We start from the raw sequence: 50856 nt of genomic DNA on the forward strand, positions 1-50856 counted from the left end.
CCTTTGTTTTTGCCCACTGCACCGGAGTCGGCGGGCCGTGCAAGCTTGCCCCAAAGCTTGAACCCCTGGCACACCGTCACACCAGGACCCCCTGGGCAAGCACCTGCGACATCACCTCCACCTGCCCCGGCCCCGGCCTTGCCAACACCTGCCTCACCTGTGCGCTGAATCAAACTCTGACCAGCCACCACCCCGTCCATCTTCACACTGCCCCACGCCTGCGCCATGAACACCCCCATCAACGCTACTTTGCCCGGCCAACCCCACATCGCTTTTCTGGGCGAGCAGCTGCATGTCGAAGGCGTGCGCCTGTCTGAGCTGGCCCGCGAACACGGCACGCCCTTGTTTGTGTACTCCAAAGCCGCCATGCTCTCGGCCTTGGCCGCCTACCAGCGCGGTTTTGCCGGACGTCAGGCGCAAATTTGCTACGCCATGAAGGCCAACTCCAGCCTGGCCATCTTGCAGGTGTTTACCGATGCCGGTTGCGGCTTTGACATCGTCTCGGGCGGCGAGCTGGCGCGCGTGCTGGCTGCGGGCGGCGACCCGGCCAAGGTGATCTTTTCTGGCGTGGGCAAGACCCGCGCCGAAATGAAGCAGGCCCTTCAAGTGGGCATTGGCTGCTTCAACGTCGAAAGCGAAGCCGAACTCGATGTGCTGAGTGACGTGGCCATGGGCCTGGGCAAACAAGCCCCGGTCAGCCTGCGCGTCAACCCCAATGTGGACCCCAAAACCCACCCCTACATCTCGACCGGCCTCAAAGGCAACAAATTCGGCATTGCCCACGAAGACGCGCTACGCGCTTACCAACACGCGGCCAGCCTGCCCGGCCTGAAGGTGGTGGGCATCGACTGCCACATCGGCTCGCAAATCACCGACAGCACGCCCTATCTGGACGCCATGGACCGCGTGCTGGACCTGGTGGCCGAGGTCGAATCAGCGGGCATCCCCATCCACCACATCGACTTTGGCGGCGGCCTGGGCATCAACTACAACGGCGACACCCCGCCCGAGGCCGATGCGCTGTGGGCACAGCTGCTGGCCAAGCTGGATGCACGCGGATACGGCCAGCGTCAACTCATGATCGAACCCGGCCGTTCACTGGTGGGCAATGCGGGCGTTTGCCTGACCGAAGTGCTGTATCTGAAGCCCGGCGAGCAAAAGAACTTTTGCATCGTCGACGCCGCCATGAACGATCTGCCCCGCCCGGCCATGTACCAGGCCTTCCACCAGATCGTGCCGGTGACGCCACGCTCAGGCGATGGTGTGGTGTATGACGTGGTCGGCCCCGTGTGCGAAAGCGGCGACTGGATTGGCCGCGACCGCCAGCTGCAGGTAGCAGCCGGTGATGTGCTCGCTGTGCTGTCAGCGGGTGCTTACTGCATGAGCATGGCCAGCAACTACAACACCCGGGGCCGCGCCGCCGAAATCTTGGTCGATGGCACAAAAGCCCACCTGATTCGCCAGCGCGAATCGGCGTTTGACACCTTTGCGCTGGAGCAGCTGGTCTGAAATGCCCTGTGCAGCCTGAACAGGCTGTACAGCGTCCGATGGCGCGCTCAGGCTCGCCGTCCAAAACTCAGCACGCGCCAGCCCAACAAAACCGCCAAAATGCAAGCGTAAACCAGCACCTCGTCAAAGTCCTGTTTGCCCGCGCGCATCCACCAAAAGTGCAGCACGGCCAACACGGCCACCGCATAAACACCCCGATGCAGCAGCTGCCAACGCCTGCCGCCCAGCCATCGCACGGCCCGGTTGAAAGAGGTGGCGGCCAGCGCAAGCAAGATCACAAAGGCACTGAAACCCAACCAGATGAAGGGGCGCTTGAAGAGGTCTTGCAAGGTGTCGGCCAGGTCAAATCCCATGTCAAACCAGGCGTAGCACAGCAGGTGCAGACTGGCATAAGCAAACACCAGCAAACCCAGCATGCGCCGAAATCGCAGCAGTTCGGGCCAGCCCAGCCAGGTGCGCAAAGGGCTCACGGCCAGCACCACACACAGGCTGCGCAGGGTCCAATCGCCCGTGGCGCGGATCAAGGCTTCGGCGGGGTTGGGGCCTAACTGGTCTTGCAGCGTCTGCAACACCAGCCAGGCCAGGGGCATCAGCCCTACCCACAGCAGCGCCCACCAGGCCGCAGGGTGGCGCAATGCAGCCCTCATGGTCATCAGAAAAATTTCTTCAAATCCATGCCGGCGTAGAGCTGACCAACCTGCGGCTCATAGCCATTGAACATGAGCGTTTTGCGTTTTTTGGCCAACAAGCCGTCTTCGCCAATCCGGCGTTCGGTGGCCTGGCTCCAGCGGGGGTGGTCCACCAGCGGATTCACATTGGAATAAAAGCCATACTCTTGACGCGCTGCCTTTTCCCACGAAGACACGGGTTGTTTGTCGGTGAATCGGATCTTGACCAGGCTCTTGCCGCTCTTGAAACCGTATTTCCAAGGCACGACCAGGCGCAGCGGTGCGCCGTTTTGCTTGGGCAAGACTTCGCCATACATGCCAAAGGCCAGCAAGGTCAGCGGGTGCATGGCCTCGTCCAAGCGCAGGCCTTCCACATAGGGCCAATCCAGCACGCTAGAGCGTAAACCCAGCATGGTCTTGGGGTCGGCCTGTGTGACAAATTCCACAAATTTGGCCCCTGGCAAGGGCTCCACACGCCGAATGAGGTCGGCCAGTGAATAGCCCACCCATGGAATCACCATCGACCAGCCTTCCACGCAGCGCAATCGGTAAATGCGCTCTTCCATGGCGCCCCACTTCATAAGCTCTTCCAGCGAAACACGGCCCGGCTTCTTGACCAAACCCTCTATCTCCACACTCCACGGGTCGGTGATGAGGGTATGGGCACGCTTGGCCGGGTCGGCTTTGTCGGTGCCAAATTCGTAAAAGTTGTTGTAGGTGCTGGCATCCTCATACGGAGTGGGTTTTTCCATGGTGTTGGCCCCCAGCACTGCGGACTTGCCGGCGGCCAAAACTGGCAACTTGCCAGGCCGCGCCGTTTGCGCATGGGCCTCGCGCTGCCCCCAACCGGCCAGAGCCAGCCCCGCTGTGCCCAGTGCCATGTTTCGCACCACCTCGCGGCGCGAGCGATAAACATCAACTGGTGTGATCTCGCTGGCTACAGGGTGTTGAAAACCGTTATCTGAATTTATGATGAGCATGATCTTGCCGAAGAAATGAAGCGATTGCTTGATTTTGAACGGTATCGTCACCTTGTGCAGCCTACTGCCTCAAAAGCCTTCTGCCCTGACTTTTCCAGTCCATCACTTTCGCCAAACATGAATAATCAAAAACCAACAAGTCAAAAAAATTGAATCTTTATTTCGCTAAAATTGATTTTTAGTTATCCTCTATCCCTATGTCACCTCCTGCCCTCATTGAAGTCGTCGACGATGACGAGGACGTGCGCCGAATGATGGTGATGGTGTTGGAGTCGCATGGCTTCAAGGTCAGAGCCCATGACGGAGGCGCGTCGTATTTGAAATCCCCCAAAGCGAGTGCCCCTCGGGTCATGCTGCTCGATGTGCGCATGCCGCAAATGTCAGGCATTGAACTGCAAATTCGCTTGAGGGAAGCGGGCGATGACATTCCCGTGATTTTCATGAGCGGAGAAAGCCTGCCCCATGAAACGCAGGCCGCTCAACGCTCTGACGCCATCGCCTTCCTGTCCAAGCCTTTTCACACCATGGAGTTGTTGAAGGCCATCGAAGCGGGCCTGGAAAAACAAACTCAGGTCAGCAACAAGCCAACCTGAGTCAAGCCGACTTTGGCATCACAGGGTGCCGTAGCTGTGCAAACCGCTCAGAAACATGTTGACGCCCAAAAAGGCAAATGTGGTGATGCCCAAACCGACCAAGGCCCACCAAGCGGCAACCGTGCCGCGCAAACCCTTCATGAGCCGCATGTGCAGCCAAGCTGCATAGTTCAACCAAACGATCAAGGCCCAGGTTTCTTTAGGGTCCCAGCTCCAGTACCCACCCCAAGCCTCAGCAGCCCACAAAGCCCCCAGCACAGTGGCAATGGTGAAAAAGGCAAAACCCACGGCGATGGACTTGTACATCACATCGTCCAAGATCTCGAAAGACGGCAAACGCTCAGCAATGCGACGACGCCCAGCCAAAATCCCCGCCACGATCAAGGCCGAAATGCCGAAATACACCATCCAATAGCCGCTGCCCTCCTCGGTCGGTGCCTTGCGAAACACCACCGGCTCAAAGCACAACACAATGCCCAGCACCCACAAAGGTGCCAGCTTGTACCAGCTTGTTTCGGTCGCCTGTTGTTTGATCAGGTAGGCAAAAGCGACCATCGCCGCCAACGCGAAGGTGCCATAACCAATGAAGTTCGCGGGCACATGCAGCTTCATCCACCAGCTTTTGAGGGCAGGCACCAAAGGTTGAATGGCGTGCGCCTCACGCACCAAGGTGTACCACAGCAAAAATCCCACGGCGGCGCTGACCACCAGCATGACAAAAGCCCCCAATGCGCGTGTTTTGTATTGGGCTTCGTAATACAGGTAAAAAGCAGCTGTCATCCAGCAAAACATCACGAACACTTCGTACAAATTGCTGACAGGAATGTGGCCAATGTCTGGGCCCAACTGATGGCTTTCGTACCAACGCACCAAGGTGCCAATCAAGGCCAATGCCACGGCCACCCAAGCCATGCGCGACCCCAAGGACTCCAAGGAGTCACTTTGACCGCGGACAAAGACCCCAGCCCAGTAAAAAACGGTGCTGATGAAAAACACCATGCTCATCCACAAGATGGCCGACTGGCTGGACAAAAAGTATTTCAAAAAGAACACCTGCTCAGCCCGAGCCAAATCACCTTGGTACAGGTAAATGGCAAACAAGGACAGGCCGGTCACCACCAGCATCAGCGTGCGCAAGGGCCGCCAGAACCAGGCCAGCCACACCACGGCAGGCCAGCTGAACAACAAAATGGCTTGCTCGTAAACATCCATCGACGGCTGGTAGCGCAAAAATGCAAAGACCGTGCCCAGCAAGGCCAGCAAAGCAAAACCCCAGTCCAGGGCAGAGCGCGTGGAAAAATAACCGGGATTCAAGGTGACAGTGGTCATGATTTTTTCTCGGAACGACCCAACAAGCGGGTGGTCAATTGGTCAAATTCGCGGTCAACATCCATCGTCTTGCGGTTGGATGACAAAGCCATCGTCGCATGGGTGCCATCGCCATGGGGTGACAGCCACACCCACAAGCGTCGGTCACGAACATACAACATTGCAAAAATACCCAAAATCAAAAGGGCACAGCCCAAGTAAACGATCGACTGGCCTGGGGCTCTGGCCACCTGAAAAACGCTGGCTTGGACCTGCTTGAAATCTTTGAGCAAGAAGGTCATGGGTGCAGGATAAAGAGGCGCATCGGACAAAGCCAGCACGGCCTGCGACATGAATCCTTGCACCTTGTCTTCAGGCATCGGCTTGACTCCCGATTGTTCGCGTGCCACGGCATCGAGCTCAAACAAGGCCCCGTTCAGGATGCGCACAAACATCTCACCCGCCCGGGCACGCTCGTCTTGCGGCACATTGCTTTCCAGGAAATCGGCCAAGGCCTGCAAACCCGAAGACGACTTGCCGTTGACTTTCTCCAAACCGGCAAACAGGCCCAAGGCACGCGCCGCCGAATCGGCCAGTTGCTGGGTCAACTCAGGGCGTTTGGGGTCCACGGCTTTGCTGGCATATCGCTGCACTGCGCGGCTGCGCAACTCGGGCGTGTCCAAAGCCGCCCGCAAGCGAATGAAGCCCAGCAATTCGCCATTCTCATCGGCGGGTGGACGCAAATAGCGGTAGGGCTCGCTGGGCACTTCGCGCATGCCCAGCAAAAACACGGGCACACCATCGCCCGCATCCACCGGCAACATGTAGTTGTTGTACTCGCGAGCTTGGCCAGCGGCGTCACGCAGCTTGTAACTCACGCTGGGACCCACGTTCTGCAAAGACTTGGTTTGGGTGGTTTTGTGACCAGCCCCCAGTCGCTGCTCAATCGCACTGCCCAAGTCGACTTTGCGCACATCCACCGCTTGGCCATTGGGTCCTTGACCGCCCGACAGGTTTTCCACGTTGATGACACGCAAGCCGGTGAACTCCAGGCTCAATTTTTCAGTCCCGTTGCTCAGATCGGTGCTGCTGCCAATGGTCCCTTCCACCTCAAAGGGGCGGGTCGCCGCTGACATGGGCACGGCTTGCAATTTGACCGTGGAGCCCCCATCGTCAAAACTGGACTGGTAAATGTTGATGCCCTTGAAGCTGGCCGGGTGATTGACCTCGACACGCGCTTCTTGTTTCTCGCCCGTGGCTTTGTCGTGGATGATGATGTCGCTGGCAAACAACTTGGGCATGCCGGTCGAGTAGTACTCCACAATGAACTTTTTGAGCTCAATCACAAAGGGCAGATCCTGCAACAAAATGCCATTGGACTGGTTCAGGATGGCTGTACCCGAGGCCGTGTCTTCAGCCACCAGCAAATTGCCCCGAAAAGCCGGATTGCGTTCAGACAGTCGGTGCTGAGCGGGCACATCGGCAATCAGGCCGCCGCCGTTGTAAATTTCCTTGCCACCAAACCACATCTGGGCACGGACCATCAGGTCGCCGTCCAGCAAGCCCCCGACACACACCAACACAATGGCCGAATGCGCCGCGATGTAGCCGATTTTGTTGGCTGCACCGGCCTTGGCCGCCAACATCCACCCCTTGCCTGCCGGGGTGTCTCGCTCTTGCAGTTTGACTTTCCAGCCCCCCGTGGCCAGCAAGGCCCCTAAACGATGGGCGGCAGCTTGGGGCAACTCGTTGAGCGAGCCTTCGGCCTTGTTGTGAAACGCCTTGAGGCTTTGTTCACGGATGTTTTCCTTGTAGTTTTTAAGGTCCACCAGGATTTTGGGCGTGTTGCGGGCAATGCACAGGCTGGTGCTGATGACCAAAAAGGCCAGAATCAGCAAAAACCACCAAGCGCTGTAAACCGTGTTGAGCTTGAGCGTGGTGAACACTTCGGCCCAAAAGGGGCCGAACTGGTTGACGTAGTTGTTGCTGGGCTCGTTTTGTTTGAGCACCGTGCCAATCACCGAAGCAATGCAGATGATCGTCAACAAAGAAATGGCAAACCGCATGGACGACAGCAACTCGATCACGGCCTGCCCTCGGGGCGAGCCGCGCTCGGATTCAAGGCGGGGTGCAACAGTCGTCATGGGGTGTATCAAAATGAAGCAGACAAGGAAATGGCGGGACAGAGCCCGCCAAAAACGTTCAAGGCCGGAAAACCGGCCTTGGTGCATGTCATATCAGCCGGTTCTTAATTGTGCCCCAATGATGTGATTCAGGCCCTAAAACCCCCTGAAGTCCACAGGGCAAAAGCGACACACACCCGGGTCATCTCCCGGCAAGAACCTCAGCGCAAACCGGCAATGTAGTCGGACACCGCCTTGATTTCGCGGTCGTTCATCTTGGCGGCCACTTGGGTCATTTGCACATTGTTCTTGCGAACGCCTTCACGGAACTGCACCAACTGCGAAGCGGTGTATTCGGCATGCTGACCCGACAAACGGGGGTATTGCGATGGCATGCCGGCCCCGTTGGGCGAATGGCAGCTGGCGCAAGCGGCGATCTGACGGTCAGGAATGCCGCCACGGTAGATGCGCTCACCCCATGCCACCGTGTCTTTTTCTTTGGCAAAGCCAGGTTTGGCTTGTTTGGAGGCCAGCCAATAACTGATGTTGCGCATGTCGTCGCTGCTCAAACCCGCCACCATGCCGCTCATGACAGCGTTGGCGCGTTTGCCGGATTTGAATTCGGCCAATTGCTTCATCAGGTATTCGGGGTGCTGCTGGGCCAACTTGGGGTTGACCGGTGTGCCAGAGTTGCCGTCGGCTGCGTGACAGGCCACACAAGCAGCTGTGTAAATGGCTTCACCTTTGGCCAAATCGGGCTTGGCAGCTTTGGGTGCCGGGTCGGCGGCCAAAACAGAACCGGCCATCAAAGAGGCCGACAAAACAGTGATCAGGAAAGAGGAAATCGACTTCATGGCGTGATCCAAGAGTTGGCGCAAAACTCAAGGATTCTACAATGAGGTCCGCGTCAGTTTCCTGACGACCTGAGGTATCCCTGATTTATGAGCTCCCGCCCCCACGTTCGCGCCCCCGCCAGAACCCCAGCCAAGCGGTTGGCCGCCCGGACCACCCGTCCCACAGCCCCCTCGGTCAGCGAGGCTGCAGCGAGCACCGACGCCACCTCGCCTGCCGCACCCCACCAGGTCACCCCCATGGGCTGGATGCACACTGCCCGGTTTTTGACCACCGCCGCACAGCTGCACCACCTGCCCGCCATGGACACCCCTGAAATTGCTTTTGTGGGCCGCTCCAACGCCGGCAAGAGCACCTGCATCAACACCTTGACGCAAAAAAAACAGCTGGCTTTTGCCTCCAAAAAGCCAGGGCGTACCCAGCACATCAACCTGTTTGCACTGGGCAAACAAGGCGTCACCGATGCGGTGCTGGCGGATTTACCGGGTTACGGCTATGCGGCCGTCGCCAAAATGGACAAGCTGCGCTGGCAACAAGTCATGGCCAATTACCTGGTCAGCCGCGAGAACCTCAAAGGCATCGTCATGATGTGCGACCCGCGCCACGGGCTGACCGAACTCGATGACATCTTGCTCGAAGTGATCCGGCCCCGTGTCGAAGAGGGCTTGAAGTTTTTGATCATCCTGACCAAAGCCGACAAACTGACCCGCGCCGAGCAAGCCAAGGCCCTGTCGATTGCGCGACTGCAAGCCGGTGGCGGGGAAGTGAAACTCTTTTCTGCTTTGAAAAAACAAGGCGTGGACGATGTTGCCAAGCTGCTGTGGGACTGGACGCATCCCGCCCAAGGCGAAGTGCTCACCCCCAAGCCGCCTGCACCCATCGAAGAAGAACCTGAAGCCCTGGACGAGTGAGGCGGCGCTGGTGACAGCCCTGCATCACCGTCCCTCAAGGAGTGACCTGCAGTGCCCCCCGATTTACAAACTTGGCAGCAAGAGCTGCCCCATGGCATCACGCTCAGTTGTCGCGCTTTTGGCGAGTCGGGTCGTCCGGTGTTGCTGTTTTTGCACGGCTTTCCCGAAGGTGCCTGGGTTTGGGACCCCTTGATGGCGTTCTTTGCTCTGCCTGAAAACGGGAGCTATCGCTGCGTGGCCCCCAATTTGCGGGGCTATGAACGCTCCAGCGCACCACAAGACGTCAAGGCTTACCGCGCCAAACACCTGGTGCAAGACATCTTGGCCTTGATCGCGCACGAATGCGGCTCCGCCCCACTGGCCGCCCTGATCGCCCACGACTGGGGCGGAGCCGTGGCCTGGAACCTGGCCAACCAACAAGCCGAGCGCCTGCGCCAGTTGGTCATCATCAACTCGCCCCACCCCGGCCCATTGCTCAAGGCCTTGCAAGACAACCCAGAGCAGCAAGCCGCCAGTGCTTACATGAACTTTTTGGTGCAGGACGATGCCGCCGAACAATTGGCGGCCCATGATTTTGAGCGCCTGTTTGGCTTCTTGGACGGACAAGACCACAGCCTCCAATCCCTCACCGCCCGGCCACCCAGTCCACCCGACCAAGCCCACTGGCTCAATTCACAGGTTCGGGAGAAATACCGCTCTGTTTGGCAGCACGGCCTGCAGGGCGGGCTCAATTACTACCGCGCCTCGCCCCTGCGCCCACCCACGGCCACCGACCCGGGGGCCTCGGCCGTTCAAATACCGCCCGAAGCCATGCGCATCACGGTGCCCACCTTGGTGCTGTGGGCACAAAATGATGTGGCCCTGCTGCCCTGCCTGACCGAAGGTCTGAACGAGCACATCAACGACTTGAAGCTGGTGCCCATCGAGCACGCCACCCACTGGGTGGTGCATGAGCAAACCGCACGCGTGATCGGCGAAATTCAGGCCTTTTTGACGCCGACACCGTCATAAACCCCAGGCTCGCCCTCGGGCCGGGTTTTGAACCGTTTGTGCACCCAGTAATACTGCTCGGGCATGGTGCGGATCAATGACTCCAACGCCTGGTTCATGCGCAAGGTGTCAGCCTGCACATCGCTGCTGGGAAAATCTGCCCAAACCGGTCCGATCTCGGTGCTGTAGCCCGAAGCCGTCATGCGCGTGACCACCGACAGCACCTGCGCCCGGCCCAAGCGGGCAAAGCGCGACAACGAAGGCACAGTGGCCGTTTGCACGCCAAAAAAGGGCACAAACAAGGACTCTTGACGCCCAAAATCCATGTCAGGCAACAAATACAGCTTGTCGCCCTGGCGCAAGCCAGACACGATGGGCTTGACGCCCCCGTGCCTGAAATACAAAGCCACAGCCCCCGAACGGTTGCGCCCATCGCGCACCCAATCGTCCAAAGCCAAAGCGCTTTGGGGCACATAAATGCTGGCCATTCGCACGCCCCCCAGCATGGTGAGCGCCGTACCACCTGCATCCAACCCCACAAAATGCGGCGCCAGCATGACCACCGCCGAATCCCCTTGCAGCGGCGACACGTCGCCCAATACCGTCAAACGCCGACGCAACTGCGCCATCGAGCCATGCCACAACCAAGACCGGTCCAGCAAGGCCTGCATCACCCGAACCACATGCTGGCGAGCCATGCGGGTGCGCTTTGCACCGCTCAAATGCGGAAAACACAGGCCCAAATTGACCTGAACAATGTGTCTTCTTTCGTGCGCCAAGGCATACAGCGCATGGCCCAAAACCCAACCCAAGGCTCGGACCCAAGACAAGGGCAAAGGCGCAAGAAGGCGCATGAACACCAACAGCAACTGCGACATCAAGCCTCCTGGCGAGGGGTTTTGTAGCGGGCATAGCCCCACAAATACTGCTGAGGGCAAGCCAAAATCATCGTCTCCATGGCTTGGTTGATCTGCACCACAGCGGCCTCCAGATCGTTTGACAAGGCCTGGTCCAGGGCCTGGGTGTGCAGCCGATAACCCCGCCCCCACGACAAACGCTCCCCCCAAATCAACACCACTTTGGCCCCGGTTTGCAAAGCCAGACGGGCCGCCAAAGTCATGGTGTAAGCGGGTTTGCCAAAAAACGGCGCCCAAACGCCCATGCCCTCGGGCGGTACTTGGTCGGGCAACAAGCCCACCGCTTGCCCAGCCCGCAATGCTTTGATCATTTGGCGCACCCCCGACAAATTGGTGGGCACCGCCTGCAAACCGGGACGGTTTCGGGCCAAGGCCATCACTTCGCCTAAAGCCGCTTGCCTGGCCGGGCGGTAAAGCACCGTCAAAGGCCCATATTGCGCACCAAACCGCGCGGCCAAGGCCTGGGCCGTGATTTCAAAGCAGCCCATGTGGGGCGTGAGAAACAACACCCCTTGCCCCAAAGCATAAGCATCGGCCGCGGCCTGCGCATCGGCCCAAACCACCGAAGGCGTTTGGCCCAGCCACAAACGCGGCAACTCGGCCGACATGCGCCCGGCCTGCCCCACCGCCCCCACCAAGGTGCGCCAACCCAGCCCCGCTTGACGGGCATTGGCCCCCATGCGACGGCGGTAAGTGGGCGAAAAAAGCCAGGCCAGCCAACCGCCCGCCACACCCAGGACATGCAAGGCCCACAAAGGCCAATGTGAAAAAAATCTGAACCAACGAAGCATAAGACCCTGATTTTGCCTTGAACTCCAAAACCCACAGTGCCACCGCAACACCGGCCAGGCGCTTACCGGTTTGTGTGATGGGCACTACCTGTTCTGGGAAACCCGGAGACTTCGAGCGCGTTCTACCATGCCAAGACCCTCAAAAAGCCCAAGACAACCAAGCCTATCCAAGCGAGCACCCCACGATGAAAAATTCACACAACCCCCAAAATCCACAAATTTATGTCAGCACCAGCCAAGCGGCCAAAACCCTGGGCTTGTCGGTGGGCACGGTTCAGCGCATGGTGCAAAGCGGGGTCTTCAAGGCCTTCGTCACCCATGGTGGCCATCGCCGCATCCTGTCCGAATCGGTCATGGACTATTGCAAAGGCCAAGGCTTCAACCTGCTCTACCCCCTGCCCGAGGCGCACCCGGGCCGCTCGCTGGTGTGCGTTTTGCACGACGGCGAACACCTCTCACAGGCCTTGGACACCTTGGCGCACTGGCCCCACATCAAGGTCATGACCCACCCACTGGACCTGATCGACATCACACAAAATGTGGACGCCTTCTTCATGGACGCCCGAATTCCCTGGCTGCACACCTCGGCCATGCATCTGCAAAACGCCCGCATGCAGCAAGCACACATCGTCATTTACAACTGCACCTGCCTGCCCGACAGCAGCACCTTGCACCAAGCGCCACACCTGAGCTTGTTTGAAGGCGACATCAGCACCGATCTGGTCGACGGGTATTTGCTCAGCCCCCACCATGCACACGAGAGCCGAAAGCCAACCCATTGACGCCTACCGGAAAACCCTGCCTCTTGAAATGCACCGAAATGGCCTTATCATTAGCACTCGATGGGGATGAGTGCTAACAACGCCCCTCTCCTCAGATTTCAGCTGCACCCCTTTGGTGCTTTTGTTTTTCAACCCTTGTTTCAAATCCAGGAGATTCCATGAAACTGCGTCCTTTGGGCGATCGCGTGATCGTCAAGCGTATCGAAAGCGAAACCAAAACAGCCTCGGGCATCGTGATCCCCGACTCGGCTGCTGAAAAGCCCGATCAAGGTGAAGTCCTGGCCGTCGGCCCAGGCAAGACCAACGACAAAGGCGAGACCAAGGCCCTGAGCGTCAAAGTCGGCGACCGCGTGTTGTTCGGCAAGTACAGCGGCCAGACCGTCAAGGTGGCTGGCGACGAGCTGCTGGTCATGAAAGAAGAAGACCTGTTCGCAGTGGTCGAGTGATTTGCGGGACAGACCGAACGACGCGCGAAGCGCCCGTTCGCTCTGTCCTCAACTGATTAATCTGAATTTAGGAGCTTAAAAATGGCAGCAAAAGACGTAATTTTCGGCGGCGAAGCCCGCGCACGCATGGTTGAAGGCGTGAACATTTTGGCCAACGCGGTCAAAGTGACTCTGGGCCCTAAAGGCCGCAATGTGGTTCTGGAGCGTTCTTTCGGCGCCCCCACCGTGACCAAGGACGGTGTGTCCGTGGCCAAGGAAATCGAACTCAAAGACAAGCTGCAAAACATGGGCGCGCAGATGGTCAAGGAAGTCGCTTCCAAAACTTCTGACAACGCGGGTGACGGCACCACCACTGCCACCGTGTTGGCCCAAGCCATCGTGCGCGAAGGCATGAAGTACGTGGCCGCTGGCATGAACCCGATGGACCTGAAGCGCGGCATCGACAAAGCAGTGACTGCTTTGATCGAAGAGCTGAAGAAGGCCACCAAAGCCACCACCACCAGCAAAGAAATCGCCCAAGTCGGCTCGATTTCTGCCAACTCTGACACCAGCATCGGCGAAATCATCGCCAACGCCATGGACAAAGTGGGCAAAGAAGGCGTGATCACCGTGGAAGACGGCAAGTCTTTGAACAACGAACTCGACGTCGTTGAAGGCATGCAGTTTGACCGCGGCTACCTGTCGCCCTACTTCATCAACAACCCCGAAAAGCAAGCTGCTTTGTTGGACAACCCCTTCGTGTTGTTGTTCGACAAGAAGATCAGCAACATCCGCGATCTGCTGCCCACACTGGAAGCCGTTGCCAAAGCGGGCCGTCCTTTGTTGATCATTGCCGAAGAAGTTGAAGGCGAAGCCTTGGCAACTTTGGTGGTGAACACCATCCGTGGCATCTTGAAGGTGGTGGCTGTCAAGGCTCCAGGCTTTGGCGATCGTCGCAAAGCCATGTTGGAAGACATCGCCATCTTGACCGGCGGCAAAGTGATCGCTGAAGAAGTCGGCCTGACCCTCGAAAAAGTGACTTTGGCCGATCTGGGCCAAGCCAAGCGCATCGAAGTGGGCAAGGAAAACACCATCATCATCGACGGCGCTGGCGCTGCTGGTGACATCGAAGCCCGCGTCAAACAAGTGCGCGTGCAAATCGAAGAAGCCACTTCTGACTACGACCGCGAGAAGCTGCAAGAGCGCGTGGCCAAGTTGGCTGGCGGTGTGGCCGTGATCAAGGTCGGCGCTGCCACCGAAGTCGAGATGAAAGAGAAGAAAGCCCGCGTTGAAGACGCCCTGCACGCTACACGCGCTGCTGTGGAAGAAGGCATCGTGGCTGGCGGCGGCGTGGCTTTGCTGCGTGCACGTCAGATGGCGGGTGTCATCAAAGGCGACAACGCTGACCAAGACGCCGGCATCAAGCTGGTGTTGAAAGCCATCGAAGCGCCTCTGCGCGAGATCGTGTACAACGCCGGCGGCGAGCCCTCGGTGGTGGTCAACGCGGTGTTGGCCGGTACAGGCAACTACGGCTTCAACGCAGCGAACGACACCTACGGCGACATGATCGAAATGGGTATTCTGGATCCTACAAAAGTGACCCGTACTGCTTTGCAGAACGCCGCTTCTGTGGCTTCTTTGATGCTCACAACCGAGTGCATGGTTTCCGAAGCCCCGAAGGACGAGTCCGGCGCTGGCGGCGGCATGCCTGACATGGGCGGCATGGGTGGTATGGGCGGCATGGGCATGTAATTGCCCCGCTGTCTGGACTGAGGGCTCAGGCCCTCACCCAGCCAACCACAAAGCCCCGCAAGGTAAAAGCCTTGCGGGGCTTTTTTTCGTGACGACGGATCAAGGTCTGCGCCGGACGGCAGCTTCCGCCTGGGGGATCGGTGTTGGTCTGCGAGGCTTGATCGCGGCGAGGGTGCCGCGCCTACAGGCGAGGGCGCCTGCTAACTTCAGGGGTCCGAATCAAAGACTCACAGGGCAGATGCCTCGATCTTCAACACCCAGTACGCGCCTTGGCCCTGCACCGCCTGAAAGCGGACTTTCTGGCCGACATGCAGACCGTTGAGTTGGCTGGGGTTTTGGATTTGGAACACCATGCTCATGGGCGGCATGTCCAGGTTTTTGATCTCGCCGTGTTTGAGCGCCACCTTGCCTGCGGCCTTGTCGATGTGCCGCACCTCGGCCGTGGCCCAAGGCAGCGCTGCGGCGTCATCATTCACGCGCTGCAGGCCCTCACGCTGGGCCATGCGGCGCAGCCCGGGGTAGCGTTGAAAACTTTTGCTGCTGCCGTCTTTTTGCACCAGCAGCACGTCATAGGCGTCTTTGCGGCCCTTGTATTCGGGGCCATCCATGCCCGGGCTGCCAATGGGCATGCCGGGCACCGACAAACCCAGCGCCACTGGCCGCTCTTTCAAGAGACGGTGAATGTCGGCGGCAGGCACATGGCCCTCAATGACATAACCGCCCACGCTGGCGGTGTGGCAGGAGCCGAGTTGCTCGGGCATGCCCAAGCGCTTGCGGGCGGCGGTGTTGCCCACATCGCGCACCTCGACCTTGAAGCCACTGGCCTGCAGGTGTTCCACCCACAACTGGCAGCAGCCGCAGTTGGGATCTTTCCAGACTTGCACCAAGGTGGCTTGCGCCAGCGCTGTGCGTTGAAAACCCGTAACGGCCAACACGGCTGCAGTTGCAAGCCATTGGCGTCTGGGCATGGCTTTGATGTGTGAATTGCTCATGGTGAGCCCCCATCTTGGAAGGTGATGCAGCCGATCATGCCCGCTTCAAAATGGCCCGGAATCCGACAGGCAAAATCAAGCCATCGATCCAGCCCAGTGAGGTTTGAAGCGAAAGGCCTGTGCTGGGCTCAGCGGCCAGCCATGCCAACGGTGTGGGGACCCTCTGCCTGTGCGAGGAGGCGGGTCTGCGAGGCATCATCGCGGCGAGGGCGCCGCTCCTACAAAAAAATCCATCGCGGCGAGGGCACCGCTTCTACACAAAAGCCACCCAAGGTGAACGGCTTGCGGGGCTTTTTGGATGTTGGGCCGCTTGCCTGTTGCGACTACCGATAAGATAGCTGGATGCGTTCTTGCTCTGGGTGGTTGATCTGGCTGATGGTGCTCAAAATGAGCCTGGGCTCGGTCATGGCCATGCCCATTCAATGGTCATGGGCTGAGCCCACTGTGAGCGAAGTCTCGACCACAACAGACCGCACTACATCCCCCACAGTTCACCACGCAGTGCCTCTGGCCACTTTGCCCGAATGCCACGGACACGCGACCCGTCACCTTGAAGTCAAGGGGCACCCGCTCCACCCCACTGAAGTGGACACAGACGGCCCTTCTGGAAACCCCATCGACTGTCACCATTGCTGCGCCGTCGGTTTGGACAGTGAGCCCTGCATGGCACTGCACCGTGCACATGCCGCGCACCCCACCAGCCCGCGACAGGACTGGCAAAGCGCGAACCTGCGCCCTGTGTTGCGCCCGCCCATCCCCTGAGCGCTCCACCTCTTTTCACGCTCTGCGCGGAGCTGGACCCGTGCAGCAGACCGATCAAAACGCGCGGGCATTAGCCGCGCAAGGATGGACACATGACTTCTTCTTTTCAACAACACCACGGGGCGATGCTGCTCAAGTATTCGGGCATCAGCTTCATTTCGGGCGCCGTGAACCACGGCTTTTTCAGCGGCACACGCTCACTGTGGACCGCTGCCATTGGCATTGTGCTGTTTGTGCTGGGCGCTTGGCTCGAGCACCGGCTGAATGCAGACTCGAATGACACACCAAGCTCGGGTTTGCTGCAGACCTTGGTGCTGGGCACTTTGCTCTCGATTGGTCTGGGCTTTTTCACGGGCGGTTTGCAGCACTTTCCGGACTCGCCCGCACGCAGCGCCTGGGTGGTGCCGCTGGGCTTTTTCATCTCGGTACTGGCGCTGGGACTGAGTGCGCCCCGCCACTGGCCACGGGCGGCCACGGTGTATGTGCTGGTGGTTGGCACCGCCGTCACAGCCGGCAGTGGGGCCGCGTGGCAATGGCTGGAGCAGCACCCCAACTGGGCGGCCACGGGTCACAGCCACGGCGAGACCGCTGCAACAGACGACCACCATGGTGCCTCCCTCAAGGCCGGGGTCATCGCGCAAGTGGTCAGTCGCAGCATCACGGTCAACATGGATGACACCATGCGTTTCACACCCAGCCAGATCGATGTGCACGCCGGAGAAACCATCCGTTTTGTCGTCACCAATTCAGGGCGTACAGCGCATGAAATGGTGCTGGGCAGCGACGAAGACATTCGCGCTCATGCCGAGGCGATGAAACAAGCGGCAGCGAAGGGGGCTGCGCATGAAGATGAACACCACCACGGCACAGGCGCTGCCATTCGCGTGGCGGCCGGGCAAACCGGCGAGTTGGTGGTGAGCTTTTCGCAAGCCACGCGCTTGCAAATGGCCTGCCTCATTCCCGGGCACTACGAAGCGGGCATGCGGGGCACTTTGCAAGTGCTGACCACACCCACTGCGCCAAGCAAACCGGCTGACCCACACGACCACAGCTCGCACAAACATTGAGCCAGCGGCCAGGTGGGCCAGTCGCTTGAGTGCCGACATGTGTCCGCTTCGGTGCAGGCGCTTGTCGGCCCTGCGAGGTTTGAAGCGAAAGGCCTGTTTTGGGCTCAGCGGCCAGCCATATCAACGGTGTGGGGACCCTCTGCCTGTGCGAGGAGGAGGGGTCTGCGAGGCGTCATCGCGGCGAGGGCGCCGCTCCTACAAAAAACAATCCATTGCATTGAGGGCACCGCTCCTGCACAAAAGCTTACTCATGGCAACAGCGCTGCCATGAGTTCGCTTCGTCAGCGCACCTTGTTCAACAAGGCGGCGGTTGATGCATCCAGCCCGTTGACGTTGCCCGACACGATGCGGGCATGGATGTCTTTGGCCAGCACTTTGCCCAGCTCCACACCCCACTGGTCAAAACTGTTGATGCCCCAGACCGAGCCGCTCACAAACACGCGGTGCTCCTGCAAGGCGATCAGTGCACCCAGACTGGCGGGCGTGAGATCGTCCAGCAGCAAGAAGCTGCTGGGCCGGTTGCCGGGAAAGTGCTTGTGACCGCCCTCGTCGGCCTGGCCCAGCATGAGCGCCTGCGCCTGTGCGATCACATTGGCCAGCAGCAGCTCGTGGTGGTCTTTCAGGCTGTGCGTGGGCTTTTTCACGGCGATGAACTCCAGCGGCACCACGTCCGTGCCCTGGTGCAACATCTGAAAGTAGGCGTGTTGCCCATTGGTGCCGGGCTCGCCCCACAGCACGGGCGAGGTGCCATAGGTCAAAGCATGCCCGTTGCGGTCCACTCGCTTGCCGTTGCTCTCCATCTCCAACTGCTGCAAATAGGCAGGCACCCGGCGCAAAGCGCTGTGGTACGGCGCAATGCTTCGGCTGGTGTAGTTCAAAAAGTTGCGGTACCAAACGTCGAGCAAGCCCAGCCGCACCGGCAAGTTGGCCTCCAGCGGCGCGGTCTGAAAATGCTGGTCCATCGCGTGCGCCCCGGCCAGCAGGTCCCTGAAACCCTGCGCCCCGATGGCAATCGCCACCGGCAAGCCAATGGCAGACCACACCGAATAACGCCCACCCACCCAGTCCCAAAAACCGAAGGTGGTGGTGATGCCCATCTCGGCCGCAGCGGCCACGTTAGTGGTAAGCGCCGCAAAATGGTGCGACACATCGTCCCCGCCCTGACCCCGGAACCAAGCCAGCGCCGAGCGGGCATTGGTGATGGTCTCGATGGTGGTAAAGGTTTTGGACGCGATCAGAAACAGCGTGTTCTCGGCCTTCAAGCCCTTGAGCACGCCAGCCAGTTCATGGCCGTCCACATTCGACACAAAGTGAAAGCGCTTGCCCGGGATCACGAAGTCTTGCAAAGCCAGCACCGCCATTTGCGGCCCCAGGTCCGAGCCACCAATGCCAATGTTCACCACATCGGTGATCTGCTCATCGGCGCGGATGCTCTCGGCATACGCCAACATGGGCTTCAAGGTGTCGTGCACCAGCTTGAGGGGCTCGGCCAAATCACCCGAGAGCGAACCTTCGGGCTGGCGCAAGAGCCAATGCATCACGGCACGGCCCTCGGTGTTGTTGATGGGCTCGCCACGGAACATGGCGTCGCGGTGCGAGGCCAAACCAGTTTGCTTGGCCAGCTCCATCAACAGCGCTTCGGTGGATGTATCGGTGTGGTTTTTCGACAAGTCGGCAAACACATAAGGGGCCGCCTGGCTCAACGCATCCGCACGGTACGCATCGGTCGCAAAAGCCGTGCGCAAATCAAAACCAGCAAAGCCCTGCGCATGGTGTTGCAGGTTTTTCCAGGCGGGGGTCAAGTCACAACGCATAGGATCTTTCAGTGAATGGATCGCTTGCAGAGCAAGCATCGACAACGTTTTCCAGACAGTTGCAGGTCGGCGGCTTCAGGCCCGACGTGAACCTGCACCAAGCCTACACATGTCGGACCTGAAGGTACCGATCTACAAGGGTATTTGTAGGTCGGCGGCTTCAGCCCCGACAGCCATCACCTCGCAAAGCGACCGACAAACCGCGAGCGGTCCACAAAGGCTTGTCGGACCTGAAGGTGCCGACCTACAAAGTCACACGGGATGTCAGGCTTTCTTCATCAATTCTTCAAGCTTGACCGCATCGGCGCAAAACGCGCGAATGCCCTCGGCCAGCTTCTCGGTGGCCATGGCGTCTTCGTTGAGCGCCAAGCGGAAAGAGGCTTCGTCATAACCCACAGCAGGCAAATCCATGGCCTGCGCGGCTGCCGCGTCCAGCGCCTGGCTCAGCGGGGCCTCGGTCGCGGCCAGCTGCGCCAACAACTCAGGGCTGATGGTCAACAGATCGCAACCGGCCAGCGCCGTGATCTGGCCCATGTTGCGGAACGACGCGCCCATCACCTCGGTCGCAATGCCGTGCTTTTTGTAGTGGTTGAAGATGGCCCGCACCGACTGCACGCCAGGGTCGTTGGCACCTGACTTGGCCGCTTCGTCCCACGCAGCGCCAGCGGACTTTTTGTACCAGTCGTAAATTCGGCCCACAAAAGGCGAGATCAGCTGCACCTTGGCCTGTCCACACGCCACCGCTTGGCAAAACGCAAACAACAGCGTCAGGTTGCAGCGGATGCCTTCGCGTTCCAGCTCGGCAGCGGCCTGAATGCCTTCCCAGGTCGAAGCGATTTTGATCAGCACGCGGTCACGCGGAATGCCCTGCGCCTCGTAAAGCGCCATGATGCGGCGCGCCCGCGCCACGGTGGCGGCGGTGTCAAAGCTCAAACGGGCATCCACTTCGGTGGACACGCGACCCGGAATGGTCTTCAAAATTTCGCAGCCAAAGCGCACCAGCAAGTGGTCCATCACCACGTCCAGCGGCTGGCCACGGTGTGCGGCCACGGCTTCGGCCAGCAAGGGGGCGTATTCTGGCTTTTGCACGGCCTTCAAAATCAAGGACGGGTTGGTGGTTGCGTCTTGCGGCTGAAACTGGGCCAATTGCTTGAAGTCGCCGGTATCGGCCACCACGGTGGTGAATTGTTTGAGGGCGTCGAGTTGGTTCATGGTGAGGTGGGTTTCAAGAGTGCCAAACAAGGGTCAAAGGCCTGTGCGGCCAGCGTGGTCTGGAGTCAAAGGGGTCTGCCCCTCCACACACAGCGCCAGCCAAGCCATGGGCCTGAGCAAAAAATGCAAAGTGCTTGAATTATCCGTGAAACAAAGTTACATTACAAAACAATTTTTCATGTAACTCTAGAACATCATGGCTTTTGATCTGGTTTTTTTCGGTGGCACGGGCGATCTGGTTTGGCGCAAACTCATGCCCGCCCTGTTTCAGGCTTTCCGACACGACACCTTGCCCGAAGGCGGCCGCATCATCGGCGTGGGCCGCGACGACCTGACGGACGAGCAATACCGCCAGCAAATCCAGTCGCGCTTTGAACAAGTCGAAGGCGACAAGCGCCCCAAACCCGAAGAGTTCGCCCGCTTTGCCGCCCTGCTGTGCTACGTGCGCATGGACTTGTCGCAAGCCGAGGCCTACGCCGCCCTGTCGGCCCGTCTGGCCGAGCGCGAGACCGACAACGTGGTGATGTACCTGTCCACCGCCCCCAGCTTGTTCACCACCGTGTGCGAACAACTCGCGGCCCACGGCCTGAACACCCCCAAGACCCGCATCGTGCTGGAAAAGCCCCTGGGCCATGACCTCGCCTCCAACCGCAGCATCAACACCGCGGTGGGAAAGGTGTTCAAAGAACAGCAAATTTTCCGGATTGACCACTACCTGGGCAAGCCGGCGGTGCAAAACCTGTTTGCCATGCGCTTTGGCAACGCCCTGTTTGAACCCCTGTGGCGACGCGAGCACATCGCCAACATCCAGATCACCATGGCCGAAGAGCTGGGTGTGGAAAAGCGCGGCGGCTTTTATGAGACCACGGGTGCGCTGCGCGACATGGTGCAAAACCACGCCCTGCAACTGCTGTGCGCCATCGCCATGGAGCCCCCCATCAACGCGCACGCCGACGCCATCCGCGATGAAAAACTCAAGGTGCTGCGGGCCCTGAAACGCTGGACGCCCGAAACGCTGAGCCAACATGTCATTCGCGGCCAATACAGCGCGGGCAACGTGTTCGGTCAGTCTGTGCCGGGCTACCGCGACGAAACTGGCGTCAACCCGCAAAGCAGCACCGAAACCTTTGTGGCCCTGCGCACCGAAATCGCCAACTGGCGCTGGGCGGGCGTGCCGTTTTACATCCGCACCGGCAAACGCATGGCCGCTCGCGAGGCGCACATCGAAATCAACTTCCGCCCCACGCCCCACGAAATCTTCAAAAGCCCGGTGGGCCAGGTCAACAAACTCGTCATCCACCTGCAACCCAAAGACGGGCTGGAACTGCACCTGTTTGCCCAAGGCCAAAGCAAACGCGGCCAAGGCAGCGGCGGTGCCACCCTGAGCCCGGTGCACCTGGACCTGGACTTTGACAAACGCTTTGGCAACCAGCGCGTGGGCGCCTACGAACGCCTGCTGCTCGATGTGCTCGATGGCCGCCTGAACCTGTTTGTGCGCAGCGACGAACAAGAAGAAGCCTGGCGCTGGGTCGAACCGATCCTGCAGCACTGGCAAGACGACACCACCGGCCCACGCCCCTACGCCGCAGGCACCTGGGGCCCCAGTGCATCGAGCGCCATGATCGCCCGTGACGGGTTTTGCTGGTCTGAAGAAATCTGATGTCAGCACGCCCCCCCTGCAGGCGCGGCGCCCCCGCCGCGATAGCCCCGCACACCACCAACCATCGCCCCGAGGGCGGGGCTCCTACAAACGCGCACTTGCCCCCCTGTAGGAGCGGCGCCCTCGCCGCGATAGCCCCGCACACCACCAACCATCGCCCCGAGGGCGGGGCTCCTACAAACGTGCACATGTCCCGCTGTAGGAGCGGCGCCCTCGCCGCGATAGCCCCGCACACCACCAACCATCGCCCCGAGGGCGGGGCTCCTACAAACGCGCACTTGCCCCCCTGTAGGAGCGGCGCCCCCGCCGCGATAGCCCCGCACACCTGCACCTCAAAACCAAGCTACTGCCTGTAACTTCACACACCAAGCTGCCGACTTGATAGGAAACACCCGATGCTCGACCGAATCAAAGCCTCTTTGCCCTCTTTGGCCCCCGCCGAGCAACGTGTGGGCAAGCTCGTGCTGGCCGACCCTCGGGCCTTTGCGAACTTGCCCGTCACCGAATTGGCCGACCGCTCGCATGTGAGCAAACCCACGGTGGTGCGCTTTTGCCGCAGCATGGGCTATGACGGCCTGTCCGACTTCAAACTCAAACTCGCTGGCAGCGTGAGCGAAGGCGTGCCCTTCATCCACCGCAGTGTGGACGCGGACGACAAAACCAGCGACATCGCCGTCAAGGTGATCGACAACACCGTGGCGGCGTTCTTGAAATACCGCAACGACGCCAGCTCTTTTGCGCTGGAACACGCCGCACAAGCCCTGGCCTCCACGCAAAAAACCAACCGACGCATCGAGTTTTACGGCGTGGGCAACTCTGGCATCGTGGCGCAAGACGCGCAGCACAAATTCTTCCGCCTGGGTGTCAACGCCATTGCCTACAGCGACGGCCACATGCAAGTCATGAGCGCCTCCATGCTGCGCCCCGGCGACTGTGCCGTGATCATCTCCAACTCCGGCCGCACCCGCGACCTGATGGACGCCTGCGACATCGCCAAAAAACAAGGCGCCACCACCATCGTCATCACCGCCAGCGGCTCACCCCTGGCCAGCGCCGGGCACATCCACCTGACGGCCGACCACCCCGAGGGCTACGACAAATACAGCCCCATGGTCTCGCGCTTGCTGCACCTGCTCATCATCGACATCCTGGCCACCACCGTGGCCCTGCGCATCGGCGAAGAATTGCAACCCGTTTTGCGCGACATGAAGAACAACCTGCGCAGCAAGCGTTACACCTGAAGGTCCCTGTCTGCGAGGGTGATCGCGACGGGGGCGTCGCTCCTACGGGGGAAAAGCGTTTTGTGGGCGCTCCTGGTTTTGTGGGAGCCCCGCCCTCGGGGCGATGGGTGGTGGTCTGCGAGGGTGATCGCGACGGGGGCGTCGATCCTACGGGGAAAAGCGTTTTGTGGGTGCTCCTGGTTTTGTGGGAGCCCCGCCCTCGGGGCGATGGGTGGTTGTCTGCGAGGGTGATCGCGACGAGGGCGTCGCTCCTACGGGGGGTTAAGCAGTGCGATTGAGCCTGCTCAGGCAAGTGGCCAGCTCAGGCGAATGGCGGTGCCACGCCCGTCTGCCACAGGGCTTTGCAAACTGACTTGTGCACCTTGTTGGCTGGCGATTTCTTTCACAATGGCCAAGCCCAAACCACTGCCCGGCACGCCTGAGGGGGCGGCGCGGTAAAAGCGTTCAAACACATGGGCCTGATGCGCAGGCGCAATGCCCGGCCCATCGTCCACCACCTCGACCCAAGCGGACCCCACACGCACCGTGATGTGTGTGCCCACCGGGCTGTGGTGCATGGCGTTGTCGATCAGGTTGCTCAGTGCTTCGTGCAGCAACAAATCCACGCCCTGCACGTCACTGCTGTCCGCTTGCAACTCCAAACCCAAATCGTCGCCCGACTGGTGAGCGCGAAGCAAATGCTCTTGTGTCACCCGCCGGGCCAAGTCCACCAAATCCACACGCTGTGGGCTGTGCATTTCCCGGGCATGTTCGACCCGCGTCATGGCCAGCAACTGCTCGGTCAGCCGCACCGCGTCGTCTGTGGTTTGCCGGGCGGCCGACAGCAGAACTTGCGCCTGCGCTGGCTCGACATTGCGCTGGGCCAGGGCCAGCTGGGTTTTGAGGGCGGTGAGCGGCGTGCGCAGCTGGTGAGCGGCGTTGTCCAAAAAGCGTTTGCGGATGTCAATCAAACGCCCCAAACGCGCCAGATAGCTGTTCAGGGTCTCGATCAAGGGGCGCAGCTCGCGCGGCAAATCCGGCGGCTCGATGGGTGAAAAATCGTCGTCGGCTTTTTGGGCCAGTTGCTGCCGAAACGCCTCCAGCGGTCGAATGCCGCGCTGCACGCCCCACACCACCAGCAAAGCGGCGGCCAACAGCAGCAAGCCTTGGCTGCCCAAGGTGTCCCACAAAATGTGCTCAATCAGTTGCTGGCGAGCCTCCATGGTCTCGGCCACGGTGATCTTGACCAACGGTTCCATGGCTTTGGCCCCAGCGTCCCCTGCATCGGCCTCCACCACATGCATGAGTTGCGCCAGACGCACCGGCTGGCTCAGGTATTGGCCGTCGTCAAACTGCACCAGCGCAAAAAACTTGACCGCCGACTGGGCACGGGCAGGCACATCGGGCACGGCGGCCACGCCCGCGAGCCACTGGCCACCGGGTGAGGTGATTTTGTAAAACAGGCGCGAGCCGGTGTGGTTTTCAAACAGATAGCCCGCCGCCTTGGTCACATCCAGCTGCAGGCGGCCCTCGCGCCACTCCAACTCTTCGGCCAAGGTGCGGGCGGCCAAATACAAAGACCGGTCGTAGGCCTCGTTGGCCGCCTGCACCGCATTGCCATAGCCCACCCAGGCGTTGATGCCAATCAGGCCGGCCAGCGGCAACAAGATCCAGCTGAGCAAGCGCCTGCGCAAGGACGTGGCAGAAGGCGCCCAAACCTGCAGGGAATCGCTCATGAAAAAGCGCTCATGGCGTCGGGGCCTGTGAGGGCTTGACCGCCTGGGTCAGCATGTAACCCATGCCGCGAAAGGTGGTGATCGCCACACCGGCCCCTGCGCCGGGCACCAGCGCGGCCGATTCGAGCTTTTTGCGCAAGCGGTAAATCAGCACCTCCACCGCATCCAGCCCGGCAGACTCGTCGGCAAAAACCTCGGCGTGCAGCTGCTCTTTGCTCACGGTGCGCTGGGGCGAAGCCAGCAACACGCGCAGCGCCGCCGCCTCGCGTTGGGTCAGCGCCAGCGGCTGGCCGTGCAGCTGCACCTCGCTGGTGTCGGGCTGCATCTCCAGCGGGCCCCAGCGCAAGGCGCTGGTTTTGGTGCGGCCTTGGCGGCGCAACAAGACCTGCAAGCGGGCTTCGAGTTCACTCAAATCAAAAGGCTTGGGCAAATAGTCGTCGGCCCCCATGTTCAGGCCCAGCACCCGGTCGGGCACGCTGGCACGCGCCGTCAAAATCAACACCGGCACCGTGTCGCCCCGCGCCCGCAAGGCCTGCAACACGCTCAGGCCGTCTTGCCCGGGCAGCTGCAAATCGAGCAAGACCGCATCAAAACCATGGCCCGCCTGCAGGCAGCGGTCGGCCTCATGGCCATCGGTGGCAAATTCGACCGCCATGCCCCCTTGACGCAAAGCCGTGCCCAGCCACAGGGCAATGTCGGGCGTGTCTTCCACCAACAAGATTCGGGGGGTCATGGGAGTTTCGAGGGTTTTCACTGAACGCAATTGACAGCTGTTTGACAGTTTCACCGCCAGCAGCACACCAAAATCAACGCATCTGCACAAGGCCTGCCCAAGGCTTGCACCCAGCAGAAACGACATTTCATTTTCACACAGGAGACCCGCATGACCCTTTCCAAACGCGACTTTCTGGCCCTCGGCGCTGCCGCTGGTGCATCCATGGCCTTGCCCGCTTGGGCGCAAGCCAAGCCCCTGATTGCCAGCATCAACATGTTCGTGCCCGCAGCCCCCGGTGGCGGCTGGGACGGCACAGCCCGCGCCATCGAACGCGCCGCCAAAGCCGCTGGCCTGGTGGGCACCATGCAGTTTGAAAATGTTGGCGGTGCAGGCGGCATGGTGGGTTTACCCCGTTACGTGAACCAGCGCAAAGGCCAGGGCAACAGCCTGATGGTCGGCGGCTCGGTCATGATCGGTGCGGGCATTGCCAACAAGAGCCCCGTGACCATCAAGAACGTGACCCCGATTGCCCGCCTGACCGAAGAAGCCGGCGTGATCGTGGTGCCCGCCAGTGGCAAGATCAAAACCTGGAAAGAACTCGAAGCCGCCATCAAGGCCAACCCCAAGGCCGTGTCGGTCGCGGGCGGCAGCGCGGGCGGCACCGACCACCTGATTTTGGGCATGCTGATCAAAGCCTTGGGCAAAAACCCCCGCGAAGCCGCTTATGTGGCGTTTGCAGGTGGCGGCCCCGCCAACGCGGCGATTTTGGGCGGCCAAGTGTCGGCCGGTATTTCGGGCTACTCTGAATTTGAAGAACAGATCAAGGCCGGCCGCATGATTCCGCTGGCGGTGTCCGGCAAGCGCCGCATTCCCGGCGTGAACGTGCCCACATTGAGCGAGTTGGGTGTGAACGTGACCGAGTCCAACTGGCGTGGCGTGTTTGCGCCTCCTGGCATCTCGGACGCCCAGCGCGAAGCCATGATCGATTTCGTGACCAAACTCAACGCGTCTGCGCAGTGGAAGCAAGAGTTGGAAACACGCAAGTGGACCGACGCCTTCATGACCGAGCGCCCGTTTGAGCGCGACCTGGCCAAGGACATCGCCGAGAAAGAAGTCCTGATGAAAGAACTGGGCTTGGCATGACGCCTTTTCGCGTGGCCCTTTTGCTGATCGCCCTGTGCGGGGTGGCTGCTTGGCAGGTCACGGTCATTCCTGAATCCATGATGCAGATGACCGTGGGGCCTGTGCTGGCACCCGGCGTGATCGTGGCGGCGCTGAGTGTTTTTGCCGTGTTGTACGGCGTGAGCGCTTGGCGCGGCCGCCAAACCGACGAAAGCCAAGCGCCGGACCAATCGGCCCTGCCCGGTGCCAACACCCGTGTGCTCAGCTTGCTGGGCGGTGGTGTGGCGTTCATTGCGCTGGTTATTCCCTTGGGTTTTGTCATTCCCGGCACGCTGTGCGGCATGGGCGTGGCCCGCTCGTTTGATGCACCTTTGGGCCTCAAATCGGCCCTGATCTGCGGAGCCATTGCCAGCACCTTCTGGTTTGTGTTTGCGCAGCTGTTGGGTGTGGGTTTGGGACCTGCTCTGCCTTGGTTGATTTGAGAGAGCGTTCCGCACGACAGGGGACTTCCCTTTGTAGGAGCCCCGCCCTCGGGGCGATGGGCAGTGGTCTGCGGAGGTTCATCGCGGCGAGGGCGCCGCTCCTACAGGGGCATTCCCCTTGTGGGAGCCCCGCCCTCGGGGCGATGGGCAGTGGCCTGCGGAGGTTCATCGCGGCGAGGGCGCCGATCCTACAGGGGACTTCCCCTTGTGGGAGCCCAGCCCTCGGGGCGATAGGGGGTGGTCTGCGAAGGTTCATCGCGGCGAGGGCGCCGCTCCTACAGGGGACTTCCCTTTGTAGGAGCCCCGCCCTCGGGGCGATGGGTGGTGATCTGCGAGGGTTCATCGCGGCGAGGGCGCCGCGCCTACAGGGGACATCAACGCCCAACACTCAACACACAACATATTTAGATCGGATTTGCCATGGAAGCTTTTGACGCCCTGATGGGTGGCTTTGCCATTGCCTTGCAACCCACCACCTTGATGTGGGGCTTTGTGGGCTGTTTTGTTGGCACGCTGGTCGGTGTGCTGCCTGGCATTGGCCCGGCGCTGACCATCGCCTTGCTGCTGCCCCTGACCTACCATGTGCCCGCCACCAGCATGTTCGTCATGTTTGCAGGCATTTATTACGGCGCAGCCTATGGGGGTTCGACCACCTCGATTTTGCTCAACACCCCGGGCGAATCGGCGGCCGTGGTCACCGCGCTGGAAGGCAACAAAATGGCCCGACGCGGCCGTGCGGGCCAAGCGCTGGCCACTGCGGCCATCGGCAGCTTTGTGGCCGGCACCATCGGCACGCTGGCCCTGACTTTTGTGGCCCCTTGGGTGGTCGAAGCGGCTTTGGCCTTTGGCCCGGCCGAATACTTCAGCCTCATGGTCTTGTCGGTGGTGGCCGTGTCGGCCGTGCTGGGCAACTCCATGTTGCGTGGCCTAGTGGCGCTCGGCCTGGGCTTGCTCTTGGGCATGGTGGGGGTGGACCTGCAAACCGGGCAACCCCGCTTCACCTTTGGCCGCCCCGAATTGCTCGACGGCATTGAAGTGACCGTGGCCGCAGTGGGACTGTTCGCGGTGGGCGAAGCGCTGTACTTGGCATGGCAAGGGCGCGAGTCCAAAGCAGGCGAGGTCATGAAGCTCTCGGGCAGCCTGTGGATGAGCAAACAAGACTGGGCGCGTTCGTGGAAGCCCTGGTTCCGTGGTGCGTTCTTTGGCTTTCCCATCGGCGCCATGCCGGCAGGCGGGGCCGAATTGCCCACGCTGCTGTCGTACTACACCGAGAAAAAACTCTCCAAACACCCCGAAGAATTTGGCCACGGCGCCATCGAAGGTGTGGCCGGGCCTGAAGCGGCCAACAACGCCGCTGCTGCAGGGGTGTTGATGCCGCTGCTCACCCTGGGCATTCCCACCTCGGCCACCGCCGCCATCATGCTGTCGGCCTTTGAAGGCTACGGCATCCAGACCGGCCCGCAACTCTTCAGCCAACAAGGCAGCCTGGTGTGGACGCTGATCGCCAGCCTCTACATCGGCAATGTGATCTTGCTGGTGCTCAACCTGCCGCTGGTCAGCCTGTGGGTCAAGCTGCTCAAAATCCCACCGCCTTGGTTGTACGCCGGCATCATCGTCATCTCGACTGCGGGCGTGTACGGCGCAGGCAACTCGGTGTTCAACGTGGGCTTGCTGTTTGTGTTTGGCTTGCTGGGTTACATCATGCGGCGCTTTGACTTTCCGGCTGCGCCCTTGATCGTCGGCTTGATTTTGGCCCCCCTGGGCGAACAATCGATGCGCCAAGCGCTCACCATCAGCCAAGGCGACTGGTCCACCTTCTTCACGCGGCCTTTGTCGGGCGGCTTGATGCTGGTGGCGGCTTTGTTGTTGGTGGCCCCGACACTTTGGCGACAGTTTCGCCGCCCAGCCAATGCGTGATGCGTGGTTTCCCTCTTTGAAACACAGCACCTTTTTGGTGTGATGCAGCACCCATGATATTTAGGGATACACAAGACATGAACGAGCAAAACACCCCCTCACTGCCACGCCGCGACTACCTCAAATGGATGGGCGCAGCCGGCTTGGCCGCCACCGGCATCAGCGGCCACGCCCAATCGGCTTGGCCCAACAAACCCATCCGCTGGATCGTGCCCTTTGCCCCTGGCGGCACCTCCAGCATCGTGGCCCGCACCATCGCGGCCGAGTTGACCAAACAAATGGGCGTGTCCTTCATCATCGACAACAAAGGCGGCGGCGGCGGCGTGCCCGCCATGCAAGAGATGATGCGCACCCCGGCGGATGGCTACACCATCGTCATGAGCCACATCGGCCTGATGGCGGTCAACCCCCTGATCTACCCCGACAGCGGCTACGACGTGAACAAAGACTTTGTGCCCGTGACCTTGTTGTCGCGCGTGCCCAGTTTGTTTGTGGTGCACAAAGACGTGCCGGTCACCGACCTCAAATCGCTGATTGCTTACGTCAAGGCCCGTCCCGGCCAGCTCAACTACGCCTCGGCCGGCAACGCCAGCGCCGGTCACCTGGCCATGGAAGCCCTCAAGCTGGCGACCGGCATGTTTGTCACCCACATCCCCTACCGAGGCACGGGCCCGGCACTCAATGATGTGCTCGCTGGCCGCATTCAGCTTTTCTCGGCCGGCACCCCCGCCTTGTTGCCCCACATCAAGAGCGGCGCTTTGCGCTGCCTGGCCACGGGCACGACCGAACGCATCCCGGTGTTGCCCGACGTGCCCACCGTGGCCGAGAGCGGGCTCAAAGATTTTGAAACTGTGCAGTGGTATGGCATCACGGCGCGTGCGGGCACACCAACTGAGATCATTCTCAAGCTGCAGCAAGAATGCGCCAAGGTCATGAAATCACCCGAAGTGATGGCCAAATACGCCGCCGAAAGCGCCATCCCCGGAGGCGGCCCGTCCAGCGAATACGCGGCCTTCATTGCCAAAGAACAGGCCCGCTGGAAAGACGTGGTCATCAAGGGTCAGATCAAACCCGGCTGACCCGCCTCGAGGGCGCGGGCCTGAGCAGCAGGCCATTCAAGACTTGGACGTGCGCCGGCTTTGCAGCATGGCCACGTTCATCTCGCCATCGAGCGCCGAGGCGTAAAAGCGCTCGATCATTTGCACCGAGGTACGGGCATTGCGGGCCAAGGTCAGCATGTCAATGCCTTGCCCATACAGCAGCCTGAACATGATGGACGTGTGCCGCAAACAGTACAGCGTGCGCAGGCGGCCCATCACGTCTTCCGAGGGCACACCCGCCTCGCGCATCACCCACTTGAACCAAAAGCCCAGCACCGCCAAAGCGTAATTGCGGTCGTTTTCTGCGGGCAAAAACACGTAGTCGTCGGGTTGACCAAAGCCGTCCAAACGCGCCTGGGCCAAAGCCGACTCGTAGACCTGCACCGCCGGGCGCAAGGTCACCATGGGGGCATCGTGCTTTTTGGTTTGGGGCAGGGTCATGCGCAAATACACACTGCTGCCCCGCACCACCTGCACATGCTTGTGCTTGAGTTGGCGCAAGTCGCCGGGGCGCACAAAGCTGTTGACCATGAAACGGATGGCCCAGGCCATGTCGGGTGGCAAGGTCAGGTGGCGCGGCTGCACCCAAAAGCGTTCGCGGTAGCCGGTGGACGCCTTGACCTCAGGGGCCTTGTCGCCTTTTCTGCTCAAGCGGTGGGCGGTACGCACCACCGCCGCGTACTCGCGCAGGCTCAGCATCGAACGGGGCCGGTTGGCCACCTTAATAGAGGGCAGCTCGGGGATCTCGCGCAAAAACCCATGGCGAATCGCCAACTTGAGCAGTTTGCGCACCACCACCAAGTACTGAGACACCGTGGTTGAGCTCAGATGGCTGTCGGTCAAGCGCTGCACAAAGGCGTCCATCATCATGGGCGTGACCTGCGAGGGCGGGATGTATTTGAAATACGGCAACACATGCGCATCGAGCCGGTTTTTCAAAATGCCCACCGAGGCGGCGCTCAGCTCGCCGCGTTTGACGCGCTGGTTTTCCAGGTCCATCAGCTGGTCGGCCAAAGCGTCAAAACGGTTGAACCGCATGGTCCCTTGGGTCAGCACCGAGCCGGCCACATCGGCAGACCTGTACCCGGTTTTTCGCGTTTTGCTCGCCGTTGTGGCTGCGCCCTGCCGGGCATGCTCTGCACGCCGAGGTTCGTCAACGCCATGGCCCGAGTTGTCTTCGTTTTCGTCGTTGTCGTCGTTGTCGTCTTCGTCTTCATCGCCCGGCTCTTCATCCAGGCCGTCTCCTTGCGCCTCAAACGCCAGATCTGACCTGGCCGCCGGTGCCGGGCGTCGGGGCTGGCCGGGTTTGCGCAGGCCTTTGACGGGTGCAACCTGGCCCAAATCGGTCATTTGCTGCCAAAACGCCGGACTGACCACATAAAACACCGGCTGGTTGGCATCCAGAATGGCCACGGCCGACGCCCCGGACACCGCCACGGTGTTCAGGGGTTGGGCCAAAAAGTCATCCAGACTGGCGCACAAAGAGGCAAGTAAAGGCCGTACGGTCATAGCTAGAGAAGTATAGAGTGACAAATTCGAAACTAACTCTTTATTCGCAAATAAATTAAACAATCTAACTGCTCTGGCTACATTGGCAGCTGCTACTGGCGCTTTCGCACAATCTTCCGTGACTCTGTTCGGCGTGGTTGACGCAGCCTATGCCAAAGGCACTGGCACTGTGAGCAGCAAAACCCAATTGAAGAACTCGGGTTACAACAGCAGCCGCATCGGTTTCCGCGGCGTGGAAGACTTGGGCGGTGGCTTGAAGGCTTCCTTCTGGCTCGAAGCTGGCGTGAACAACGACGACGGCTCTGGTGCTGGCACCAACAACAACAACCAAGCTGCAGGTGCAACCGACCCAGTGCTCAACGCACGCAACCAAGGTCTGACTTTCAACCGCCGCTCCACCGTCAGCGTGGAAGGCAACTTCGGTGAAGTGCGTTTGGGCCGTGACTACACGCCCCAGTTCTGGACTGAAACCGCTTACGATCCGTTTGGCACCAACGGCGTGGGCACCAACATTGCCTTCAACAAAGGTGGTGTGACGGGCGTTCGTGCTTCCAACAGCATTGGTTACCTGTCGCCTTCGTTCAGCGGCGTGAAAGTCTGGGCTCAGGCTTACATGGGCGAAAACGCTTCGACAGACGCTGCCAAGGCTGGCGACGGCAATGCCTTCCGTGTGTCTTATGACAACGGCCCATTGAGCGTGGCTTTGGCTTCGTCCAGCACCAAAACTGGTCTGAACGTCAAAAACAAGACCTCCAACATCGGCGGCTCTTATGACTTGGGCGTTGCCAAGTTGTTTGCTCAAACCAATAAAACCAAAATTGACGGTGCCAAAGACATCAAAGGTGGTTTGTTTGGTGCCACAGCCCCCGTGGGTGCTGGTACTGTCCGCGTGGCCATGTCCAGCACAGCACAGGGCGATGCCAAGAGCAACCAGTTTGCCCTCGGTTATGTTTACAGCCTGAGCAAGCGCACAGACCTGTACGCTACATACGCTTCGGTCAAGAACAAAGGCGGCGCTGCTGTCGCTTTGAACGGTTCTGTGACTGCTGCAAACGCCAAGTCCACTGGCTATGACTTCGGTGTCAAGCACTCCTTCTGATCGAACGCTGGCGCAAGCCAGATGACCGATTGAAGTCCAAAAACCCACCGTGGCAACACGGTGGTTTTTTTTTCTGGCCTGTCACATCTTCTGACTCCGTTAAATTCTGAAGTTGTAACCCCATTCTTGCAAAGAGATCGAAAGAAGCTCAGGCTTGTTTGCTCTGAGTTTCATGCACTTGGCTCAGCGCATCAAGGCTTCGCGCTGGCGAATCACTATATGGTGCATTTTTTGGCGTGTTGCTCGACGGATATCAAACGATTCGACAATCGAAGCCCACTGGTCTGTCACTGCCAGCATGGCGTCCAGCCTCTGCCCTGCCCACCTTGCGTCGATGCCGCCTTGCTGCGCCAACTTCATCACATGACTGCGGGTGATGTGCAGGCCTTCGCCACAAATGTCCATTTGGTGCTCACCGCCGGGGCCTTCGCTGTACGTCAGGTCAAAGCACGGGGCAAGCTTCCAGTGCCTTTGCGCATCCATGCGGTAAGCCAGGTTTTTCGCATGGTCATCCCGGTTGTGAAAAAGCACATTGAACACCGCTCGCTCAAATGCTTTTTGCACCTCACGTTCATCCCGAGTGATCATTCGAGTGGCGCGTAAAAAAGTCGTGTAGTCCACCGCAGAGGGAATTCTGAAGTCGGTGTGCAAGAAACCAGCCAAAGAATGGATCGGCACACGCTGGTCTTGCACCAGATCGAAGCGCTCAATGCCCAGTGCGGCCTGTTTGGCATTCAAATCAAACACATGTGTTTCGGGCATATCCAAACCACAAGCTCTGGCCAGTTGTGCATAAAACGCCTCAATGGCACAGACTTCTTTGTGTTCGCCCAAGGCCTGAAACTTGACCAACCAGCCCGACCCTGCGGGCATGGGTTTTGTGCTGATGCGGGCCATCGATGGATCGTAGAACACGAGCACTTTGGGCCGGGCACCCTGTGGAGAGCCTCCCAACAAGGCCAAGCCCTGCAGGGTTTCCGTGTCTGCGCCCTGCAAGACCAAAGCCGTTTCATGGGCCAGCGCCACCAGATCCACCGTACCCTGCAAGACATCACCCTGAGAATCAGGCTGGTAAGTGAGCGCACCCATGCCACGTTGGCCAATGAAACTCAATCGGTCCAGGGGTGACAACTGTTCTGGCCGAAGACCTTGCTTTCGAAATAACCTGTCCATGAGCAGCATGCCCCAGCCATCGGGCAAAGAGTCTGCAAACAATCCTGGAAGGCGCCATTGATGCGACGGGAAATGACCCATGGCCTGCTTTTGCAAAGGCAAATGCCGCGGGGACAAGGACACGCCTTCAGCCAAGGCTTGAGGTGAGTATTCAAACAGCAGTTGCTGACCGTTGTCAGCCAAGGTGCCCAGTGGCCAATTTTCCCCCCAGCCTTGGTAGCGAACCTGTACTGTTTTCATCGCTTGACCACGGGCCGAGTGCGATTTCGGGTGACGCGCCGACGGGCGGGTTGTTGTTGTTTCACCATGTCGGCGATGGAAGCCGTCACGGGTTTGAAAAGCGGCTGCAATTGCCCTTCTTGGCCCAAGCACTGCACCAGTTTGATCCAGGAGATCACCGAACCCTTACCGGTATTTTCGAGCGTGTTGAGCGTGCTGCGAGACACGCCCATGCGCTGCGCCAAGTCGGCTTGAGGAATTTCTTTTTGAACCCTCAGGCTTTTCAAGCGCTGCGCCAAAACCAGTGCGATTTCTTCAGACGTGGAGAATCCAAAGTCTAAAAATTCAGTCATTGACAGATTAAATTCATTGAATGACTGATATTTTAATCTTTAATGACCTTGTGCCTATCTCCAAATGATCACACTACCGCGTGACAAGCGATCTTGATGCCTTTGAAGTCGCGCAATGGCGGACGCTCAGAGCGGCAGATGTCGGTGGCTTGTGGGCAGCGAGGGTGGAAGGTGCAGCCGCTAGGCGGGTTGAGCGGGTTGGGCACCTCGCCTTGCACCGGGGTGCGGGCACGGCCGGTGTCGTGCATCTTCGGAATCGCGTCCAGCAGCATCTTGGTGTAAGGGTGCTGCGGGTTGCCAAACAGGGTGTGTTTGTCGGCCAGCTCCACCAGACGGCCCAAATACATGACGCCCACCTGGTCACTCACATGGCGCACCACGGCCAGGTTGTGGCTGATGAACAAATAGGTCAGGCCGCGCTCGCGCTGCAGGTCCTTCATGATGTTGAGCACCTGCGCCTGCACGCTCACGTCCAGGGCCGATGTTGGCTCGTCGCACACCAAAAACTCGGGGGCTGTGGCCAGAGCGCGGGCAATCGAGATGCGTTGACGCTGCCCGCCCGAGAACTGGTGCGGGTACTTGACCATGTCGAGCGGGGACAGGCCCACCGATTGGAGCAATTCGGCCACACGGGCTTTGAGCTCTTCGGCATCGCTGATCAGGCCGTGCTCTTTGAGCGGCTCGCCAATGATGTTGTCCACCGTCCAGCGAGGGTTCAGGCTGGCATAGGGGTCTTGGAAAATCATCTGGATGCGCTGGCGCATGGCCTTGGCATCGTTCGATTTGAAGGCGGCGTGGGCGTCTTGCCCGTCAAAGGTCAGACCGCCGCGTGTGGGCTCGTACAGGCCCACCAACAAACGGGCCACCGTGCTTTTGCCACAACCCGACTCACCCACCAAGGCGAGTGTTTTGCCGCGTTCGATCTCAAAACTCACGCCGTCCACGGCGTTGAGCAGTTGGCGCGGCTTGCGCTCGATCACACGGTTGAGCCAAGGGGCCGACACATCAAAGGTTTTGGCCAGGTCGTGTGCCACGACCAAAGCTTGTGTTTTTTTCTCGCTCATGACGCGCTCCCATCGTGCAGCCAGCAAGCGGCCTGGGTCACGCCCGCTTGGACCAAATTGGGTCGGTCTTGGCGGCAGCGGTCAAAGGCTTTGGGGCAGCGCGGGTTGAAGGCGCAGCCTTGCGGGATGGCGTTCAGGCGGGGCATGGCGCCGTCAATTTGGTTCAGGCGTTCGCGGTCACTGTCCATGTCGGGGATCGAGGCCATCAGGCCTGCGGTGTAAGGGTGGGCCGGGTGGTTGATGACCTGGTGCACCGGGCCGATTTCGGCCACGCGCCCGGCGTACAACACGGCCACGCGGTCGCAGGTCTCGGCGATCACGCCCATGTCGTGCGTGATCAGCATCACGGCTGCGCCCCGGTCTTTGCAGACCTTTTTGAGCAAGCTGATGATCTGCGCCTGAATGGACACATCGAGCGCCGTGGTCGGCTCGTCGGCCACAATCAGTTGCGGCTCGGCCGCCAGGGCCAAAGCAATCACCACGCGTTGGCGCATGCCGCCCGAGAATTGGTGCGGGTAATGGTCGATGCGCTCTTCGGCGGCCGAAATGCCGGTGTCCTTGAGCAGCTGGATGGCGCGTTGTCGCGCCTCTTGGGGCGTCACGGGCAGGTGGGCCAAAATGGTTTCGGTCAGCTGCCGCCCGATGGAATACAGCGGGTTGAGCGAGGTCAGCGGGTCCTGAAAAATCGCACCGATCTTGCGGCCCCGGATGTGGCGCATTTGGTCGTTGTTCAGGTGGTCGATGCGCTGGCCTTCGAGCAAAATCTGCCCCCCGGCCACACGGCCCGGCGGCTCCAGCAGGCCAATGATGGCCGCGCCCGTGAGCGACTTGCCCGCACCCGATTCACCCACCACCCCCAGAATTTCACCGGGGGCGATGTCGAAAGAAATATCGTCCAGCGCACGCAGCGTGCCGTGGCGGCTGGGGAATTCCACCACCAGGTTTTTGACTTGTAAAAGACTCATCGCAATCTCGGATTCAGCGCGTCGCGCAACCAGTCACCCAGCAAGTTGACCGACAAGGCGATCAGCACCAGCATCAGGCCCGGGAAAATCGTGATCCACCACTCGCCCGAGAACAAATAATCATTGCCCACGCGAATGAGCGTGCCCAGCGATGGCGAAGTGGGCGGAGCGCCCACACCCAGGAACGACAGCGTCGCCTCGGTGATGATGGCCGTGGCCACCTGGATGGTGGCCAGCACCATGACGGGGCCCATCACGTTGGGCAGCACATGCTTGACCATGATCCGCAGCGAGGGCACACCCGTCACACGCGCGGCCTGCACGTATTCCTTGTTGCGCTCGACCAGCGTGGTGCCACGCACCGTGCGGGCGTATTGCACCCAACCGGTGAGCGAGATCGAGATGATCAGCACGCCAAAGGCCAGTGACTCGTTGGCGTTGGGGAACAGGGCACGCCCCACCCCGGCGATCAACAATGCCACCAAGATGGCTGGAAAGGACAGCATCACATCGCACAAACGCATCAACAAAGCGTCGATCCAGCCGCCTTTGAAGCCGGCCAACAAGCCCAAACCCACACCCACGGCCACCGACAAAATGACCGAGGCCAGGCCCACGATCAGCGAGATGCGCGAGCCGTAGATCAGGGCCGACAAAATGTCGCGCCCCTGATCGTCGGAGCCCAGCAGGAACTTGCTGGAGCCTCCCTCCATCCAAGCGGGCGGCAAGCGGGCGTCGCTCAACTCCAGCGTGGCCAGGTCAAAGGGGTTAGTGGGTGAGACCCAGCCAGCAAAAACCGAACAAAAAAGACAGACGAAGGCGATGGCAGCAGCCACCATCGCCGTGGGCGATTGGCGGAAGCTGTAACCCACGTCGCTTTGCAGCCAACGTTTCAGGGCGTTCATGGATTACTTCACTGTGATGAATTTCCAAGCCATGCCGTTGTCCGGAAACTGCACCAGCTCGATATTTTTCTTGGCCGCCCAGTTCAGCGCTTGCTGATGCAAAGGCAAATGGCCGATGTCGTCCTGGTGGATCTTCATGGCTTCGCGGATCATCTCATTACGCTTTTTCTGATCGGTTTCAGACGCCACTTTGTCCGTCAACTCGTCCACCTTGGGGTTGCTGTAAGAGCCCAGGTTGAACTGGCCACGTCCGCCGTCACCGGGGGTGGACAAGATGGGGTACATGACGTTGTGTGCGTCCACCGTGCTGGCGGTCCAGCCCAGCATGTAAAAGCTGGTGTTGCGGCTCAAGATCTTGGGGAAATAAGTGCCCTTGGTCTCGGCTTCCAGGTTGATCTTGACCCCGACCTTGGCCAAGTTGGCGGCCACGGCCTGGCAGATCTCGGCGTCGTTCACATAACGGTCATTCGGGCAGTTCATCTTGACTTCGAAACCGTTGGGGTAACCCGCTTCAGCCAGCAGTTTCTTGGAGGCTTCCACGTCATAAGGCAAACGTTTGGCCAGATCGGCGGGGAAGCCATTGACCTGTGGGGGGTACATCAGCGCCAAAGGCGTAGCCGCGCCGCGCATCACACGGCTCTTGATGGTCTCGATGTCGATGGCCTGGTAGAAGGCTTTGCGCACGCGGACGTCCTTGAAGGGGTTTTTGCCCTTCACGTTCGAGAACAGCAACTCGTCACGTTTTTGGTCCATGCCCAGGAAAATGGCACGCAGCTCAGGGCCTTGCAGCACCTTGAGTTTGTCATTGGCTTTCAGGCGTTCCACGTCCTGCACGGGCACGGGCTCCATCACATCGAGTTCGCCCGACATCATGGCCGCCACGCGGGTGGCGTCGTTGCCAATCACGCTGAAGATGACCTCGTCCACGTTGCCGGGAATCTTGCCCCAGTAGTTGCCGTTGCGTGTGAAGGTGGTGCGCACGCTGGGCTGACGCTCACGCACACGGAAAGGACCGGTGCCGTTGGCACGGAAAGAGGCGGCGTTTTCAATGCCTTTGCGGCGATCCACCGGCTTGGTGGCCTGGTTGTCTTCACACCACTTCTTGCTCATGATGGCCCAGTGCGTGATCAACTCGGGCACGATGGGGAAAGGCGCGTTGGTGATGATGTCGATGGTGTGGTCGTTGATCTTTTTGATCTCTTTGAACTGGCCCACATAGCTCTTCATGTCCGAGCCGTCGCCCTTGGCACGCTCGTAGCTGAAGATCACATCGTCAGCGGTAAAGGGTGTGCCGTCATGGAACTTGACGCCTTTGCGCAACTCAAAACGCCACACGGTGGGCGCGGTTTGCTTCCAGCTGGTGGCCAGCAAGGGCGTGAGTTTGTAGTTGGCGTCGCGTGAAACCAAAGTCTCGTAGACGTTTTCAACGACAGAAATTTGCAAAGACTCGTTGAGCGAATGCGGGTCCATGGACAAGGCGTCGCCTTGGTTGCCCACGCGCAGGGTCACGGCCGAGGCCGAAACCGCGGACAAGGCCAGCGCTGCGGCCAAAGTGGCCACGAAAGGATTGAGTTTGAAAGCCATGGAGTTTTCCTTTTGAAAGAATGTTGTCAATCACATCGAAGCATCATGCCGCCAAGGGCAGCGCCTGCTCCACCAAACTGGCGTGCAGGGCCGCACCCAGCGGCAAGATGTCGTCGTTGAAGTCGTAGCGGCTGTTGTGCAGCGGGTGCGGGCCGGGGCCGTGTGGCAGGCCCTGGCCGATGCGGATGTATGCACCGGGCTTGGCCTGGAGCATGAACGAGAAATCTTCGCCGCCCATGCTGGGCAGCATGTCTCGCCAGACCTTGTCTTCGCCCACCAGAGTCGCCGCCACGTCGCAGGCAAACTGTGCTTCGGGCACGGTGTTCACGGTGGCGGGGTAGACGCGTTCATAGGTCAATTCGGCCGAGGCCCCAAAGCCTTGCGCGACACCGTTGCACAAGGCGCGCAAACGGTCTTCGATCTGGTCTTGCACCCGCTCGCTGTAGGTGCGCACCGTGCCCACCAAAGTGGCCTCTCCCGGGATCACGCTCATGGCACCGGGGTGGCCCGCTTGCATCGAGCAGATGCTGATGACCGCTTGGTCAAACGCCGACAGGTTGCGCGAGACCACGCTTTGCGCGGCCGTGATGATGTGGCCAGCCACCAGCACCGGGTCCACACCCTGGTGCGGACGGGCACCGTGTCCACCTTTGCCGATGATGCGGATCTCGATGCGGTCCACCGCCGCCTGCATGGGGCCAGGGGTGATGCCGATCACACCCAAAGGCGTCTCGGGCGAGTTGTGCTGGGCATAGACCTGTTCACACGGAAATCTCTCAAACAAACCATCCTCGATCATGGCGCGGGCACCTGCGTAGCCCTCTTCGCCCGGCTGAAAAATCAGCACGGCTGTGCCGTCAAAGCGCCGGGTTTCGGCCAGATAACGCGCCGCGCCCATCAGCATGGCGGTGTGGCCGTCGTGGCCACAGCCATGCATCAAGCCGGGCGTGCCCGATTTCCAAGTGCATTCGTTGTGCTCGGTCAGTGGCAGCGCATCCATGTCGGCCCTGAGACCAATCATGCGGCCCGGGTTGGTGGCCGAGCGGCCTTGGCCGTGCACCAAAGCCACCACGCCGGTTTTGCCAATGCCCGTGTGGATGCTGTCCACGCCGCAGACCTTGAGCATGTCGGCCACACGGCCCGAGGTGTAGACCTCTTCAAAGCCCAACTCGGGGTGGGCGTGCAGGTCGCGCCTGAAGGCGGTGAGTTCGGGGTGGAACTGAGCGATGCGTGCAAACGCCGCGCCCCGCCCCAACACCGATTGCAAAGAAGCGCCCATGTTCAATGGCCTCCGGGCTTGCCCACGCGCAGGCGCGGGTCCACCACAAAGTAGAGCAAGTCCACGATCAGGTTGATCACCACAAAGATCAGCGCAATCAGGCACAAATAGGCGGCCATGACCGGAATATCAGCAAACGTCACCGCCTGGATGAACAGCAGGCCCATGCCGGGCCACTGGAACACCGTCTCGGTGATGATGGCGAATGCGATCAGGCCGCCCAGTTGCAAACCGGTGATGGTGAGCACGGGCACCAAGGTATTCTTGAGCGCATGGCCAAAATGGATGGCGCGGTTGGACAAGCCACGGGCGCGGGCGAACTTGATGTAGTCGGTGCGCAGCACCTCCAGCATCTCGGCCCGCACCAGGCGCATGATCAGCGTGAGCTGAAAGATCGCCAGCGTCACGGCCGGTAGCACGATGTGGTGCCAGCCCTTGGCCGTCATCAAGCCGCTCGACCACCAGCCCATTTGCACCACATCACCCCGACCAAAGCTGGGGAACCAGCCGAGCATCACCGCAAACACCAGGATCAACAAAATGCCGATCAGGAAGGTGGGCAGCGACACCCCCAGCAGCGACACCGTCATGATGAGCTGGCTGGCCCAGGTGCCCCGGCGCAAGGCCGCGTAGACCCCCATCGGAATGCCAATGACCAAGGCCAAAGAGGCAGCCACCATGGCCAGCTCCAACGTGGCGGGCAAACGCTCGGCGATCAGGCGCGAGACCTTGGCACCTTGGCGCAGGCTCAGTCCAAACTCACCTTGCACGGCGTTGTACAAAAAGTGGCCGAACTGCACAAAGAACGGCTGGTCCAGGCCCAGATCGGCCCGCAACAGGTCGATCTGCTCTTTGGTAGCGTCTTGCCCCAGCAAGAAGACCACCGGGTCACCCACGTACTGGAACAGCAAGAAGGCGATGAAAGCGACCGTGACCATCACGATCACGGCCTGAATCAGCCGTTGCAAGATGAAGGCGAGCATCAGTTGACCTTGATCAGTGTCCAGTCGAGGCGGTTATCGGGACGATGGACCACCTCCACGTTTTTCTTCATGGCCCAGGGGATGACCTGGTTGTGCAGCGGAATGTGAGAGACCGTGTCGTTGGACAACTGCAAAGCTTCGGTCAGCAGGCGGTCACGCACGGGCAAGTCGGTCTCGGTTTTTACGCGGTCCACGATGTAGTCCATGCGCGGGTTGCTGTAGCGGCCCACGTTGTAGTTGCCGTCGCCACCCGTGCCCACCGAGCGGGTGAGCGACTGCAGGCTGTACAGCGCGTCAAAGGTCGGCACGCCCCAGCCCAGCATGTAGATGCTGGCTTCGTAGCGCTGGATCATGGGGAAATAGGTCACCAGCGGCTGGGTGCGCAGCTTGGCTTTGATGCCCACCTTGGCCCACATGGCGGTGATGGCCTGGCAAATTTCTTCGTCGTTGATGTAGCGGTTGTTGGGGCAGGCAAAGTCCACCTCAAAGCCGTTGGGGTAACCGGCTTCGGTCAGCAGCTTTTTGGACGCGTCCAGCGAATAGGGGAAACGGGTGTCTACAGCCTTCGTCCAGCCATTGACCTGTGGGGCCACCAAAGCGCCCGTGTTTTGCGACAGGCCACGCATGGTCACGCGGTGGATGGTGTCCATGTCGATGGCCTGGTACAGCGCCTTGCGCACCTTCACGTCCTTGAGGGGGTTTTTGCCCTTGACGCTGGAGCCGGGCAGCTCATCGCGGTGCTGGTCCATGCCCAAAAAGATGGTGCGGTTTTCAATGCCGTCGACCACCTTGAGGTTGGCGTTGTTGCGCATGCGGCCCAAGTCTTGTGGGCTGGGGTCCAGCACAAAGTCGATCTCACCCGACAACAAGGCGGCAGCGCGTGTGGCTTCGTTCTTGATGGGGGTGTAGATGATTTCGGTCACGTTGGTGGCAGCTTCAGACCAGCCCCACCAGTTGGGGTTTTTCACCAGCGTCAACTTTTGGTCAGGCTGCCAGTCTTTGACCATGTAAGGGCCGCTGCCCATGGCGTTGCGGTGGGCAAAGTTTTCTTCCTTGGTCTTGGCGTCCTTGGGCTCCACCGATTTGTTCTTTTCGGCCCAGGCTTTGCTCATGATGCGCAGCTCGGTCATCTGGTTCAGGACCACTGGATTGGGGCCGCTCAAGATGATGTCCACCGTGTTGGCGTCGACCTTGACGATGCGGCTCATGCCCTGGGTGTAGACGTTGAAGTTGGAGGTTTTGGCGCGGGCACGGTCCAGCGAGAACACGACGTCATCCGCCGTCAGGGCCGAGCCGTCACTGAACTTCACGCCCTTGCGCAAGTTAAAACGGTATTGCGTGGGCGACACTTCGCGCCAAGAGGTGGCCAAGCGGGGCTCGATCTTGAAAGTTTTGCTGTTGTAGTAGACCAGCGAGTCAAAGATGGCGGCATGCACGCCGTTGCCCAAAGCGTTGTTTTGCGAATGGATGTCGAGCGTGGGAATGTCGCTGGCACTGGTCCATTTGAAAGGCTTGGCCTGCACCAGACCGGCGGTCATCACGCCGGCCAATACCAAAGAAGCGGTCAGGGCGCTGGGCAGCATGGCGACGGGGCTCATCTTGTTCATCAAAATACCTCGGTGACAAAAAGTTGGGTAACTGATGAGTATGCAACATTCAAGCCAGCTGACAGGGCAGGGAATTCCCCCAAATGTCCTGTCGCGCACAAGACTGGTGCATTCAATCCAAGCGAATCGCGCCATACCAAGCGCGGGCTGTGCTGCGGGTGTTGTCGGTGTCGGTCATGATGGCCAGCCCCAACAGAGCCCCGGGCGGCTCGCCAAAGGCCTTTTCAAAATCGGCCTTGACATCGCGCCGGTATGACCGCCACTGCCCCAAATGGGTCGGCCCCGACTCCACGGCCAGTTTGCGCACCCGGTCGGTGCGGGGATTGACGATGACCGACTCCGGCGGGCAGGCATTGCACCACACATACATCAAGGTGGCATAAGGCAAGGGCTCGCCCGTCAATCCGTGCGTCAACTCGCTGAGCAAGGCGTTTTTGGCTGAAAACCGGCTGCGGTCGCCCTCAAACACCAAAATCAGGCGCACGGGAGAGTCTTCGGTCTCGCGCTGGCTCATGTCGGCCCCGGCAATCAACTGCTCCACTTGCCACTCAAACTGCAAGCTGCCCAGCTTGTCTGGCGCGATGTTCAGCCGCTGGCGCAGCATGCTGGCCGACGCCTTGGCTTGCGCTTGCAGCGCCGCTTTGTCTCCGCGCCGCTCCAGTGTGAACATGGTCCTCAACTTGCCGGGCAGGGTCATGGCCTCCCAGCGCGACTTGTCTTGCGCCGAAAACTGCAAAGGCAAGTCTTGTGGCACCGCTTGTTGAGCCTGTGGCGCGGGGTCATCGGACGGCGGCCACAAAGCGCACCCCGTCAACTGTGTCATCCAGAGCAGCCACAATGAACACCCCTGCCAAAATGAGCTGCGCCCCATTCGAACCCTTTGCACCATGTTGAACCCGCCATTGATCAAATTGAAAGTTTCCCAGCCATGATTCACCGACGCCAGCTCTTGCAAGCCGCTTTGTGCGCCACGCCCTGGGTGGGGGTTTTAGCGCAAACGCCTTTTCCGTCAAAACCTGTGCGCATCATCGTGCCCTTTGGCCCAGGCGGTGTCGCCGATCTGACGGCCCGCACCGTGGGCCAAGCCCTGGCGCAGGCCTGGGGTCAGCCCGTGGTGGTGGACAACCGGCCCGGCGCAGGGGGCATGGTGGCGGGCGAACTGGTGGCCCGGGCCGAGCCCGATGGCCACACCTTGCTGCTCATGTCCAACGCCACCGCCGTGAGTGCCGGTTTGTTCAAAACCCAGCCCTTCAACCCCCGCACCGACTTTGCGCCGGTGTCGCTGCTGGGCTTGTTTGACATGGCGGTGGTGGTGCCCGACCACTCGCCCCACAAAACCCTGGCCGACCTGCTGGCCTTTGGCCGCGCCCACCCTGGCCAGCTCAACCTGGGCACGATTCAGACAGGCAGCACCCAGCACCTGGCCGCCGAGCTCTTTCGCAGCCAGGCCCAGTGGGCAGCGCAAACCATTCCCTACAACGGCACGCCTGCGGTGCTGAACGCCTTGCGCGGCGGTCAAATCGGCGCAGCGGTCGAAATTTTGGGGCCTTTGAAGCCCCACATTCAGGCCAAATCTCTGCGACTGCTGGCCGTCATGGGCGAGCAACGTGCGGCCGACTTTCCGGGCACCCCCGCTGTGCGCGAACTGGCGGGCCTGAGTGCATTTCAGGTGTCGTCCTGGAACGCCTTGGCCGCCCCCGCCAAACTCCCCAAAGCCCTGCTGGAGCGGCTGAACACCGACATCACCCGCGTGCTGAACACCCCCGAAGTGGCGGGCAAACTGGGCGCCCTGAACGTCCAAGCCAAAGCCAGCACCCCCGCACAACTGGCCCAACTGCTGGACAACGACATCCGCCGCTGGACCGACGTGATCCAGAAGGCGGGGATTGCGCTGCAGTAAAAGGGGGGAACTATTGCAGAGTCCTTCCGGGTGAGCGCTCCACACCATTGATCCGGCCCTGTGATGTTTGCGGTGAACGGCTTTTCTTGGGCACAGCGATCCCTGAGGGAGCCCCGCCCTCGGGGCGATGGGTGGTGGATGGTGGGTGGTTGTCTGCGAGGCTCTATCGCGGCGAGGGCACCGCTCCTACAAAAAATGCGTTCTTGTAAACCTCACAGGGCCGGATCAATCAAGTACAACAAAAAAACCCACCGCGTTGCCACGGTGGGTTTTTTATTTCTTCGAAATCTCAAGCTGTCTGACGACAGCAGGGGATTAGAAGGAGTGCTTGATACCGAAGTCGTAGCCTGTGGACGACTGGTCGGCACCGGTGGTGGCACCGTTCAAAGCAGCAGTGGCGCCACCTTTGTTGGCCACGCGAGCGTAAGTAGCGTACAAGTCAGTGCGCTTGCTCAGGCCGTACACATAACCGATGGCGGTCAGGTTGCTCTTGACGCCGGCTTTGTCGGTCTCAGACATTGCAAAGCGCAAGGTGCCCTTGCCCAAAGGTGCGGTGGCACCCACAACATAACCGTCGATGTCAGCAGAGCCGTCAACTTTGGTCTTGTTGGATTGAGCCATCAACTTGATCATGCCCAAATCGTAAGAAGCGCCAATGTTGGAGGTTTCGTTGTTCACACCAGCAGTTGAAGTTTTGGTGCTGGAGGTGGCGTAAGCCAAGCTCAATGGACCTGCGTCGTAAGTCAAGCGGATGGCATTGCCGTCGCCAGCCTTGGCACCGTCTGTGGATGCGTTTTCACCCATGTAAGTCTGGACCCAGACTTTCACGCCATTGAAAGAAGGAGACCAGTAGCCAATGCTGTTGGAAGCACGAACGCCAGTTGTACCACCTTTGTTGAAGGCAATGTTGGTGCCCACGCCGTTGGTGCCAAACGGATCAAAAGCCGTTTCAGTCCAGAACTGAGGCGTGTAGTCACGGCCCAGACGCAACTCACCAAAGCCGCCTTCCAAGCTCACAGTGGAACGACGGTTAAAAGTCAAACCTTGCGAACCAACAGTTGTTGAGCCTGCAATGGCACCAGAAGATTGGTTATTTGTGTTTGTACCTGAACCAGAGCCATCGTCATTGTTCACGCCAGCTTCCAGGTGGAAAGAAGCCTTCAAGCCACCGCCGAGGTCTTCAGTACCACGCACGCCAAAACGGCTGCTGTTGTAACCAGAGTTTTTCAACTGGGTTTTGTCAGTCAAAGAGCCAGTGCCTTTAGCGTAGGCCGCGTCAACTACGCCAAACATGGTGACCGAAGATTGAGCGAAAGAAATGCCAGAAGCTGTCAAAACAGCCAGAGCAATCAGAGATTTTTTCATTGCAAGTTTCTCCAAGGTTAAACAAGGGCCCCGAATCAGAAAGGTGTCCATCACCTGTTGAGACCCTGAGCCAACCTCCATATCTGGAAGGTTGCATCTATTGCACCAGAGCCTTCTCGCTTCTCCAAGAAAATTAACGAAGAAAAGGTCTTTTCGTTGCAACCCAACAACACACCACAGATTCGGCGAGTTTTGATTTTTTGAAATTGAACGCTTTATTGAACAAATTCAATCACTTTTAGTACATCTCGCAAGCTTCACATGAAAATCATCAACGTGCTCAGACCCTCGGCCCTGAGCGGCCGGATCTCGAGTGTGCGGACACAGGCGGCATTGATTACACTCATTGAATGCCTTTAACACCTTTGATTTTGGCCGCCGACAGCGCTTTGCGCACTTTGTGCTCGCCTGCACGGTCCAGCCGCCCCATGCCCCACCAAGGCATGGCCACCTTGGAGCTGAGCGAAAGCGAACGACGCGAGGCCGCCGCCCTGATGCGCATCAACCATGTGGGCGAGGTGTGCGCCCAAGCGCTGTACACCGGGCAATCCTTGGCCAGCCACGACCCGGCACTCCAAGCCAAACTGTCAGAAGCGAGCCGAGAAGAAACCGACCACTTGGCCTGGACCCGACAGCGGCTCGATGAGCTGAACGACCGCCCCTCACTCTTGAACCCACTTTGGTACGCGGGCTCGTTTGCCATTGGCTATGCAGCTGGCAAATTGGGCGGCGACAAGATCAGCCTGGGTTTTGTTGTTGAAACTGAACGTCAAGTCGAAGCCCATTTGCAAAGCCACATGAACAATCTGCCCGCTGCCGACACGGCATCACGCGCCGTTGTGGCTCAAATGAAGGCCGATGAAATAGCACACGCCCAGATGGCCATGAAGTCTGGCGCGGTGGAACTGCCCGCCCCCGTCAAATCAGCGATGAAAGTGGCCGCCAAACTGATGACCACTATCGCCTACCGGGTCTGACGCTGGGCATGAACAGAGCGTCCTTGATGAAGATTCGGCCCGATAAAGTTTGCAATAACGGTTTTTGTGGAAGCGGTGCCCTCGCTGCGATAGAGCCTCACGGACCACCACCCATCGCCCCGAGAGCGGGGCTCCCACAGGCATTGTGGGGCTGATCGCTGAGCCTTTTGATCCAGCCCGATGAAGTTTGCAAGAACGCTTTTTGTGGGAGCGGCACCCTCGCCGCGATAGAGCCTCACGGACCACCACCCATCGCCCCGAGGGCGGGGCTCCCACAGGGATTGGGGGGCTGATCGCTGAGCCTTTTGATCCAGCCCGATAAAGTTTGCAAGAACGCTTTTTGTGAGCGGCGCCCTCGCCGCGATAGAGCCTCACGGACCACCACCGATCGCCCCGAGGGCGGGACTCCCACAGGGATTGTGGGGCTGATCGCTGAGCCTTTTGATCCAGCCCGATGAAGTTTGCAAGAACGCTTTTTGTGGGAGCGGTGCCCTCGCCGCGATAGAGCCTCACGGACCATCACTCATCGCCCCGAGGGCGGGACTCCCACACAGATCACGGTGCTCAAGAAAAGTTGTTCACTTCAAACTTCACAGGTCCGGATCAACAGTGAGCAAGCTCGCTTGCAAGGCGAGGTTTGTGGAATGTGGGGGTTTCGCGACGAGGGCGTCGCTCCTACAAAAAGCCAAGGCCCTGCTCGCGGTGTTGGTCTGCGTCAATCGGCTTCGATCACTTCAAAACTGGTGGTGATTTCGGCTGTTTTGCCCAGCATGATGCTGGCCGAGCAATATTTGTCGTGGCTCATGGCAATGGCACGCTCCACGGCAAGCGCCGGCACGCCTTTGCCCGTGACGGTGAAATGCATGTTGATATGCGTGAACACCTTGGGGTCCACCTCGGCACGTTGGCTGCTGAGTTTGACGCTGCACCCTCGCACATCGTGACGGCCCCGCTTCAAAATCAGCACCACGTCGTAGGCGGTGCAGCCGCCGGTGCCCGCCAGCAAAGTTTCCATGGGGCGGGGTGCCAGATTTTGGCCCCCGTTCTCGGGTTTGACCGCATCGGGTGCGCCATCCATGGCGATCATGTGGCCGGAACCGGTTTCCGCCAAAAAACCCATGCCGGATCGGGTGCCGGCCGCGCCGATCCAGGTGACTGTGCATTCCATTTTTAATCCTTGGTGATGGGAACGGCCCCACAGGCCCGCTCCTGAAACAACAAGCAATGTTACCCAACAGTGGCCGTCGGGATTGTCGGGACGGGCCAAGATCCCGGCGGCCCCTCGGAATGTGGGGCCATGACAGTGTCAATCCTGCTTGTCAGTTTCCTCAAGCACATTCGCGTTTACAACTTTTTTCATTTTGCAGGGCCCAACTTGCTGCGTTGCAACAAAAGACCCGTACAATTGCGAACAAGCGTGCTTTTTTGCATGCACCGTTTGTCTCCTCCACCCTCTGAAAAGGTGGATTTGCCCCAAGCCGCAAGGTTTGGGGCATTTTTTTTGCCCGTTATCATCAAGGTCATTCTTTTTTCCGCGATGTGCGCCGCCTTTCATCGCTTAGGTCATGACGACAAAACACCTCACTCCTGCCGATTACCTCAAAAAAATCCTGAACGCCAAGGTCTACGATGTGGCCACCGAATCGGCTCTGGAGTCCGCCACTCACCTGTCTCGCCGCTTGGGCAACAAGGTTTATTTGAAGCGCGAAGACCAGCAGGCTGTGCACAGTTTCAAACTGCGTGGGGCGTACAACAAAATGGCGCAACTCACGCCTGAGCAACTTCATAACGGTGTGATTTGCGCCTCCGCGGGCAACCACGCTCAGGGCGTGGCCTTGAGTGCCAGCAAACTGGGCACCCGGGCCATCATCGTCATGCCCACCACCACCCCGCAAGTCAAGATCGACGCGGTCAAAGGTCTGGGGGGCAACGTGGTGTTGTTTGGCGAGAGCTATTCCGACGCCTACAACCATGCATTGACCTTGCAAAAAAAACAGGGCCTGACCTTTGTTCATCCTTTTGATGATCCAGATGTGATCGCCGGGCAAGGCACGATTGCCATGGAAATCCTGCGCCAGCAACAGGGGCCACTCGATGCGGTGTTTGTGGCCATTGGCGGGGGCGGTTTGATCTCTGGCGTGGCCAACTACATCAAAGCCGTGCGCCCCGGGATCAAGGTCATCGGCGTGCAAATGAACGACTCCAACGCGATGATGCAGTCGGTGGCGGCCAAAAAACGCGTCAACTTGACCGATGTGGGCCTGTTTTCGGACGGCACAGCGGTCAAATTGGTGGGCGAAGAGACCTTTCGCGTGGCACGGGGCTTGGTGGACGAATTCATGACCGTGGACACCGATGCGGTGTGCGCCGCCATCAAAGACATTTTTGTGGACACCCGCTCGATTGTGGAGCCTGCAGGTGCATTGGCGGTGGCCGCCATCAAGCAGTATGTGGCCACCCACAAAACCAAAGGCCAGACCTACGCCGCCATTTTGTGCGGGGCCAACATGAACTTTGACCGCCTGCGATTTGTGGCCGAACGGGCCGACGTGGGTGAAGAAAAAGAGGCCTTGTTTGCCGTCACGATTCCCGAAGAGCGCGGCAGTTTCAAGCGCTTTTTGGAATTGATTGGCAGCTTGCCGGGCGGCCCCCGCAACGTGACCGAATTCAACTACCGCATGAGCGACTCCGACCAGGCCCATGTGTTTTTGGGCCTGAGCACGCACGGCAAAGGCGAGAGCAGCAAGATCACGGCCAAGTTCAACAAGCAACAGTTCAAGGCAATTGACCTGACGCACGACGAACTGGCCAAAGAGCACATCCGCCACATGGTGGGTGGGCATTCGACCCTGTCACAAGACGAGCGCTTGCTGCGTTTTGAATTTCCAGAGCGCCCGGGGGCTTTGCTCAAATTTTTGAGCCTGATGCGCCCAGGTTGGAACATCAGTTTGTTCCATTACCGCAACCAAGGGGCCGACTACGGCCGCATCTTGGTCGGCCTGCAGGTGCCCCCCAAAGACAACAAAGCGTTTGACAAGTTCCTCAAAACGCTGGGGTATCCCTACAACGAAGAAACCGACAACCCGGTTTACCGTTTGTTTTTGCGCAGTTGATCGCTTGCAGAGCAAGGGCCCATAGGCGAAATGCAGAGCCCTGCCCTCGGGGTGATGGGGGCGGCCTCTTTGTGGGGGCCCTGCACTTGGGGCAATGGGGGCGGCCTCTTTGTGTTTGATAGGGGTAGGAAAGGCCAAGGCCTCCCCTCCCTCCGAACCGTGCGTGCAGTTTTCCCGCACACGGCTCTCCAGTCAGTGGTTTCCTCATCGGGATTGGCTCGCTTGCATTCGGGCCTGCGTCATGGTGAACAGCCCCAACTGCGCGAAGTACTCGTTTGGCCAGCGTTTGTGATCAACTTGGCTCTTCCCCATCCCCGGGCTCTTTTGCTGCTTGCGCAGCATCGCCCTCAACCTCCTGCGG

General features: G+C 59.9%; 45 protein-coding genes and 1 pseudogene (1 of these 46 running past the window's edge). 20 read left to right on the top strand and 26 right to left on the bottom strand.

Annotation, left to right across the window (positions count from 1 at the left end; translation table 11 throughout):
• Both AMM41_RS04535 and lysA read left to right on the top strand, forming a co-directional pair.
• A protein-coding gene (locus tag AMM41_RS04535; protein ID WP_228769089.1) for an LPS translocon maturation chaperone LptM crosses the window boundary here: on the top strand, positions 1–168 show its 3' portion. Its footprint begins 57 nt before the window's first position; 168 of the gene's 225 nt are visible here — the last part of the coding sequence; its start codon lies beyond the left edge, outside the window; the stop codon is at positions 166–168.
• A 57-nt stretch (positions 169–225) separates the two neighbouring features.
• Positions 226–1509: a diaminopimelate decarboxylase gene (gene lysA, locus AMM41_RS04540; RefSeq protein WP_089953440.1), complete on the top strand. Its 1284-nt coding sequence runs from the start codon at positions 226–228 to the stop codon at positions 1507–1509.
• 47 nt (positions 1510–1556) lie between these two features.
• Here the strand turns inward: lysA and AMM41_RS04545 are convergent, their stop codons facing one another.
• On the bottom strand, positions 1557–2156 hold the full coding sequence (locus AMM41_RS04545; protein ID WP_089953720.1) for a protein-methionine-sulfoxide reductase heme-binding subunit MsrQ: 600 nt from the start codon (positions 2154–2156) through the stop codon (positions 1557–1559).
• 5 nt (positions 2157–2161) lie between these two features.
• Positions 2162–3157: a protein-methionine-sulfoxide reductase catalytic subunit MsrP gene (gene msrP / locus AMM41_RS04550; RefSeq protein ID WP_089953717.1), complete on the bottom strand. Its 996-nt coding sequence runs from the start codon at positions 3155–3157 to the stop codon at positions 2162–2164.
• A 197-nt stretch (positions 3158–3354) separates the two neighbouring features.
• On the opposite strand from msrP, the gene AMM41_RS04555 reads away from it, so the two are divergent.
• Positions 3355–3750: a response regulator transcription factor gene (locus tag AMM41_RS04555; protein WP_089953442.1), complete on the top strand. Its 396-nt coding sequence runs from the start codon at positions 3355–3357 to the stop codon at positions 3748–3750.
• Between the two features lie 18 nt (positions 3751–3768).
• Here AMM41_RS04555 and ccsB read toward each other — a convergent pair whose 3' ends face one another.
• From ccsB to AMM41_RS04570, 3 genes are all read right to left on the bottom strand, one after another.
• Positions 3769–5079, bottom strand: coding sequence for a c-type cytochrome biogenesis protein CcsB (gene ccsB, locus AMM41_RS04560; protein WP_089953445.1), 1311 nt, complete (start codon positions 5077–5079; stop codon positions 3769–3771).
• Positions 5076–7202: a cytochrome c biogenesis protein ResB gene (locus AMM41_RS04565; protein WP_089953447.1), complete on the bottom strand. Its 2127-nt coding sequence runs from the start codon at positions 7200–7202 to the stop codon at positions 5076–5078. The genes ccsB and AMM41_RS04565 overlap by 4 nt, the downstream gene beginning before the upstream one ends.
• 200 nt (positions 7203–7402) lie before the next feature.
• Positions 7403–8035, bottom strand: a complete 633-nt coding sequence (locus AMM41_RS04570; RefSeq protein ID WP_089953449.1) for a c-type cytochrome — start codon at positions 8033–8035, stop codon at positions 7403–7405.
• Between the two features lie 237 nt (positions 8036–8272).
• On the opposite strand from AMM41_RS04570, the gene yihA reads away from it, so the two are divergent.
• Both yihA and AMM41_RS04580 read left to right on the top strand, forming a co-directional pair.
• Positions 8273–8944 (top strand): ribosome biogenesis GTP-binding protein YihA/YsxC, encoded by a 672-nt coding sequence (gene yihA, locus AMM41_RS04575; RefSeq protein WP_089953723.1) that lies wholly within the window; start codon positions 8273–8275, stop codon positions 8942–8944.
• 51 nt (positions 8945–8995) lie between these two features.
• Positions 8996–9955 (top strand): alpha/beta fold hydrolase, encoded by a 960-nt coding sequence (locus AMM41_RS04580; protein WP_228769090.1) that lies wholly within the window; start codon positions 8996–8998, stop codon positions 9953–9955.
• Here AMM41_RS04580 and AMM41_RS04585 read toward each other — a convergent pair.
• Positions 9925–10812, bottom strand: coding sequence for an LpxL/LpxP family acyltransferase (locus AMM41_RS04585; protein WP_228769091.1), 888 nt, complete (start codon positions 10810–10812; stop codon positions 9925–9927). The two genes, AMM41_RS04580 and AMM41_RS04585, sit on opposite strands and share 31 nt — an antisense overlap.
• Complete coding sequence (locus AMM41_RS04590; RefSeq protein WP_089953456.1) at positions 10812–11642, bottom strand: lysophospholipid acyltransferase family protein; 831 nt, start codon at positions 11640–11642, stop codon at positions 10812–10814. Before AMM41_RS04590 ends, AMM41_RS04585 begins: the two co-directional genes overlap by 1 nt.
• Before the next feature lie 185 nt (positions 11643–11827).
• Between AMM41_RS04590 and AMM41_RS04595 the strand changes: the two genes are divergently transcribed.
• The 3 genes from AMM41_RS04595 to groL all read left to right on the top strand — a co-directional run bounded on the left by AMM41_RS04595 (position 11828) and on the right by groL (position 14601).
• Entirely contained in the window at positions 11828–12424 is a 597-nt protein-coding gene (locus AMM41_RS04595; RefSeq protein WP_089953459.1) for a helix-turn-helix domain-containing protein, read from the top strand.
• 158 nt (positions 12425–12582) lie between these two features.
• Positions 12583–12870, top strand: a complete 288-nt coding sequence (groES, locus tag AMM41_RS04600) for a co-chaperone GroES (RefSeq protein ID WP_089953461.1) — start codon at positions 12583–12585, stop codon at positions 12868–12870.
• A gap of 81 nt (positions 12871–12951) precedes the next feature.
• Entirely contained in the window at positions 12952–14601 is a 1650-nt protein-coding gene (gene groL, locus AMM41_RS04605) for a chaperonin GroEL (RefSeq protein WP_089953464.1), read from the top strand.
• 227 nt (positions 14602–14828) lie between these two features.
• On the opposite strand, the gene AMM41_RS22170 is transcribed toward groL, so the two are convergent.
• Both AMM41_RS22170 and AMM41_RS22175 read right to left on the bottom strand, forming a co-directional pair.
• Positions 14829–15104, bottom strand: coding sequence for a copper-binding protein (locus tag AMM41_RS22170; RefSeq protein ID WP_228769100.1), 276 nt, complete (start codon positions 15102–15104; stop codon positions 14829–14831).
• 24 nt (positions 15105–15128) lie between these two features.
• Positions 15129–15569, bottom strand: a pseudogene (locus AMM41_RS22175) (DUF411 domain-containing protein); the annotation flags it as partial.
• 366 nt (positions 15570–15935) lie between these two features.
• Between AMM41_RS22175 and AMM41_RS04615 the strand changes: the two are divergent.
• Together AMM41_RS04615 and AMM41_RS04620 are read left to right on the top strand one after the other, a co-directional pair.
• On the top strand, positions 15936–16355 hold the full coding sequence (locus AMM41_RS04615; protein WP_146186211.1) for a hypothetical protein: 420 nt from the start codon (positions 15936–15938) through the stop codon (positions 16353–16355).
• A gap of 92 nt (positions 16356–16447) precedes the next feature.
• On the top strand, positions 16448–17422 hold the full coding sequence (locus AMM41_RS04620; protein ID WP_089953471.1) for a cupredoxin domain-containing protein: 975 nt from the start codon (positions 16448–16450) through the stop codon (positions 17420–17422).
• A 281-nt stretch (positions 17423–17703) separates the two neighbouring features.
• Here the strand turns inward: AMM41_RS04620 and pgi are convergent, their stop codons facing one another.
• Entirely contained in the window at positions 17704–19236 is a 1533-nt protein-coding gene (pgi, locus tag AMM41_RS04625) for a glucose-6-phosphate isomerase (protein ID WP_089953474.1), read from the bottom strand.
• A 264-nt stretch (positions 19237–19500) separates the two neighbouring features.
• On the bottom strand, positions 19501–20448 hold the full coding sequence (tal, locus tag AMM41_RS04630) for a transaldolase (protein WP_089953477.1): 948 nt from the start codon (positions 20446–20448) through the stop codon (positions 19501–19503).
• Between the two features lie 196 nt (positions 20449–20644).
• Between tal and zwf the strand changes: the two genes are divergently transcribed.
• Positions 20645–22108, top strand: coding sequence for a glucose-6-phosphate dehydrogenase (zwf, locus tag AMM41_RS04635; protein ID WP_089953480.1), 1464 nt, complete (start codon positions 20645–20647; stop codon positions 22106–22108).
• A gap of 395 nt (positions 22109–22503) precedes the next feature.
• Positions 22504–23349: a MurR/RpiR family transcriptional regulator gene (locus AMM41_RS04640; protein ID WP_089953482.1), complete on the top strand. Its 846-nt coding sequence runs from the start codon at positions 22504–22506 to the stop codon at positions 23347–23349.
• A gap of 284 nt (positions 23350–23633) precedes the next feature.
• Here AMM41_RS04640 and AMM41_RS04645 read toward each other — a convergent pair whose 3' ends face one another.
• Positions 23634–25064, bottom strand: a complete 1431-nt coding sequence (locus tag AMM41_RS04645) for a sensor histidine kinase (RefSeq protein ID WP_089953485.1) — start codon at positions 25062–25064, stop codon at positions 23634–23636.
• A gap of 10 nt (positions 25065–25074) precedes the next feature.
• Positions 25075–25797: a response regulator transcription factor gene (locus tag AMM41_RS04650; protein WP_089953729.1), complete on the bottom strand. Its 723-nt coding sequence runs from the start codon at positions 25795–25797 to the stop codon at positions 25075–25077.
• A gap of 150 nt (positions 25798–25947) precedes the next feature.
• Between AMM41_RS04650 and AMM41_RS04655 the strand changes: the two genes are divergently transcribed.
• The 4 genes from AMM41_RS04655 to AMM41_RS04670 all read left to right on the top strand — a co-directional run bounded on the left by AMM41_RS04655 (position 25948) and on the right by AMM41_RS04670 (position 30379).
• A complete protein-coding gene (locus tag AMM41_RS04655) occupies positions 25948–26922 on the top strand; it encodes a Bug family tripartite tricarboxylate transporter substrate binding protein (RefSeq protein WP_089953488.1) in 975 nt (324 codons plus the stop codon).
• Complete coding sequence (locus tag AMM41_RS04660) at positions 26919–27383, top strand: tripartite tricarboxylate transporter TctB family protein (RefSeq protein WP_089953491.1); 465 nt, start codon at positions 26919–26921, stop codon at positions 27381–27383. The genes AMM41_RS04655 and AMM41_RS04660 overlap by 4 nt, the downstream gene beginning before the upstream one ends.
• A 420-nt stretch (positions 27384–27803) precedes the next feature.
• Positions 27804–29300 (top strand): tripartite tricarboxylate transporter permease, encoded by a 1497-nt coding sequence (locus tag AMM41_RS04665; RefSeq protein ID WP_089953494.1) that lies wholly within the window; start codon positions 27804–27806, stop codon positions 29298–29300.
• 77 nt (positions 29301–29377) lie between these two features.
• Positions 29378–30379, top strand: a complete 1002-nt coding sequence (locus AMM41_RS04670) for a Bug family tripartite tricarboxylate transporter substrate binding protein (RefSeq protein ID WP_089953496.1) — start codon at positions 29378–29380, stop codon at positions 30377–30379.
• Between the two features lie 36 nt (positions 30380–30415).
• Here AMM41_RS04670 and AMM41_RS04675 read toward each other — a convergent pair whose 3' ends face one another.
• On the bottom strand, positions 30416–31909 hold the full coding sequence (locus AMM41_RS04675; protein WP_228769092.1) for a phage integrase SAM-like domain-containing protein: 1494 nt from the start codon (positions 31907–31909) through the stop codon (positions 30416–30418).
• A gap of 82 nt (positions 31910–31991) precedes the next feature.
• Between AMM41_RS04675 and AMM41_RS04680 the strand changes: the two genes are divergently transcribed.
• Positions 31992–33008, top strand: a complete 1017-nt coding sequence (locus AMM41_RS04680) for a porin (RefSeq protein ID WP_368664959.1) — start codon at positions 31992–31994, stop codon at positions 33006–33008.
• Between the two features lie 183 nt (positions 33009–33191).
• Here the strand turns inward: AMM41_RS04680 and AMM41_RS04685 are convergent, their stop codons facing one another.
• The 10 genes from AMM41_RS04685 to AMM41_RS04730 form a co-directional block, all read right to left on the bottom strand.
• Entirely contained in the window at positions 33192–34421 is a 1230-nt protein-coding gene (locus AMM41_RS04685) for a type II toxin-antitoxin system HipA family toxin (RefSeq protein WP_089953501.1), read from the bottom strand.
• A complete protein-coding gene (locus AMM41_RS04690; RefSeq protein WP_089953504.1) occupies positions 34418–34753 on the bottom strand; it encodes a helix-turn-helix domain-containing protein in 336 nt (111 codons plus the stop codon). The genes AMM41_RS04685 and AMM41_RS04690 overlap by 4 nt, the downstream gene beginning before the upstream one ends.
• 68 nt (positions 34754–34821) lie before the next feature.
• Positions 34822–35817, bottom strand: a complete 996-nt coding sequence (locus tag AMM41_RS04695; RefSeq protein WP_089953506.1) for an ABC transporter ATP-binding protein — start codon at positions 35815–35817, stop codon at positions 34822–34824.
• Positions 35814–36782 (bottom strand): ABC transporter ATP-binding protein, encoded by a 969-nt coding sequence (locus AMM41_RS04700; protein WP_089953509.1) that lies wholly within the window; start codon positions 36780–36782, stop codon positions 35814–35816. The genes AMM41_RS04695 and AMM41_RS04700 overlap by 4 nt, the downstream gene beginning before the upstream one ends.
• Positions 36779–37687, bottom strand: coding sequence for an ABC transporter permease (locus tag AMM41_RS04705; RefSeq protein ID WP_089953511.1), 909 nt, complete (start codon positions 37685–37687; stop codon positions 36779–36781). The genes AMM41_RS04700 and AMM41_RS04705 overlap by 4 nt, the downstream gene beginning before the upstream one ends.
• Positions 37688–37690: 3 nt before the next feature.
• Positions 37691–39271, bottom strand: coding sequence for an ABC transporter substrate-binding protein (locus tag AMM41_RS04710; protein WP_089953513.1), 1581 nt, complete (start codon positions 39269–39271; stop codon positions 37691–37693).
• Positions 39272–39314: 43 nt separating this feature from the next.
• Positions 39315–40550 carry a M20 aminoacylase family protein gene (locus AMM41_RS04715; RefSeq protein ID WP_089953516.1) on the bottom strand — a complete coding sequence of 412 codons (1236 nt, stop codon included), beginning with the start codon at positions 40548–40550 and terminating at the stop codon, positions 39315–39317.
• Between the two features lie 2 nt (positions 40551–40552).
• Complete coding sequence (locus AMM41_RS04720) at positions 40553–41533, bottom strand: ABC transporter permease (protein ID WP_089953518.1); 981 nt, start codon at positions 41531–41533, stop codon at positions 40553–40555.
• Entirely contained in the window at positions 41533–43131 is a 1599-nt protein-coding gene (locus tag AMM41_RS04725) for an ABC transporter substrate-binding protein (RefSeq protein WP_228769101.1), read from the bottom strand. Before AMM41_RS04725 ends, AMM41_RS04720 begins: the two co-directional genes overlap by 1 nt.
• 121 nt (positions 43132–43252) lie before the next feature.
• Entirely contained in the window at positions 43253–43963 is a 711-nt protein-coding gene (locus AMM41_RS04730) for a DUF3047 domain-containing protein (protein WP_089953521.1), read from the bottom strand.
• Positions 43964–44068: 105 nt separating this feature from the next.
• Here AMM41_RS04730 and AMM41_RS04735 point away from each other — a divergent pair, with 105 nt between their 5' ends.
• Complete coding sequence (locus AMM41_RS04735; protein WP_194944604.1) at positions 44069–45040, top strand: Bug family tripartite tricarboxylate transporter substrate binding protein; 972 nt, start codon at positions 44069–44071, stop codon at positions 45038–45040.
• Between the two features lie 315 nt (positions 45041–45355).
• Here AMM41_RS04735 and AMM41_RS04740 read toward each other — a convergent pair whose 3' ends face one another.
• A complete protein-coding gene (locus AMM41_RS04740) occupies positions 45356–46405 on the bottom strand; it encodes a porin (protein WP_089953524.1) in 1050 nt (349 codons plus the stop codon).
• 350 nt (positions 46406–46755) lie between these two features.
• Between AMM41_RS04740 and coq7 the strand changes: the two genes are divergently transcribed.
• A complete protein-coding gene (gene coq7 / locus AMM41_RS04745) occupies positions 46756–47382 on the top strand; it encodes a 2-polyprenyl-3-methyl-6-methoxy-1,4-benzoquinone monooxygenase (protein ID WP_089953527.1) in 627 nt (208 codons plus the stop codon).
• Positions 47383–48097: 715 nt separating this feature from the next.
• Here the strand turns inward: coq7 and AMM41_RS04750 are convergent.
• Positions 48098–48550: an OsmC family protein gene (locus AMM41_RS04750; protein WP_089953530.1), complete on the bottom strand. Its 453-nt coding sequence runs from the start codon at positions 48548–48550 to the stop codon at positions 48098–48100.
• A gap of 397 nt (positions 48551–48947) precedes the next feature.
• On the opposite strand from AMM41_RS04750, the gene ilvA reads away from it, so the two are divergent.
• The gene (gene ilvA, locus AMM41_RS04760; RefSeq protein WP_089953535.1) at positions 48948–50495 is read left to right on the top strand and encodes a threonine ammonia-lyase, biosynthetic; all 1548 of its coding nucleotides are present in this window, start codon (positions 48948–48950) and stop codon (positions 50493–50495) included.
• Positions 50496–50856: the final 361 nt, after the last annotated feature.

This window comes from Limnohabitans sp. 2KL-3 (genome assembly GCF_001269405.1).
In the GTDB taxonomy this organism is placed as follows: domain Bacteria; phylum Pseudomonadota; class Gammaproteobacteria; order Burkholderiales; family Burkholderiaceae_C; genus Limnohabitans_A.

Coding starts and splice junctions, on each gene's coding strand:
- lysA (WP_089953440.1), top strand. CDS start 226: ATGAACACCCCCATCAACGCTACTTTGCCCGGCCAACCCCACATCGCT.
- AMM41_RS04545 (WP_089953720.1), bottom strand. CDS start 2,156: ATGAGGGCTGCATTGCGCCACCCTGCGGCCTGGTGGGCGCTGCTGTGG.
- msrP (WP_089953717.1), bottom strand. CDS start 3,157: ATGCTCATCATAAATTCAGATAACGGTTTTCAACACCCTGTAGCCAGC.
- AMM41_RS04555 (WP_089953442.1), top strand. CDS start 3,355: ATGTCACCTCCTGCCCTCATTGAAGTCGTCGACGATGACGAGGACGTG.
- ccsB (WP_089953445.1), bottom strand. CDS start 5,079: ATGACCACTGTCACCTTGAATCCCGGTTATTTTTCCACGCGCTCTGCC.
- AMM41_RS04565 (WP_089953447.1), bottom strand. CDS start 7,202: ATGACGACTGTTGCACCCCGCCTTGAATCCGAGCGCGGCTCGCCCCGA.
- AMM41_RS04570 (WP_089953449.1), bottom strand. CDS start 8,035: ATGAAGTCGATTTCCTCTTTCCTGATCACTGTTTTGTCGGCCTCTTTG.
- yihA (WP_089953723.1), top strand. CDS start 8,273: ATGGGCTGGATGCACACTGCCCGGTTTTTGACCACCGCCGCACAGCTG.
- AMM41_RS04585 (WP_228769091.1), bottom strand. CDS start 10,812: ATGTCGCAGTTGCTGTTGGTGTTCATGCGCCTTCTTGCGCCTTTGCCC.
- AMM41_RS04590 (WP_089953456.1), bottom strand. CDS start 11,642: ATGCTTCGTTGGTTCAGATTTTTTTCACATTGGCCTTTGTGGGCCTTG.
- AMM41_RS04595 (WP_089953459.1), top strand. CDS start 11,828: ATGAAAAATTCACACAACCCCCAAAATCCACAAATTTATGTCAGCACC.
- groES (WP_089953461.1), top strand. CDS start 12,583: ATGAAACTGCGTCCTTTGGGCGATCGCGTGATCGTCAAGCGTATCGAA.
- groL (WP_089953464.1), top strand. CDS start 12,952: ATGGCAGCAAAAGACGTAATTTTCGGCGGCGAAGCCCGCGCACGCATG.
- AMM41_RS22170 (WP_228769100.1), bottom strand. CDS start 15,104: ATGGCCCAGCGTGAGGGCCTGCAGCGCGTGAATGATGACGCCGCAGCG.
- AMM41_RS04615 (WP_146186211.1), top strand. CDS start 15,936: ATGCGTTCTTGCTCTGGGTGGTTGATCTGGCTGATGGTGCTCAAAATG.
- AMM41_RS04620 (WP_089953471.1), top strand. CDS start 16,448: ATGACTTCTTCTTTTCAACAACACCACGGGGCGATGCTGCTCAAGTAT.
- pgi (WP_089953474.1), bottom strand. CDS start 19,236: ATGCGTTGTGACTTGACCCCCGCCTGGAAAAACCTGCAACACCATGCG.
- tal (WP_089953477.1), bottom strand. CDS start 20,448: ATGAACCAACTCGACGCCCTCAAACAATTCACCACCGTGGTGGCCGAT.
- zwf (WP_089953480.1), top strand. CDS start 20,645: ATGGCTTTTGATCTGGTTTTTTTCGGTGGCACGGGCGATCTGGTTTGG.
- AMM41_RS04640 (WP_089953482.1), top strand. CDS start 22,504: ATGCTCGACCGAATCAAAGCCTCTTTGCCCTCTTTGGCCCCCGCCGAG.
- AMM41_RS04645 (WP_089953485.1), bottom strand. CDS start 25,064: ATGAGCGATTCCCTGCAGGTTTGGGCGCCTTCTGCCACGTCCTTGCGC.
- AMM41_RS04650 (WP_089953729.1), bottom strand. CDS start 25,797: ATGACCCCCCGAATCTTGTTGGTGGAAGACACGCCCGACATTGCCCTG.
- AMM41_RS04655 (WP_089953488.1), top strand. CDS start 25,948: ATGACCCTTTCCAAACGCGACTTTCTGGCCCTCGGCGCTGCCGCTGGT.
- AMM41_RS04660 (WP_089953491.1), top strand. CDS start 26,919: ATGACGCCTTTTCGCGTGGCCCTTTTGCTGATCGCCCTGTGCGGGGTG.
- AMM41_RS04665 (WP_089953494.1), top strand. CDS start 27,804: ATGGAAGCTTTTGACGCCCTGATGGGTGGCTTTGCCATTGCCTTGCAA.
- AMM41_RS04670 (WP_089953496.1), top strand. CDS start 29,378: ATGAACGAGCAAAACACCCCCTCACTGCCACGCCGCGACTACCTCAAA.
- AMM41_RS04675 (WP_228769092.1), bottom strand. CDS start 31,909: ATGACCGTACGGCCTTTACTTGCCTCTTTGTGCGCCAGTCTGGATGAC.
- AMM41_RS04685 (WP_089953501.1), bottom strand. CDS start 34,421: ATGAAAACAGTACAGGTTCGCTACCAAGGCTGGGGGGAAAATTGGCCA.
- AMM41_RS04690 (WP_089953504.1), bottom strand. CDS start 34,753: ATGACTGAATTTTTAGACTTTGGATTCTCCACGTCTGAAGAAATCGCA.
- AMM41_RS04695 (WP_089953506.1), bottom strand. CDS start 35,817: ATGAGCGAGAAAAAAACACAAGCTTTGGTCGTGGCACACGACCTGGCC.
- AMM41_RS04700 (WP_089953509.1), bottom strand. CDS start 36,782: ATGAGTCTTTTACAAGTCAAAAACCTGGTGGTGGAATTCCCCAGCCGC.
- AMM41_RS04705 (WP_089953511.1), bottom strand. CDS start 37,687: ATGAACGCCCTGAAACGTTGGCTGCAAAGCGACGTGGGTTACAGCTTC.
- AMM41_RS04710 (WP_089953513.1), bottom strand. CDS start 39,271: ATGGCTTTCAAACTCAATCCTTTCGTGGCCACTTTGGCCGCAGCGCTG.
- AMM41_RS04715 (WP_089953516.1), bottom strand. CDS start 40,550: ATGGGCGCTTCTTTGCAATCGGTGTTGGGGCGGGGCGCGGCGTTTGCA.
- AMM41_RS04720 (WP_089953518.1), bottom strand. CDS start 41,533: ATGCTCGCCTTCATCTTGCAACGGCTGATTCAGGCCGTGATCGTGATG.
- AMM41_RS04725 (WP_228769101.1), bottom strand. CDS start 43,131: ATGAGCCCCGTCGCCATGCTGCCCAGCGCCCTGACCGCTTCTTTGGTA.
- AMM41_RS04730 (WP_089953521.1), bottom strand. CDS start 43,963: ATGACACAGTTGACGGGGTGCGCTTTGTGGCCGCCGTCCGATGACCCC.
- AMM41_RS04735 (WP_194944604.1), top strand. CDS start 44,069: ATGATTCACCGACGCCAGCTCTTGCAAGCCGCTTTGTGCGCCACGCCC.
- AMM41_RS04740 (WP_089953524.1), bottom strand. CDS start 46,405: ATGAAAAAATCTCTGATTGCTCTGGCTGTTTTGACAGCTTCTGGCATT.
- coq7 (WP_089953527.1), top strand. CDS start 46,756: ATGCCTTTAACACCTTTGATTTTGGCCGCCGACAGCGCTTTGCGCACT.
- AMM41_RS04750 (WP_089953530.1), bottom strand. CDS start 48,550: ATGGAATGCACAGTCACCTGGATCGGCGCGGCCGGCACCCGATCCGGC.
- ilvA (WP_089953535.1), top strand. CDS start 48,948: ATGACGACAAAACACCTCACTCCTGCCGATTACCTCAAAAAAATCCTG.